55 protein-coding genes, 2 rRNA genes and 1 pseudogene (1 of these 58 running past the window's edge) are annotated in these 57,671 nt (G+C 26.8%); 29 read left to right on the top strand and 29 right to left on the bottom strand.

From position 1 onward, the window contains the following. Positions 1 to 131: 131 nt before the first annotated feature. Positions 132 to 737: a recombination mediator RecR gene (gene recR, locus BFL38_RS00280; RefSeq protein WP_069725181.1), complete on the bottom strand. Its 606-nt coding sequence runs from the start codon at positions 735 to 737 to the stop codon at positions 132 to 134. Between the two features lie 5 nt (positions 738 to 742). Further along, positions 743 to 1,183 carry a YbaB/EbfC family nucleoid-associated protein gene (locus BFL38_RS00275; protein ID WP_069725180.1) on the bottom strand — a complete coding sequence of 147 codons (441 nt, stop codon included), beginning with the start codon at positions 1,181 to 1,183 and terminating at the stop codon, positions 743 to 745. Positions 1,184 to 1,334: 151 nt separating this feature from the next. Between BFL38_RS00275 and BFL38_RS00270 the strand changes: the two genes are divergently transcribed. Next, the gene (locus BFL38_RS00270) at positions 1,335 to 2,804 is read left to right on the top strand and encodes a CsgG/HfaB family protein (protein WP_069725664.1); all 1,470 of its coding nucleotides are present in this window, start codon (positions 1,335 to 1,337) and stop codon (positions 2,802 to 2,804) included. Continuing rightward, positions 2,804 to 3,406 carry a hypothetical protein gene (locus BFL38_RS00265; protein ID WP_069725179.1) on the top strand — a complete coding sequence of 201 codons (603 nt, stop codon included), beginning with the start codon at positions 2,804 to 2,806 and terminating at the stop codon, positions 3,404 to 3,406. The genes BFL38_RS00270 and BFL38_RS00265 overlap by 1 nt, the downstream gene beginning before the upstream one ends. Positions 3,407 to 3,563: 157 nt before the next feature. Here BFL38_RS00265 and BFL38_RS00260 read toward each other — a convergent pair whose 3' ends face one another. Together BFL38_RS00260 and BFL38_RS00255 are read right to left on the bottom strand one after the other, a co-directional pair. Then, positions 3,564 to 4,061 carry a septum formation initiator family protein gene (locus tag BFL38_RS00260; RefSeq protein ID WP_069725178.1) on the bottom strand — a complete coding sequence of 166 codons (498 nt, stop codon included), beginning with the start codon at positions 4,059 to 4,061 and terminating at the stop codon, positions 3,564 to 3,566. Positions 4,062 to 4,313: 252 nt separating this feature from the next. After that, positions 4,314 to 5,627 (bottom strand): MATE family efflux transporter, encoded by a 1,314-nt coding sequence (locus tag BFL38_RS00255; protein WP_069725177.1) that lies wholly within the window; start codon positions 5,625 to 5,627, stop codon positions 4,314 to 4,316. A gap of 281 nt (positions 5,628 to 5,908) precedes the next feature. On the opposite strand from BFL38_RS00255, the gene BFL38_RS00250 reads away from it, so the two are divergent. Then, entirely contained in the window at positions 5,909 to 6,655 is a 747-nt protein-coding gene (locus BFL38_RS00250; protein WP_069725176.1) for a hypothetical protein, read from the top strand. Between the two features lie 678 nt (positions 6,656 to 7,333). Here the strand turns inward: BFL38_RS00250 and BFL38_RS00245 are convergent. Continuing rightward, positions 7,334 to 7,735, bottom strand: coding sequence for a hypothetical protein (locus tag BFL38_RS00245; protein ID WP_069725175.1), 402 nt, complete (start codon positions 7,733 to 7,735; stop codon positions 7,334 to 7,336). 223 nt (positions 7,736 to 7,958) lie between these two features. Between BFL38_RS00245 and BFL38_RS00240 the strand changes: the two are divergent. Next, a pseudogene (locus tag BFL38_RS00240) lies at positions 7,959 to 8,905 on the top strand (Rpn family recombination-promoting nuclease/putative transposase). Positions 8,906 to 9,074: 169 nt separating this feature from the next. Here the strand turns inward: BFL38_RS00240 and BFL38_RS00235 are convergent. Then, positions 9,075 to 9,416, bottom strand: coding sequence for a tetratricopeptide repeat protein (locus BFL38_RS00235; RefSeq protein WP_069725174.1), 342 nt, complete (start codon positions 9,414 to 9,416; stop codon positions 9,075 to 9,077). A gap of 265 nt (positions 9,417 to 9,681) precedes the next feature. On the opposite strand from BFL38_RS00235, the gene BFL38_RS00230 reads away from it, so the two are divergent. The 4 genes from BFL38_RS00230 to BFL38_RS00215 are packed head-to-tail and all read left to right on the top strand — an operon-like array spanning position 9,682 to position 13,182. Next, entirely contained in the window at positions 9,682 to 10,446 is a 765-nt protein-coding gene (locus tag BFL38_RS00230; RefSeq protein ID WP_069725173.1) for a ParA family protein, read from the top strand. Positions 10,447 to 10,475: 29 nt separating this feature from the next. Beyond that, entirely contained in the window at positions 10,476 to 10,982 is a 507-nt protein-coding gene (locus BFL38_RS00225; RefSeq protein ID WP_069725172.1) for a GNAT family N-acetyltransferase, read from the top strand. Positions 10,983 to 11,020: 38 nt separating this feature from the next. After that, positions 11,021 to 11,983: a ParB/RepB/Spo0J family partition protein gene (locus BFL38_RS00220; RefSeq protein ID WP_069725171.1), complete on the top strand. Its 963-nt coding sequence runs from the start codon at positions 11,021 to 11,023 to the stop codon at positions 11,981 to 11,983. Between the two features lie 8 nt (positions 11,984 to 11,991). Then, on the top strand, positions 11,992 to 13,182 hold the full coding sequence (locus tag BFL38_RS00215; protein WP_069725170.1) for a DUF4384 domain-containing protein: 1,191 nt from the start codon (positions 11,992 to 11,994) through the stop codon (positions 13,180 to 13,182). A gap of 52 nt (positions 13,183 to 13,234) precedes the next feature. On the opposite strand, the gene BFL38_RS00210 is transcribed toward BFL38_RS00215, so the two are convergent. From BFL38_RS00210 to BFL38_RS00190, 5 genes are all read right to left on the bottom strand, one after another. Continuing rightward, on the bottom strand, positions 13,235 to 13,924 hold the full coding sequence (locus tag BFL38_RS00210; RefSeq protein WP_069725169.1) for a hypothetical protein: 690 nt from the start codon (positions 13,922 to 13,924) through the stop codon (positions 13,235 to 13,237). 232 nt (positions 13,925 to 14,156) lie between these two features. Continuing rightward, the gene (locus BFL38_RS00205) at positions 14,157 to 15,200 is read right to left on the bottom strand and encodes a hypothetical protein (RefSeq protein ID WP_069725168.1); all 1,044 of its coding nucleotides are present in this window, start codon (positions 15,198 to 15,200) and stop codon (positions 14,157 to 14,159) included. Between the two features lie 11 nt (positions 15,201 to 15,211). After that, the gene (locus tag BFL38_RS00200; RefSeq protein WP_069725167.1) at positions 15,212 to 16,027 is read right to left on the bottom strand and encodes a TIGR00282 family metallophosphoesterase; all 816 of its coding nucleotides are present in this window, start codon (positions 16,025 to 16,027) and stop codon (positions 15,212 to 15,214) included. 5 nt (positions 16,028 to 16,032) lie between these two features. After that, the gene (gene rny, locus BFL38_RS00195) at positions 16,033 to 17,562 is read right to left on the bottom strand and encodes a ribonuclease Y (RefSeq protein ID WP_069725166.1); all 1,530 of its coding nucleotides are present in this window, start codon (positions 17,560 to 17,562) and stop codon (positions 16,033 to 16,035) included. Between the two features lie 112 nt (positions 17,563 to 17,674). Further along, the gene (locus BFL38_RS00190; RefSeq protein WP_069725165.1) at positions 17,675 to 18,214 is read right to left on the bottom strand and encodes a rubrerythrin family protein; all 540 of its coding nucleotides are present in this window, start codon (positions 18,212 to 18,214) and stop codon (positions 17,675 to 17,677) included. Between the two features lie 199 nt (positions 18,215 to 18,413). Between BFL38_RS00190 and BFL38_RS00185 the strand changes: the two genes are divergently transcribed. The 3 genes from BFL38_RS00185 to BFL38_RS00175 all read left to right on the top strand — a co-directional run bounded on the left by BFL38_RS00185 (position 18,414) and on the right by BFL38_RS00175 (position 20,335). Beyond that, complete coding sequence (locus BFL38_RS00185) at positions 18,414 to 19,052, top strand: cytidylate kinase-like family protein (protein ID WP_069725164.1); 639 nt, start codon at positions 18,414 to 18,416, stop codon at positions 19,050 to 19,052. 59 nt (positions 19,053 to 19,111) lie between these two features. Continuing rightward, on the top strand, positions 19,112 to 19,612 hold the full coding sequence (locus tag BFL38_RS00180) for a DUF2262 domain-containing protein (protein ID WP_069725163.1): 501 nt from the start codon (positions 19,112 to 19,114) through the stop codon (positions 19,610 to 19,612). Positions 19,613 to 19,714: 102 nt separating this feature from the next. Next, on the top strand, positions 19,715 to 20,335 hold the full coding sequence (locus BFL38_RS00175; RefSeq protein ID WP_069725162.1) for a DNA alkylation repair protein: 621 nt from the start codon (positions 19,715 to 19,717) through the stop codon (positions 20,333 to 20,335). A gap of 119 nt (positions 20,336 to 20,454) precedes the next feature. On the opposite strand, the gene BFL38_RS00170 is transcribed toward BFL38_RS00175, so the two are convergent. Further along, entirely contained in the window at positions 20,455 to 21,705 is a 1,251-nt protein-coding gene (locus BFL38_RS00170) for a chloride channel protein (RefSeq protein WP_069725161.1), read from the bottom strand. Between the two features lie 62 nt (positions 21,706 to 21,767). Then, positions 21,768 to 22,868, bottom strand: coding sequence for a redox-regulated ATPase YchF (gene ychF, locus BFL38_RS00165; protein ID WP_069725160.1), 1,101 nt, complete (start codon positions 22,866 to 22,868; stop codon positions 21,768 to 21,770). A gap of 716 nt (positions 22,869 to 23,584) precedes the next feature. Here ychF and BFL38_RS00160 point away from each other — a divergent pair. Beyond that, complete coding sequence (locus tag BFL38_RS00160; RefSeq protein ID WP_069725159.1) at positions 23,585 to 24,088, top strand: hypothetical protein; 504 nt, start codon at positions 23,585 to 23,587, stop codon at positions 24,086 to 24,088. A 109-nt stretch (positions 24,089 to 24,197) separates the two neighbouring features. Here the strand turns inward: BFL38_RS00160 and BFL38_RS14850 are convergent, their stop codons facing one another. Beyond that, on the bottom strand, positions 24,198 to 24,410 hold the full coding sequence (locus BFL38_RS14850) for a hypothetical protein (protein WP_497462930.1): 213 nt from the start codon (positions 24,408 to 24,410) through the stop codon (positions 24,198 to 24,200). A 781-nt stretch (positions 24,411 to 25,191) separates the two neighbouring features. Between BFL38_RS14850 and BFL38_RS00155 the strand changes: the two genes are divergently transcribed. The 3 genes from BFL38_RS00155 to BFL38_RS00145 all read left to right on the top strand — a co-directional run bounded on the left by BFL38_RS00155 (position 25,192) and on the right by BFL38_RS00145 (position 27,538). Next, positions 25,192 to 26,109 carry an Rpn family recombination-promoting nuclease/putative transposase gene (locus BFL38_RS00155; protein ID WP_069725158.1) on the top strand — a complete coding sequence of 306 codons (918 nt, stop codon included), beginning with the start codon at positions 25,192 to 25,194 and terminating at the stop codon, positions 26,107 to 26,109. Positions 26,110 to 26,395: 286 nt separating this feature from the next. Further along, positions 26,396 to 26,911 (top strand): YfbM family protein, encoded by a 516-nt coding sequence (locus BFL38_RS00150; RefSeq protein ID WP_069725157.1) that lies wholly within the window; start codon positions 26,396 to 26,398, stop codon positions 26,909 to 26,911. A gap of 6 nt (positions 26,912 to 26,917) precedes the next feature. Continuing rightward, on the top strand, positions 26,918 to 27,538 hold the full coding sequence (locus tag BFL38_RS00145) for a hypothetical protein (protein WP_069725156.1): 621 nt from the start codon (positions 26,918 to 26,920) through the stop codon (positions 27,536 to 27,538). Positions 27,539 to 27,552: 14 nt separating this feature from the next. On the opposite strand, the gene BFL38_RS00140 is transcribed toward BFL38_RS00145, so the two are convergent. From BFL38_RS00140 to BFL38_RS00125, 5 genes are all read right to left on the bottom strand, one after another. Then, on the bottom strand, positions 27,553 to 28,407 hold the full coding sequence (locus BFL38_RS00140) for a DUF368 domain-containing protein (protein ID WP_069725155.1): 855 nt from the start codon (positions 28,405 to 28,407) through the stop codon (positions 27,553 to 27,555). Between the two features lie 171 nt (positions 28,408 to 28,578). After that, positions 28,579 to 29,826 (bottom strand): PD-(D/E)XK nuclease family protein, encoded by a 1,248-nt coding sequence (locus tag BFL38_RS00135; protein ID WP_069725154.1) that lies wholly within the window; start codon positions 29,824 to 29,826, stop codon positions 28,579 to 28,581. Positions 29,827 to 29,831: 5 nt separating this feature from the next. After that, positions 29,832 to 30,209 (bottom strand): retroviral-like aspartic protease family protein, encoded by a 378-nt coding sequence (locus BFL38_RS14535; RefSeq protein ID WP_083249350.1) that lies wholly within the window; start codon positions 30,207 to 30,209, stop codon positions 29,832 to 29,834. 342 nt (positions 30,210 to 30,551) lie between these two features. Further along, the gene (gene dnaN / locus BFL38_RS00130) at positions 30,552 to 31,679 is read right to left on the bottom strand and encodes a DNA polymerase III subunit beta (RefSeq protein ID WP_008728461.1); all 1,128 of its coding nucleotides are present in this window, start codon (positions 31,677 to 31,679) and stop codon (positions 30,552 to 30,554) included. 115 nt (positions 31,680 to 31,794) lie between these two features. Then, positions 31,795 to 32,352 (bottom strand): ankyrin repeat domain-containing protein, encoded by a 558-nt coding sequence (locus tag BFL38_RS00125; RefSeq protein WP_069725153.1) that lies wholly within the window; start codon positions 32,350 to 32,352, stop codon positions 31,795 to 31,797. Between the two features lie 154 nt (positions 32,353 to 32,506). On the opposite strand from BFL38_RS00125, the gene BFL38_RS00120 reads away from it, so the two are divergent. Next, positions 32,507 to 32,806: a Trp family transcriptional regulator gene (locus BFL38_RS00120; protein WP_008722619.1), complete on the top strand. Its 300-nt coding sequence runs from the start codon at positions 32,507 to 32,509 to the stop codon at positions 32,804 to 32,806. Here the strand turns inward: BFL38_RS00120 and hemW are convergent. The 3 genes from hemW to lpxC are packed head-to-tail and all read right to left on the bottom strand — an operon-like array spanning position 32,798 to position 36,155. Continuing rightward, entirely contained in the window at positions 32,798 to 33,946 is a 1,149-nt protein-coding gene (gene hemW, locus BFL38_RS00115; RefSeq protein ID WP_069725152.1) for a radical SAM family heme chaperone HemW, read from the bottom strand. The two genes, BFL38_RS00120 and hemW, sit on opposite strands and share 9 nt — an antisense overlap. Before the next feature lie 4 nt (positions 33,947 to 33,950). Next, a complete protein-coding gene (locus BFL38_RS00110; RefSeq protein WP_069725151.1) occupies positions 33,951 to 34,805 on the bottom strand; it encodes a sigma-70 family RNA polymerase sigma factor in 855 nt (284 codons plus the stop codon). A gap of 57 nt (positions 34,806 to 34,862) precedes the next feature. Then, positions 34,863 to 36,155: a UDP-3-O-acyl-N-acetylglucosamine deacetylase gene (gene lpxC / locus BFL38_RS00105; RefSeq protein ID WP_069725150.1), complete on the bottom strand. Its 1,293-nt coding sequence runs from the start codon at positions 36,153 to 36,155 to the stop codon at positions 34,863 to 34,865. 239 nt (positions 36,156 to 36,394) lie between these two features. Here lpxC and glyS point away from each other — a divergent pair, with 239 nt between their 5' ends. Both glyS and BFL38_RS00095 read left to right on the top strand, forming a co-directional pair. Further along, a complete protein-coding gene (gene glyS, locus BFL38_RS00100) occupies positions 36,395 to 38,488 on the top strand; it encodes a glycine--tRNA ligase subunit beta (protein ID WP_069725149.1) in 2,094 nt (697 codons plus the stop codon). A gap of 168 nt (positions 38,489 to 38,656) precedes the next feature. Then, entirely contained in the window at positions 38,657 to 39,418 is a 762-nt protein-coding gene (locus tag BFL38_RS00095; protein WP_069725148.1) for a hypothetical protein, read from the top strand. Between the two features lie 187 nt (positions 39,419 to 39,605). Here BFL38_RS00095 and thiD read toward each other — a convergent pair whose 3' ends face one another. Then, positions 39,606 to 40,415, bottom strand: coding sequence for a bifunctional hydroxymethylpyrimidine kinase/phosphomethylpyrimidine kinase (gene thiD, locus BFL38_RS00090; RefSeq protein ID WP_069725147.1), 810 nt, complete (start codon positions 40,413 to 40,415; stop codon positions 39,606 to 39,608). A gap of 28 nt (positions 40,416 to 40,443) precedes the next feature. Next, on the bottom strand, positions 40,444 to 41,151 hold the full coding sequence (locus BFL38_RS00085; protein WP_069725146.1) for a PleD family two-component system response regulator: 708 nt from the start codon (positions 41,149 to 41,151) through the stop codon (positions 40,444 to 40,446). A gap of 242 nt (positions 41,152 to 41,393) precedes the next feature. On the opposite strand from BFL38_RS00085, the gene BFL38_RS00080 reads away from it, so the two are divergent. From BFL38_RS00080 to BFL38_RS00050, 7 genes are all read left to right on the top strand, one after another. Then, the gene (locus tag BFL38_RS00080; RefSeq protein ID WP_069725145.1) at positions 41,394 to 42,791 is read left to right on the top strand and encodes an alpha-amylase family glycosyl hydrolase; all 1,398 of its coding nucleotides are present in this window, start codon (positions 41,394 to 41,396) and stop codon (positions 42,789 to 42,791) included. 36 nt (positions 42,792 to 42,827) lie between these two features. Further along, positions 42,828 to 45,224, top strand: coding sequence for a sensor histidine kinase (locus tag BFL38_RS00075; protein ID WP_069725144.1), 2,397 nt, complete (start codon positions 42,828 to 42,830; stop codon positions 45,222 to 45,224). Positions 45,225 to 45,261: 37 nt separating this feature from the next. Next, entirely contained in the window at positions 45,262 to 46,065 is an 804-nt protein-coding gene (locus BFL38_RS00070; protein WP_069725143.1) for a TP0443 family flagellar-associated protein, read from the top strand. A 48-nt stretch (positions 46,066 to 46,113) separates the two neighbouring features. After that, on the top strand, positions 46,114 to 47,190 hold the full coding sequence (locus BFL38_RS00065) for a DUF3810 domain-containing protein (RefSeq protein ID WP_069725142.1): 1,077 nt from the start codon (positions 46,114 to 46,116) through the stop codon (positions 47,188 to 47,190). Between the two features lie 82 nt (positions 47,191 to 47,272). After that, positions 47,273 to 47,452, top strand: a complete 180-nt coding sequence (locus BFL38_RS00060; protein ID WP_069725141.1) for a hypothetical protein — start codon at positions 47,273 to 47,275, stop codon at positions 47,450 to 47,452. A gap of 92 nt (positions 47,453 to 47,544) precedes the next feature. Continuing rightward, positions 47,545 to 48,039 carry an STM3941 family protein gene (locus BFL38_RS00055; RefSeq protein ID WP_069725140.1) on the top strand — a complete coding sequence of 165 codons (495 nt, stop codon included), beginning with the start codon at positions 47,545 to 47,547 and terminating at the stop codon, positions 48,037 to 48,039. Between the two features lie 2 nt (positions 48,040 to 48,041). Continuing rightward, positions 48,042 to 48,617, top strand: a complete 576-nt coding sequence (locus BFL38_RS00050; RefSeq protein WP_069725139.1) for a hypothetical protein — start codon at positions 48,042 to 48,044, stop codon at positions 48,615 to 48,617. A gap of 26 nt (positions 48,618 to 48,643) precedes the next feature. Here the strand turns inward: BFL38_RS00050 and BFL38_RS00045 are convergent, their stop codons facing one another. The 4 genes from BFL38_RS00045 to BFL38_RS00030 all read right to left on the bottom strand — a co-directional run bounded on the left by BFL38_RS00045 (position 48,644) and on the right by BFL38_RS00030 (position 53,143). Then, complete coding sequence (locus BFL38_RS00045) at positions 48,644 to 49,111, bottom strand: hypothetical protein (RefSeq protein ID WP_069725138.1); 468 nt, start codon at positions 49,109 to 49,111, stop codon at positions 48,644 to 48,646. Between the two features lie 121 nt (positions 49,112 to 49,232). Next, positions 49,233 to 49,730: a periplasmic heavy metal sensor gene (locus BFL38_RS00040; RefSeq protein ID WP_069725137.1), complete on the bottom strand. Its 498-nt coding sequence runs from the start codon at positions 49,728 to 49,730 to the stop codon at positions 49,233 to 49,235. Positions 49,731 to 50,077: 347 nt separating this feature from the next. Then, positions 50,078 to 50,920 (bottom strand): DUF4349 domain-containing protein, encoded by an 843-nt coding sequence (locus BFL38_RS00035; RefSeq protein ID WP_069725136.1) that lies wholly within the window; start codon positions 50,918 to 50,920, stop codon positions 50,078 to 50,080. 381 nt (positions 50,921 to 51,301) lie between these two features. Further along, on the bottom strand, positions 51,302 to 53,143 hold the full coding sequence (locus BFL38_RS00030; RefSeq protein WP_069725135.1) for a methyl-accepting chemotaxis protein: 1,842 nt from the start codon (positions 53,141 to 53,143) through the stop codon (positions 51,302 to 51,304). A gap of 205 nt (positions 53,144 to 53,348) precedes the next feature. Here BFL38_RS00030 and BFL38_RS00025 point away from each other — a divergent pair, with 205 nt between their 5' ends. Both BFL38_RS00025 and BFL38_RS00020 read left to right on the top strand, forming a co-directional pair. Beyond that, on the top strand, positions 53,349 to 53,753 hold the full coding sequence (locus BFL38_RS00025) for a hypothetical protein (RefSeq protein WP_069725134.1): 405 nt from the start codon (positions 53,349 to 53,351) through the stop codon (positions 53,751 to 53,753). Between the two features lie 99 nt (positions 53,754 to 53,852). Beyond that, positions 53,853 to 55,379: a methyl-accepting chemotaxis protein gene (locus BFL38_RS00020; RefSeq protein WP_256097156.1), complete on the top strand. Its 1,527-nt coding sequence runs from the start codon at positions 53,853 to 53,855 to the stop codon at positions 55,377 to 55,379. 50 nt (positions 55,380 to 55,429) lie between these two features. On the opposite strand, the gene BFL38_RS00015 is transcribed toward BFL38_RS00020, so the two are convergent. Then, positions 55,430 to 55,744, bottom strand: a complete 315-nt coding sequence (locus tag BFL38_RS00015; RefSeq protein ID WP_069725133.1) for a hypothetical protein — start codon at positions 55,742 to 55,744, stop codon at positions 55,430 to 55,432. 160 nt (positions 55,745 to 55,904) lie between these two features. On the opposite strand from BFL38_RS00015, the gene BFL38_RS15890 reads away from it, so the two are divergent. Together BFL38_RS15890 and BFL38_RS15885 are read left to right on the top strand one after the other, a co-directional pair. Beyond that, positions 55,905 to 56,955 (top strand): 16S ribosomal RNA (locus BFL38_RS15890). A gap of 352 nt (positions 56,956 to 57,307) precedes the next feature. Continuing rightward, positions 57,308 to 57,671 (top strand): 23S ribosomal RNA (locus BFL38_RS15885); it runs 3,213 nt beyond the window's last position. The 16S and 23S rRNA genes sit together here, the layout of an rRNA operon.

The raw sequence follows: 57,671 nt of genomic DNA, 5'->3' as shown, positions 1-57,671 counted from the left end.
ACTTTTATTTTTCCTGGATTTTATTCTTTTAAAAGTATTCTTTCTTTTGAAAATCCTTGTATATCTATATTGGATCCGCCTATAGATAATATATTAATTTTTCATTTAATTAAACTATAATAATTAAAAAATTAATTCATATCTACTCTGTCTAAAATACTTCTGGCTAAAGATCTGGAATCTGCATTTTCTATATCACTTGCTAAAGAAATTCCATAAGTAATACGCGTTATCCTACCGTTAAAATTATTGTCTTTTAATGTTTTATAAATATATGATGCAGTTGTATCAGCTTCTAAAGATGCACTGAATGCTATCATTATTTCTTCTATATTATTTTTATTAATTCTTGATATAAGTTCTTTTATCCTTATATCGCTTATACCAATACCTTTAAGCGGAGATATAAGTCCTCCTAATATATGATAAACTCCATTATATTCTTCTGTTTTTTCTATAGCAAGCATATCTGGATATGATTCTACAATACATATTTTATTATGCTCTCTTTTATCATTACTGCATATATCACAAATATCATTATCACTCAAACTATAGCATACATTGCATAGCTTAATATTTTCATGCAAAGAATGCAGAACATCTGCAAATTCTTTTAAATATTCATCATCGCAGTCGAATAAATACAATGCAAGCCTCATAGCTGTTCTAGTACCTATTCCCGGAAGTCTTGCTATTATCTGTGTAAGTTTATCTAAGGATTGTATATTATTCAAAATAATTATTCCTTATTATTATTGTCATCATCATTTTTATTATTCATATTATTCATCATATCATTCATCTTTGATATCATGTCAGGAGTTATAGAATCTAAAGAAATATTTATTTTACCGTCTTTATATTCTACAGAAGTCATTTTGCTTATATCATTAAACATCTGATTCATATCTTTAAAATTCATATTAAATAAATTAGGCTTCTGCTTAACTTGTTCTGCAGTACTATCAGAATCTTCTTCATCATCTAGCTTTTTTCTTAATTCATTTACTTTTGAAACAACTTCATTAATGCTCGAACTTATCATCTCCTCTAATAATTCTTTCTGATCTTTTACTAAAAGACTCTCATCTATACTTAAACTAGTTATATTATATGATTTATTCATAGTTAAACATACCAAATTTCCTGCAGAACTATATTTTATACTATTTTCATTCATAATTCTTATACTCCTTTTTATTAATACAATATAATATATATTCTTTTTAATAATTTATCAACAAGAATAAAACTGTATAAATTTGACTTTTTTATTCTAAGAATATAACATGTATAGTATTAAACTAATAAAAATAAAACTGTATATTAAAATGTTGATAAAAAGAATTATATTATTAATACTAATACTACCATCTATACTGTTCTCTCAGCAGACAATAAAAGAAATAGGCGAAACTTATGAAAAAGAGAATATAGCTATATTTGAAATAGAAAGTACCTCATCAGGATATGGAAAAGGTTTAGGTACTAAAATGACATCATTAATAGAAAATTCATTAACAAGAATGAATAGATTCAATATAGTAGATAGGAAAAACTTAGATAAATATTTAAAAGAAATGGAACTTCAATTAACAGGAATCACCGAAAAACAAGTAATTGAAGTTGGTAAAATATACGGTTATTCAAAAGCTGTAACCGGAAAAATAGTATCTGCCAATGTTACTGCAGAATATAATGATGACGGAAGTTTTAGTTTATATTCTACAGTTGAAATGGTGCTTCAGATAGTGGATGTTGAAACTACTAAAATACTTTACTCTTCAAAATTAGAAGGTTCTTCGTATTACAGCACTAGTATATACCCTTCTTATTCTTTAAGAGAAAGTATTTTTGATGATGCCTGCAATGATTTAGCATATAAAGTTGAAAACAAAATGAGAAGCATATTTAAAATAACATTAAAAGTAGCCGATGTGGACGGCGGAAATGTTATACTGCTTGCTGGTAAAAATCATGGAGTAAATTCAAAAACTAGATTTAAAGTTTATTCACAAAAAGAAGATATAATACTTCCTTCAGGTAATGTAATAAGCGGAGGATATAATTATAAAGGTACTTTAAGAATAAAAGAACTTAATAATGAATATTCTATAGCAAAAATATCAAGAGGAAATAATATACAGGTAGGAGATATTGCAAGAGAAACTGTTATAGGCGATTTTGGTTTTGGAATATTCTTAAATTATGCCTCTTATAATATACAGAATACTGAAAAAATATATCAGAGCAGCTTAAGACCAGATGAAGGAAAGATGAAAATATCATTAAAAAAGAATGAATATGCTTTAGGAGCACATATAAAAATGGGATACAATGGCGTATTATTTTCGCCAAATTTAAGTATAGGTATATTATTCGGAGACTTTTTTAAATCAAGTTATGCAGTAGATACCAGATTTAATTTTGATATTAATATAAATTTATATCAGGAAGTTTTAAGATTGATAATTTCTCCATATATAGGTATGGGAATATCTTTCACAACTATAGGAGAAATAATTGGCGGAAATTACTATACTGATAATTATAGCTATTTGAAAAACGGATCTAAAATAGATTCAAGGGATATTATGTTTGGTGCAGGGGCTATAGCTTCTTTACAGTATAATATTACAGATACTATAGGATTAAATTTAGGAATCGGATATAGATTTTACACTAATCCTATTAATTTGGGTGTTTTCAGTGATGGTAATGAAGTTTCTATACCGGAACAAATAAAAACAGTCAATCTTACAGGATTAGAATTTACATTTGGAGCATTTTTTATATTATAATGAGTACAAAAATCATAGCAATATTATTTATCATATCAAACACATTCTTCGGTGCTTTTTATTTTTCAGATATAGCTAAAGAATACGGAACTAATGAAAATAATAATACAGAAAAAAAACCTGTAATAGAAACAAATGAACAATTAAAAACAGAATATGATATAAATACTAACAGTATTGAATCATTCTTCAATATGGAAGGTACAAATATTATAAAACAAAATGGTGTTATAAGTTCTCCTGTTCTAATAGAAGATACTACAAAAAGCAATCCTTTCAGATATACAGAAGTAACCTTTATTTTAACAGCATTCTTCTCATACACTTATGCTACTTATTTAACAATAGGCTTAACATCTATAGAAAATTCAAATGTTGCCACTTCAACTACAGGAAGAAGCAGATATAAAACTTTATGGATATCAACCACATTATTTGAAATAACAGCAGGTTTATTTTGCGGAGCTGCGGTTGCTTATGACAGTTATCAAAGAGTCTTTGGTAAGAAAAAAAATGACGGATTTACTTTCAGCTTTGTACCTTTTTATGAACCGATAAATAAAGATGCAGGATTTGTATTTTCTTTAAATCACCCTCTTTAATTTTAAAGAAAAATAAAGTTAATATAATTATATTTGTAATTTAAATTCTTTAATATAATTTTTATTCGTTTTATATATAAAAATATTATAATAGGATACTATTTTTATACTAAAAATGTACAAAAACTCACACTACTAAACAATTTCAGTTTATAGCTTAACCTCTGGAAATAATTATTTTTTTCTTTTTTAATTTGGGAAGTAAATTTTTATTTATAAGAAGTAAATATGTTATGAAACAGACTGCTATCATTGATGCCAATATTAAAGCTCCTTTGATATTAAGGTAATAATTATCACTCTCCTTTATATCCGATGATGAATGCATATCTGTATTTTTTACTTCTTCATTATTATCATTTCTAATAATCTTTATAATCTTTTCATTTTTAGTATCATCTAAATACCCAAATGTTTTAGCATAAGATAATATATATTCTTTATCAGTTTTTAACCTTTCTATATTATTTGATATCTGAATTTTTTTTCTATTTAACTCTTCAACTTTCTTTTTCTTACTTTCTATAATAATTTTTTTAGCATCTAATGTAAGAAATCCTTTAGAACTAAATACAAATACATATACCATAAAAGCTATTCCAACTAATATGATGCCATAGAATATTTTAGAGCCGATTCTAACATTAAAATACATAAATTATTAACCTTATTAAATATACAACTTATTATCGGAAGTAATTTATTAAAGTTAATACTATTAGATATAAATATTGTTTTATAATTGTATATATATATATACTGTTTATAATATCTAAAAATCATTCAAATAAATAAAAAGTGTATATACATCTGCATTAATTAAATACAAATCTTTATTGTTAATGTCTTTATTCTATTTTTATATACTAAATAATCATATTCGATTTCATAATTATAAAATATGTAATTATTTTGAAGTTCTATATTTTATAAAAAATACTGCTGTTACTATAAAAGTCAAAACTTCTGTAATAGGCATAACATACCATATAATATCTCTTACAAATATTAAAGGCATTACAAATATTAAAATACCGCTTATTATAAGTCCTCTTAATATTGCAATTATAAATGATATCTTTGGTTTCATTATAGCCTGAAAATAGTATGCAGCATATACATTAAAAGGAAGTATTAAAAATGATATAAAATAGGCTCTCATAATATTTTTTGATATACTCAAAGCTTCATCTGAAGGCTTCATAAATGCTTTCATTAAAAAGTCTGTATTGAAATATGTAAATAAAGTAGATACTATAGCCAATATTAAGGCTGTAAATATACCATATTTTACTGCCGATTTTATTCTATTTATATTGCCTGCTCCAAGATTAGCAGATATTATAGGCTGTGCTGCTTGTCCTATTGCATAGGCTGATGACTGAACTAATATGTTAATATTTATTATAACAGAATAAACTGCCAATGCAGAAGAGTTAAAATATTTCATTATCTGATTATTAAACATTAAAGATAGTATTCCCATTGCTATATCTATAAAAAATGTAGAAAAACCGATTAACACAATATTTTTTGATAGTGAAAATAATTTATTTACTTTTACAAATTTTAAAGTATTCTTTTTTGTAAATAGATGAGATATTAAAATTGAGGCCGTAATAACCTGTCCTATAGCAGTAGCAAGCCCAGCACCGAATATACCCATATCGCATACAAATACAAAAAAATAATCTCCAAATACATTAAATATACCGCCAGCAATAACAGCAGCAGTTGCTTTCATAGGAGCATTATCATTCCTAAGATATGCCGCAAAAAATTGACTGAAAGCAAATAAAGGGAAAATTATCTTTATAGGAAGAAAATATCTTTTAGCCAATATTAAAAGTACATCATCAGCCCCGAAAAAATAAAGTATATTATCTTCAAATATTATTGATAAAATCCAAACTATAAATATAACTATTGATAAAGCAATGAATGAAGAAGTAAAGAAAATATTTGATTTTTCATACTCTCCAGAGCCTCTTGCCTTACTAAAAAGAACAGAACCTCCTATACCAAATAACATGCCTATGCTGTATATTATATTCCATATAGGAGCAAATACAGCCAAAGCAGCAGCCCCATTATCACCCTCATACTGTCCAACCATAGCAACATCGACTATAGAATAAATAGCAACTATTAAAGCACTTCCAAAACTAGCATATAAATACTTAAAAAATATTTCTTTCACATCCGTTTTAAGTATATCCATAGTCTACACTCCTGCAAAAAATAAAAGGCTGGAAAAGAAAAATCTGCTAATTAGACATCTTATCCAACCTTCGGTATTTTTTATTTCCCAATAGGTCCTCCGATGAACTTAAAATATATTATATCATACATAATTTAAAAGTCAAATTTAGGACTAATTTTTTTATAAATACTAAATTTTATTGTATTACTTATCATATTTATTTATTGATATTTTTTACATAATATATTATATTAGTATAGTATAAAGTGTATTACTATATAAATAAGAAGATATAATATATGAAAAAGTTTTTATTCACATTTATTTTAATGTTGATATTATCAGCATTAGCTTATTCTTTTCCATACAAGATGTATACCGGTATGACAGGAGCACTTCGTCTTGGAGGAACTCTCTATCTCAATAATGATAGAATAGGTACAAAAAAATATACTTTATCAAGTCCTTTAATGATAAATTTTGGAATACTTAGAAATTTAGATATATTTGCAAGAATAGTTCCAATCACTTATATTCCGGAAATAGGTGTAGGTGTGGAAGGACAGCCTCAATTTTCTATAATGCCTAGATTTCAATTTTTTAACGGATTCATAGGAGCAGTTGAGGTATTATTTCCCGGATCATCTAAACAGAAATTCGGACTTAATCCGCAGCTTCATTATTTAATAGGGCTAGGAGACTTTTTTACAGCATTCTTTAATTTTGAGCTTCCTATGTATTTTGATGATCCTAGAGGAGTTGTTGAATCTATAAGATTAAAAACAGCTTTTGGTGTTTATCCAGGATCATTATTTGGATTCTCTTTAGCGGGTATATATTTAGAATATCATTTTGCATATGACTTTTATAATAATGCCCTATTATATCTTAATCATTTAGGCGTAGGTCTTTATTTAGTTTTAAACAGTGATGCAAGCTTGTCACTAAACTTTACACCTTATTTAGAGCAATTATCAACAGGATTTTATTTTGGAATAGGTGCTTCTATATCATATACATTTGATTTCAGCCAATTCCTCAGATAATTATTGAAAATATAAAATATTTGTTAATATTACAAAACAATAAAAATTTTATTAATTTAAAGCATAAAATAATACATACACTATATTAGACTTATTTCAAAACAAATTTACAAGATTATATATAAAAATTTAACAATTTATCAATCATAAAATAATGTTCTGCATGTTTTAAAACATTATTTTAATATATAAATATATAGTCTTTCGCTTCAACGGACAGCGTCACAAAAGGAGCGAGAGTTTACGAAGTAACGCTGTGTGCTTCGCATGTCTAGTACACACTAAATTACAAAAAATTAGTTTTTAAACAAATCTAATACAATACATTCTTTTTTGAATGCTTAACTCCTCAAAGAATATCTCTAGCAATAATCTCACATTAACTACTATTTTTAAATTAAATATAACTGCATCATATTTAGAAGTAGAAGTTTACAGAAAAATCTAATTCAACAAAATATAAACTTATCTCTTTATTTTTATCTAATTCTCAATTTTATCTAGTTAAAAGCTAAACTATCCAGAGCAGATTCTAGAACTGCCGTCAAATAATATGCCATAGTTCATATTGCAAAGCTATCATTTGTAAGCCCATCATAAATACAATTCCAAACACAACCAAATCTAGATGATTAAAAATTGCAGAATTATTTTATGCAGCATTTTGTTTTGATAAACTTAATTTGTTTTTTCAAAATAATAAGTTATACCAGATACACTTCCATAACTTATTTCACATTCTCTATCACTTGTAAAATAAAATGTAATATTTCCTAAAATTGGAAGATTAGGTATAATTAACTCATAATAACTTTTTTCATTATATTTCTCATTATCCCAATTCTCAATATAATGAGTGCTATACGAACCATCATCGTTATAAAAAGTTAATATACCATAGGAAGAAATAGTAAATCTTTGACTGTAATTATCACTATTTCTCCAAGTACCTCTTAAATCATAAGGTCTGAATTTTGACGCTGAGTTAAATAATGATGAGCATGATGTCAAAAATAAAGATGCTAATGAAATAAGCACCATTGACAATATAAATTTTACAATTCTTTTTTTATTAATCATATAAACCTCCTATATATTGTTATAATACAATATACCCCTATAATATATATTATAAAAATTTTGTCAATACAGCAAAAAAAATATATAATCTAATATAATTATATTTTTAACATAAAATTAAACATATATAAATTTAAACATTTTATATATAAAAACCCAAACTCCTAAAAACTTTTTATTAATCTTATATTTAAATTTATAATTAATCTAGTATAATGAAATTATGAAAGATTTAGAAAAATTAAAGCAGATATTAAATGAACCTATCACTGTTAATAATTTAAATAGAATTAATGATTACTTTATACGCTATCTGTTTTCTCATAGTGGAAATGAAAATATAGCTTTACATTTTATTAATTCAGCATTTAAAGATCTAAATTTTGCTACTTTTGAAAAAATAGAAATACTAAATCCATTTAATATAGCTGAAAACTACGATGAAAAAGAATCAATAGCACCGAAGGTGGGCAGTCGTCTTGATATAAAGGCAACAACTGAAATAGGCATAACTGTATTAATAGAAATACAAGCTAGAGGAAATGAAGATTTTATTAAAAGAGCTTTGTATTATTGGGCTTATAATTATAGCAGCAGCCTAAACAGAGGTGGAATTTACGATGAATTAAATCCTACTGTAAGTATAAATATTACAAACTTTATTCTTACAGATGAAGATAAAGTACATAACTGTTATGTTTTAAAAGAATTAAATAATAATAAAATACTTACAAAGCATTGTCAATTACATTTTGCACCTAAGGTGGGATGTGCCTAGAGCTTCCTAAATTTAATTTAAAAAATATTCCAAAATCAGATGATTTAAATAATATACATAATGAATTTATTTCTTGGATAAAATTCTTTAAAGGAGAAGATATGTCTATCTTAATGAAAGAAAATACAATATTTGAAGAAGTAGAAAAAAAATGTCTAACTTTTGTAAATGAAACTCCTGTAATTGATAAGTATAAAAAAAGAGAAGTAGATACTTATTTTTTTAATAAAAGTATAGAATTAGATTTAAAAAGATCTAAAGAAGAAGGCAGAGAAGAAGGGATTAAAGAAACAAAAATATATATGGCAAAAAATATGAAAAATAAGAATATGGATTTTAATCTTATTAGTGAATTAACAGGTTTAACTATAAAAGAAATAGAAGAACTATAATAAGTATAAAAGGCAAGAGATTTAATAAAAAGCTCCTGCCTTTTTATTTTTGACTTAAAAAGAATTATTTAAAAAAATTACCTAGACCCTTAAATATGTCAGAAACTATATCACTTTCTGAATTATAATTTTGAAGATTATTCCTAGCTAATTCATAATCTGGGTCTAACTACAATGCTTTTCTATACGCTTCTTTTGCTTCTTCTTTTCTTCCAACTCTTCCAAGAGCAACACCATAATCATTCCACAAATAAGGATTATCGTAATACCTGTCAATGGCTCTTTCATAAAAATATATTGCATTATCATAATCTTCTACATTTAAATAAGATAATGCTAAAAAAACATAATCATAAAAATCATTTTCATTCATCTCAATAGCTTTATTAAATGCTTTTATAGCATCATAATATCTATCATTGTAACAATATAGCTCTCCTAATCTTTCCATTCTATATGTTGTAATATATTCACTATCTTCTTTTTCTAAAGCTAGTTCATAAATTTCCAAGGTCTCATCATATCTACATTGGTCAGCTAAACGATCATATAAAATACATAAACGATAAATATTATAATAATCAGTTTCTCTATATATTTTTAAAACTTTATATAATTCATCAAATTAGTATATAAAATAATATTTATTTATCAATACTTTATGCGTATTTTATATATTTTTAAGTATAAAATTAGACAATAAAAAACTTGATAAAATGCCCGATTTTGATATAATAATATAATTTCATGATAGTTTTTAGTTTAAGGATATATTTATGTCTAAAGTTATAGCCATAGTCAATCAGAAAGGCGGAGTAGGAAAAACAACTACAGCCGTTAATTTAAGTGCCAATATAGCAAAAATGGGTCATAAAACACTTCTTATAGATATAGACCCTCAGGCAAATGCTTGTTTGGGTATCGGCATTACAAGAGATAAAATGCAAAAAAGCGTATATGATTTATTAATAGGACAGGCTGAAGCAAAAGAAGTAATAATGCCTACATATCAGGAAAATCTATTTTTAATACCAGCAGACTCTGATTTGGTAGGTGCCCAGATAGAACTTGTTAATGAAATAGCCAGAGAATACAAATTAAAAAAGGCTGTAGAAACTGTAAAAAATGACTATGAATATATTATTATAGACTGCCCTCCTACTTTGGGTATATTAACACTTAATGCATTGACTGCTGCTGATTCTGTTCTTATACCTATACAGTGCGAGTTCTATGCTTTAGATGGGGTTGCTGAACTTAATAATACAATAGCACTTGTAAAAGAAAACCTTAATAAAGAATTAAAAATTGAAGGAGTTCTTCTTACTATGTATGATGCAAGAACTAAATTGGCATCAGATGTAGTTAAAGAAGTTGTCAATTTCTTTAAAGAAAAAACATATAAAACTATGATACCTAGAAATGTAAGATTAAGTGAGGCTCCTTCTTATGGTAAAGCTATAGGCGATTATGACAAAGATTGCGTGGGAGCTAGAAGCTATAAAGAATTTGCCAAAGAGTTTATTGAAAAATCTAAATAATTAGTATTTTAGCATAAGGATATTATTGAATGAATAATATTATTTTAAAAGATGTGAAAAAAGAAGATATTTTTATATTTAAAAATAAATTACAAGAATCATTCATATTTGGAGCTAAAAAATATTTTGTAGAAAATATTACGGATAAAATTCCAGAAGAAAAAGATATTGATGAATCTTTAAATATGAATAGTGTATATTCTTATCATTTAGTTCTTGATAATGAAAAAGTTGGCGGAGCAATAGTAGAAATAAATAATGAAACTAATAATAATGAACTTCATTTCTTTTTTCCTTATCCAGAGCATCAGAATAAAAAAATAGGATATTTATCTTGGAAAGCTATAGAAAATAAATATCCGCATACAAAAACTTGGACATGTTATACCCCATATTTTGAGAAACGCAATATTAATTTCTATGTAAATAAATGCGGTTTTCATATAGTTGCTTTCTACAATGAATATAATAAACTTGAAGGAATAGACAGCGGCCCGGAAGAGTTTTTTAAATTTGAAAAAGTTGTGAATAAATAATATAATTATGTTAATTAAATAAATTTAAGAGGGTTTATATGAGCAGAAAAGGCGGACTTGGCGGTCAGGGTTTAAGTGCATTAATAAAATCTACTGACAATGAAATAAGAACAGCAGCCGAAGAGGCAGAAAAAAAAGGAGTATTAGAAATAGATGTCTCTCTCATAGATGTTAATCCGGATCAGCCCAGAAAAGTATTTAATGAAGAAGAAATACGAGGTCTTGCCGAATCTATAAAAGAAAATGGGCTTATAAATCCTATTACTTTGAGAGAAAAAGACGGAAAATATCAGATAATATCCGGAGAAAGAAGATTTAGAGCATTCAAATTCTTAAATAGAGACAGAGTTCCGGCACTAGTATTAGAAAATATAGCAGATTCTAAAATGCTTGAGCTTACCCTAGTTGAAAACATACAAAGAGCCGATTTAAATGCTATAGAAGTTGCCAGAAGTTATAAAAAATTAATATATGATTTGAATATAAAACAGGAAGAATTGGCTTTAAGGGTAGGAAAAAGCAGAAGTACAATATCAAATTCTATGCGTATATTAGATTTAAGCGAAAATATACAAAATTTGATATTAGAATCTAAAATAACAGAAGGACATGCAAGAGCTATACTATCATTAAATGATGAAAATGAAAGAGAAGAATTTGCTAAAGAAATAGTAGAAAAAGGATACTCTGTAAGAGAATGTGAAAGAATAGTAAAAGAAAGAAAGAATAATATTTCAAATAACTCTGATAGTAATAGTGAAGAAAATACAGAAAATAAAAATGAAATAAAAAAAGAAAATAAGAAAGATCCTAATATAAAAAAATTAGAAAATGATTTAGAAAAAATATTCTCTACTAAAGTTAATGTTGTAGATAAAAATGGAAAAGAAGGTAAAATAGTTATAGAATATTATAGTTCTGATGATCTATCAAGAATAATGGATATGCTAGAAAAAGTATATGAGAGAGAAAATGGAATAAAACCTACTCTTGAATATTAGGAGTAATTTTGAAAACGGCATTAAAATACATTTTAATTATCACTATAATAACATTAAATCTTTATTCAAAAGAAACTTTACTTATAGCCACTGTAGATTTGGATCATAGCTTAAAAGCAAATGAGCCTATGAGAAAAGAGTTTGTAAGAACAATAAATAGATTTGCTTATCTCAAACAAAAAACTTCTATTTCTGTAGACAGAGAAAAGAAAAAACTATTCTCTACAAATAAACTTAGCTTGGAAGAAGGATTAATAGTGGCATCAAATTTAAAAGTTCAGGCAGTTATTATAATGGATAGTGAAAAAGTATTAAAAGCAACAAACACAAATAACAAAAATATATCTATCAATTCAAATGATATTAATACTATGTTAAGCAATTATAATATTACAAATACTATGCTTAGTAATGATATTGTACTTACAAATGAGGTAAAAGATTTAGGTGATTTAATAGAATATGGAATAGGAGAAAAAACTGAAAATATTGATAAAGACGGAGAAGAAAAAAGTGATGAAGAACTTTATGAAATGAGATACAATTTCAAAGTTATGGATATGGCAACAGGTGATACACTTAAAGAATACAAATTAAAGAATCAGACTGAAAGCGTATCAGCTATACAGGAAATATGCACTTATTTAGAATTTCATTTATCCAATCTATTATTTAAAGCTATGGAATCTCCTATAAACGGCATATATTTAAATTTCAGGATAGAAAGAATCACATTAGAAAATAAAACAAATGTAATAAATAATGAAGGCGAAATAATAGAAGGGGAATCTTTCACTTTAAATTTCAGATCTAATAATGAAGGTTATTTGTATATTTTTGCTTTTCAGAATGACGGAAATGTGATATTAATGCATCCTAATGACTTCAATAATTTCATAAACAATAAGTACGAAAATAAAATAGAAGCTAAAAGAAACTATATAATTCCACCGAAAAATTCTAAATTCAATATAAGAATAAGTCCTCCATTCGGAGAGGATGCTTTTTACTGTTTATACACAAAAAAAGAGCAGAAATGGATTACAGGTCAATATTTTACAGGCGACGGATTTAAAATGTGTCAGAAAAATAAAATAGCGGAATTTACAGATAAATTGAAATATAACTTAAAATTCATCAATGATAATGATTGGCAAATATCAAAAGTATACTTGAAATCCGTTTCTGAAATAAAATAAGCTATCACTTTAAGTAATAGCTTTTGTTAATAAAACTTTTTGTATATAAAAATTATTTATAGATATATTTACTGTTGTAAAGAGGCTGATATCTGTTTTCTTTATCTAAAAATGAATTGAGATAAAAATCATATAAAACAATAGTACCATCATCCATTACATGTCCAACAGGATCATACTTATAAAAAGGCATGATAGAACCTTTATATTTTACAGTATCTGAAGGTCCCCATTTTGTAGGCACATCAACTCCGAATACTTTATCTTCTTCCACAGGAACGCCATATATATACACATATTTTGTATATATATCTACAGCAACTAAAGTATTATCTAAAGATATTATACCGCCGCCCTTTCCTGTAAATCTATAGAAATAAAAACGTTTCATAGCATCAGAGTTATCTCTGTTTCTTTTTTCTGTATATAAAGGATTATATCCTCTGTATTGATAGTATGTCATAGATGATATAAAGAATATACCTGCTTTTGAATTTTTACCCTTATATACATATTCTTTTGTGCTGGAATCAGAAGACTCCCAATACATCTTTTCAGTTTTATCTACAAATTGTAATGTTGGTACATTGTCCCCACTGAAAGTAGCAACTAAAAGCCAATCTTTAAATTTTGATGAACTAAAGTTTGGATTATAAGATAAATCTCTTTCTATAGTTTCTTTTGAAAATAGAAATAAACTATTTATAAATATCAATAATAAGCAAAAAAGTATTTTTTTCATAAATTAACTCAAAACAAATATTTAATTTTATAATACATCAAAAAATATTTAAGTAAATGTTAAAAATATAGCATATAATATAAATTTAATACAATTTATAGAAAAAATAACTTTTTAATATACTAATAATACATTTACTACAAAAAAATGCTACATTTTAATATTATTGTTGCTGAATTATAGGACATTTTTTATTTTATGTCTTATAAAGAGTTTATTATATAGAATCTCATTATTTTTCATCATCTGAATTAAGCTCTATATATTTTATATCATCTTTGTCTTCATCTTGATTATCATCTGCATTAATCTCTATTAACTTCAAATCATCTTTATCATCAGATACAGAATCATTTTTTTCTTCAAAGTCAGTCTTTTTACCAATATTTTTTAATTTTCCATAAATGATTACAAAAATAAGATAATAAATAATAGACATTAAAACAGCAGATAAACTGTAAGGTATCAAAGACATATTATTATTGTATACTGTATTAAATAAATAATTATAACCATAAGGGAAAAGTATATATAATAATAATATTAATGGAATAGTAAGAAAAAGCCATAATTTATTTTTATAAACTTTATCAGAAAATGAATACGATATAATAATGGTTAATATAGATATTGCTGTCAAATATGAAACAGTACCCCTATCTAATTTAGCATTATTATAATCCAATTCTAGAAAATTCATTATAATTATTCCGCATATAGAAGTTAAAAATATACCTATCATAGTATAAAGTATTGCAAATAATAATTTAAGAAAGAATACTCTGCTGGAAAATTCTTTTTCAGTATGAGGAAGCATTTCCACAACCCAAAGTATTATAGAAAAAGAAAAAGTCTGAATAAGAAGTTCAGGTAAATTATGCAGATGAAATTCAAGAGGAAGCTGAGTATATATCAAACCTTCTATAGAACTTGGTGCTGATGAAGGTGCAGAAATAATTCCTATACATACGAATATAAGCCATATTATAAACCAACCAAATTTGGTAGCTATAATCTTTCTAAGTGGGAATAATGCAATAGCTATGAATATTGCTCTTATAGGCTGTAAAAAAGGTCCTATAACTGTAAGAGGCGATTCAAAACCTCTCATAAAATTAGAGACTATATCATTACTATATATACCGCTGTAATCAAACATATTGGAAAATAATATTCCAAAAACTATATAAGTTAAAGTATGAATTACTGCCACTTTTATATAGAAAATAAAAAAATGTCTGAAAAAAATTTTAGGATTATTCTCATTTTCTTCCATAAAATTCTCTCTTATTTTTCTTGTCTTTCCACAATATCATTATGATAAACTAAATTAATTCTTTTAATAGCAATAGCCTTACCCGTTGCAGTGTCAATTTGCACCACAATACCATTAATCATAGGACTTGTAGTTTCAACTTCAAATCTATGAGGCATTTTGGTGACAAATCTTGCAATAGCAGGTTCTTTTTTCATACCTATAACAGAATTATAACTTCCGCACATACCTAAATCTGATATATAAGCAGTGTATGATGATAATATTTTTTCATCTGCAGTTTGAACATGAGTATGCGTTCCAAATATGCATGAAACTTGCCCATCAAGATAATATGAAAAGGCTATTTTTTCTGCTGTAGCTTCTGCATGAAAATCTATAAAGATAATATTAGTTTTTTCTTTAATATGCTTAATTGCAAGATTGGCTTTTTTGAAAGGACAATCCAATGCCTCCATGAAAGTCCTACCCATAAGATTAATCACACCAATCTTACAATCTAACATATCATATATATAGTAGCCAAGTCCTGGGGCATCACTAGGATAATTATAAGGACGAAGCAGACGATGCTCATTTCCTATTAAAGCAAAAACATCTCTATTATTCCAGATATGATTACCGGAAGTAAGCACATCTATACCGGAATTAAAAAGTTCTGCTGCTGTATCTCTAGTAATGCCTATACCATTGGCAGCATTTTCCCCATTTGCTATTGTAAAATCTATATTATTTTCTAATTTTATCTCTTCTAAATGCCTTCTAATAGCATAACGTCCTGTAACACCTATAATATCGCCAAGACATAATATATTTTTCACAGACATTTTATTTACCTTGCAACTTCAACTGCTCTAGTTTCTCTAATAACAGTAACTCTAATGATACCAGGATATTTCAATTCATCTTCTATTCTTTTAGCAATATCTCTTGCTATTTGTTTAGCATGAACATCATCTACCATATCACTTTTAGCCATAACCCTAAGTTCTCTTCCTGCCTGTATAGCAAATGACTTTTCAACCCCCTCTATACTATCAGCAATCTTTTCTAAATTATCCAAACGCTTAATATAGCTTTCAAAAGATTCTCTTCTAGCACCGGGTCTTGCAGCACTAATAGCATCAGCAGCCTTTACTATTACAGCTTCAACAGTCTGAGTATCAACATCATTATGATGTGCTCTTATAGCATTAACAACCTCTTCTTTTTCTCCGCATCTTTTAGCCAAATCAGCACCGCTCATGGCATGAGAACCCTCGCCTTCTGTTTCTATAGCCTTTCCTATATCATGCAAAAAGGCACCTCTCTTAGCCGTTTCTATATTAGCACCTATTTCAGCAGCTATCATAGCGGCAATATTAGCAACCTCTTTACTATGAGCAAGCATATTTTGTCCGTAACTTGTTCTATATTTGAGTCTGCCCATATGTCTTATCAATTCATGATGCATAGTAGTAAGATTCAAATCTACAATAGCATTTTCACCGGCTTCCATTATAGAATCTTCAACCTCTCTCCTAGTTCTCTCAACAACTTCTTCTATTCTAGCCGGATGTATTCTTCCATCTAAAATAAGTTTTTCTAATGAAACTTTGGCAATATGCTTTCTTACAGGATCGAAGCATGATATTACAACAGCTTCCGGAGTATCATCTATGATAATATCAACCCCTGTAAGTGTCTCAAGCATTCTGATATTTCTTCCTTCTCTTCCTATGATTCTTCCTTTCATTTCCTCACTAGGTAAAGATACTGAAGTTACAGAACTTTCCTGAGCTACTTCACTAGAAAGCCTTTGTATAGTTTGTACTATAATTTCTCTAGCCTTTCTCTCTCCTGTTTCTATAGCATTTTTTTCTATGTTATCAACTATTTTAGTAGCAGATTTTTTTGCATCTTCTTCTATATTTTTAATCAAATCAGCCTTAGCTTCTTCTTTAGTAAGTCCCGCTATTCTCTCGAGTTCTCTCTCTGCCTCTTGTATTACGAAACCTAATTTATCCTCCTGCTCTTTTATTTTTTTCATTTTGTTCTCAATATTATGTTCTTTATTTTCTAAATATTGAGACTTCTTATCGATATTAGCCTCTCGTTGTAGCACTCTATTTTCTAATTTCTGAATTTCAGCTTTCCTGTCTCTATTCTCGCTTTCTAATCTATTACGTTCCTTCTGTATTTCAGAATTAGCCTCAGAAAGTATAGTCTTTCTCTCATTTTCTGCTTGCTCTCTTGCACTTTGGAGCAATTTATGTGTTATTATCTCCGTAGAATTGAGCTTTATTTTAGCTATAACAAAACGGGTTATATACCCAAAAACAAACGCAACTACAACAGAGGTGATTATTATTAATGGATTCATACTTCACCTCTTTAATTTTAAATTATTTTTTACAATATTATATTATTTAACATAAATTTATTATAAAGTCAATAATATATTAATTATAAAAATAACAAAAAAAATGCTGTTATTAATATTTTTGAAACATTTTTCCGGAACCGCCGCAAGTTTCACAAGTTTCAGGAGCTTTATCCCTATAAATGTTGCCGCAGCTAGGACAAAGATAAAAAGTAACATCTCCGTCTTTATTCAAGAAATTATCTATAATATCTTGGAAAAGTTTAGCATGCTCTGTTTCAACTTTACCCAATGAATTTACTGTATCGCTAGCTAACTTATTTTTCTGCTCTATAGCAACCTGTGCTAATTGAGGATAAAGTATAGTAGATTCATAAACCTCTCCTTTTATACCTGCTTCTAAATTTTCTTTATCACCTGAAGGTTCAACAGGATTAAGCTGAGGCACAAATTTACTCATATCTAATCCGCTTCTCAAAGCCAATTTTCTCATTTTTTCGGCATGAATTTTCTCTGCCAATGATGTTGTTGAAAATACTTTCTGAATAGCTTTATTGCTAGATGCTTTACCAAATAAACTATATCTATTTGCAGCATTTGATTCACCTTGAAATATTTGATATAAAACTTCTTCTAATGTTTTAGCAGCCATATTTATTTCCTCCAAATTATGTATTTATATTAAAAAGAATAATTATTTTTTAATAGTATATTCCCAAACAAATTATATCAATTAATCAAAAAAAATCAAACCATTTTTCCAAAATATAAAAAAATTACTATATATTAATATGGATTTAATTTTTTTTTTGTATTATAATAAAAAACATTAATTAAAAAACGGGATTGTTATGAATAATATTATTATAACTATAAGCAGACAGTACGGAAGCGGCGGAAGAAATATAGGAAAATTAATAGCTAATAAATTAAATATAAATTTTTATGATAAAGAGTTTATAGAAATAGTAGCAAAAAAAACAGGTATGAACAAACAATATTTAGAAAATATGGAAGAAAAATTCACTAATGATAACCTTTTTTTTAGTGCATTTCATAAAGAACATTTTTCAAGCCCTTTCTCAGGACAAATAAAATACTCCACTTTGGATAAAATGTTTGAAATACAGAGCGAAGTTGTAAAAGATATAGCAAATAAAGGAAATTGTGTAATAATAGGAAGATGTGCTAATTTTATACTTAAAAACACAAAACATAAATGCTTTAATGTATTTGTGCATGCACATAATAAGAACAGAATAGAAAGAATTAAAAAAGAATATGGAATATATGGAGTGAAAATGGAGGAGGTAGAAACTCAATTAATAAATACAGATAAATACAGATCTAATTATTACAAATATTATACCGGTATGGAATGGGGAGATATGGTTAATTATAATCTTACAATAGACAGCGGGTATTTCAGTGATGAAAATATATGCAATATAATAATAGAAGCTGCCCAAAAAAAGAATATAAATACTTGAAAATTAACAATATATTAATATATTTAAAAATAAAGATTTATAAACACAAGAGGATATTTATGAAGAATAAGATTATAAAAGATTTTTATGAAAATGATTACTTTTCTTATGAATCTGACTGCGATTTATGGAATGATGAAAAAATATCATTATTAATAGATTTCGGAGAAGAAGCAAATAAATCCGAGATGCTTATAAAATATATAGATAAAATAAATGAAATATTGAAATGGATTGATGAACATAAAAAAAATGTTACAGATTTTCTTATAGATAAACAATGTTTGGAATTAGCAGAAGAATGGGTAATAACTAATGAACAAATAGATGAAAACACATATAAAAATCAATCCGGAGAATTAATAACAATACCTATAAAAGAAGAAGATTTTTTTAATGCTATATATATAGATACAATATTAATAGATTTTGATGAAGATGAAACAAGACCGGATACTACACTACATATACTATTTGAGCCGGATTATTTTAAACACCATTCATTAATAATATATATTGACGGAGAAAGAAATATAGAATACGGCGATATAGCTGGATAATAAAAGTTATACAAATAAAACAATATAAATATATTTAATTAAATACATGTATTTTTCAATCTAAACTTCAAATCATAATTGTCATATTACAGGAGAATATAGTTGAAAGACTACATTAACAATTTAGAAAAAGAATTTTCAGAAATAACCAACGGATTTAAAGAAATAGAAAAAAAGGCATTATATGATTTAAAATCTAATAATAATTCTGATATTAAAGAATCAGCATACTCAGCTTATAAATCAGATTCGTATCAAGTAAGAATGTACTCTGTATTTTTATTTGGTTATTTATCCGAAAACAAAGAAATTCTTAATTTTATGAAAGATGTAGTTTCTAAAGATAATAATTGGAGAGTTCAGGAAATATTGGCAAAGTCTTTTGATGAACACTGTAAAATATTAGGATATGAAAAATCTACAGCAATTATTGATGAATGGATGAATAATACTAATCCTAACACAAGGCGTGCTATAACTGAAGGTTTAAGAATATGGACAAATAAACCATACTTCAAAGAAAATCCTAGTGAAGCAATTAGAAGATTATCAAATCTAAAACATGATAATAGCGAATATGTTAGAAAATCTGTAGGTAATGCTTTAAGGGATATAAGCAAAAAATATCCAAAATTAATTGAAGAAGAATTAAATAGCTGGAATTTAGAAATAAAAGAAATAAAACAAGTTTATAAATTAGCAAATAAATTTATAAAAAAATAAAGTTCATAATTTTTTAAAATTTATTATCAACTTTTTTGGCTGAATCATTTTCATACATAAATATACTTACTTAAGTATCCGATGGAATACTTCACATATTTGCTTTATTTTTATATTCATTATTTGTCTTGGTCGTATATCGAAGTTACACCAAGTACTTTAGCAACCATATATGATATAATAGCAGTCATAACCAGAGCTGAAAAGTTTGAAATAGAATTTGATATTTCTAATATCAATATACATACCATTATAGGAGTTCTCGTAATACCAGACATAAGAGAAGTTATGCCAAGCAGTATAAATAAATCTCCGTATACAGCATAATCTGGAAAGTATTTAATAAGAAATGTATCATATACAGATCCTATAGAAGCTCCAAGTATAAATGTAGGAAAAAATACTCCGCCTACAGCACCAGATGTGGCACATACAGAGGTATAAAAAAGTTTAACAAAGATAAGTATAAAAAGCATAGAAACAGAAAATTTATCCTTAACAATACTTCCTATAAGCAAATCGCCGCTGCCTAAAACATAAGGAAAAAACATTATCATAAAACCAGCAAGTAAAAAAGCAGGAACTGGACGAATTATATCATTTTTAATTTTCTGATACATCTTAGAAAAGAAATTCATAAGAAAGTTTAAAAGTGATGCAAGTATTCCGCATATTATACCAAAAGGAAGAATAGATATATAATGTCTTACTTCAAGTATTTTAGGCAAATCAAAATTAAGTATAAATCCCTGCCCTACTATATGCTCCACAACCAATATTGAAGCTATTGAAGAAAAAACTATGCATACGAATACTATATGGTTTTTCTGTTCGCCAAGTTCTTCAAAAGAAAAAGCAATTCCGGTAAAAGGAGCACTGAAAGTAGCAGTCATTCCAGCACAAGCACCTGAAACAAGTAAATATCTTCTATATTTTGATAATTTAGAAAAATATTTATGAAAGAAAAGCCCTACAAGCATACCAACATGCATAGAAGGACCCGCTCTTCCAAGAGAAATACCGCTTGCAAAAGATATCATACTGCCGAAAAGTTTGAATAAAATTTCAAAAAATATATTTTTGGGTTCATGAAGCGATATATAATATTTTATTTGAGGAACTCCTGCACCTCTTATCTGGGGGTACTGCGTTAATATATAGCCTATAAGACAGCCCATAGCTATAAGAAATATAAAAAGGAGTATAGGATAATACCATCTATCAAATATAAAATTTGAAACATAAAATACATTAACACTTAATCTATACAATATTAATCTATAAATAGAGACTATAAAACCCACAACAGCACCTATACATGCTGACAATACAAAAAGTTTTATATATTTTATTTCAAAATTTATATTCATTGTTTTAATAATTGTTTTTATTTTTATATGTTTTTTTATTTATTTTAAATTAATTATAACAATCAAACATTAAATCTGAAAGTTACAACATCGCCTTCCTGCATAAGATACTGCTTTCCTTCAAGTCTTATAGCACCAGCCTCTTTGGCTTTGACAAAACTTCCAAGCTCTAAAAGTTTATCGCAGTTTATAACCTCAGCACTGATAAATCCTCTTTCAAAGTCGCTGTGTATAACACCAGCAGCCTCCGGAGCATAAGCCCCTTCTCTTACAGTCCAAGCTCTTGTTTCATCTTCTCCTGAAGTTAGGAAAGTCAAAAGTTTTAATAATCTGTGTCCAGCCTTTGTAAGCCTCGCAACACCTGATTCTTTAACTCCCAAATCTTCTAAATAGCTTAATCTCTCTTCTTCATCCAAATCCTGTAAATCTGCTTCTATTTTAGCACTGAAAGGTATCAACTCGATATTTCTTTCATCTGCATATTTTTGTAATGTTATATAATTAGGATTTTTCTCTGGGTTAGCAAGTTCATTTTCTGATAAATTAGCACCTATCATCATGCTTTTTGCTGTAAGTAAAAATAACGGTTTTAATATTTCTTTTTCTGTATCTGTTAAATCAAGACTAAATACAGGCTTAAAATTATTTAATTCCGGAAGTATTTTTTCAAGCAATGCAACTTCCTCTTCTGCTGCCTTTACCTTAGCACCTTTTGATATCTTTTTTTGTTTCTCCATTCTAGCATTAACAGTTTCGATATCGGCAAGCATAAGCTCTGTTAATATAATATCTAAATCTCTTAAAGGATCAACATCGCCTATATGAGTAATATTTCCGTCTTCAAATACACGAACAACATGAAGCACCGCATTAACTTCTCTAATATGGGAAAGAAATTTATTTCCTAAACCCTCACCTTTTGAAGCACCTTTAACAAGTCCTGCAATATCTACAAATGTTGTTGTGTTATAAACTTTCTTTTTTGATTTGAAAAGGGCTGCTAATTTATCAACTCTTTCATCTTTTATTATAGCTGTAGCTTCATTCTTATCTATAGTACAAAATGGGTAATTAGCCGCCTCTGCGTGGGCATTAGTTAAAGCATTAAAAAGTGTTGATTTTCCTACATTTGGAAGTCCTACTATTCCTATAGATAAAGCCATGATTATTTCCTTAAAATATGAATTGTTTTTTACAAAAAAAATTATTTTTTACAGTAATATTATATATTAAAAAATATTATTAACAAGCATATTAAAAATATATAATTAAAAAATATTTTGATTTTTTCAGAATTTCAAATTATTTTCTATAAAATAACGATTTAATTACATAGTGTTTTTATATACAAATAAAATTAAATAAAATAATGCTCCATATTTTTATAAATTATACAGCAATTTTATGTATTAAAAATATATTACAAATATATATTTCAAAACATAAAATATATATAAAAAATATTTTAATTTTAAGTTATAAAGCTATCAAATAAAAATATTTTTTACATAATTTATAACAAAATATCATGTCTTTATAAATTATGTAAATTATATATATATATATATATATATCATTGATTTTTTTATTTGTTAATTTATAATTTTTTACTATGAAAGCATATATTACATTTAATAACACTAGCAGAAAATCTACATTCTACATTATACATTCTATATGCTTTAACTATATAACAAATAATCACCTGAATTATAAAAAATATCATAATGTAATGAATATAAAATCATACAATATTCATTATAAGCCTTTTTTATTGCATTCAAAGAAAAAATTAATCAGTCAAATAATTAGTTATAGCTCAAGATATAACTTTTTATTAATAAATTAGAACATATTAAAAAAATAGGAGAGTAAAAAAATGAAAAAAATATTAAAAATAGCTTTAGTTTTAACAACTTTAGCTCTATTTTCAACAGCTTGTTCAAATGTAAAAAGTACAAACTTAATAGGTACATATAAAAATGGAAACTATTCTGTAACAGTTGAAGCAGATGGATCTACTTATTTTAGATATACTGGAAGCACTGATACAGCTACTATGATTAGCATGTCAGATGCTGACTATTCATCTTATAGGGCATTTTATTATACGGATAATAATATAAAATTAATACCTTGGGATTTAACTTCTGAAAAAGCTTCTTATGAGTACACTAATGAAATAGATATTCCATATTATGATATTGATTCCGACAGTTTAAAAAGTAATAAGCTTACAATGAAATTAACATTTAAAAAAGATAATGAATCTATTAAATGTGATGCAAACTGGACATTATCTCTAAAGATGAACGATACTATTCCTACTACTACTATAAAAAAAACTTTTCAAAACGGAGGTATAAGTTTAACTAAGCAATAAAACTTTTATCATATTTTTCTATTATTACGGCGGCATTTCTAATGAAATGCCCTTAAAAATTTACTCATATTGCATAAGCGGATCTTCCTGAAGTGCTTTTATCTATCTGCTAAGCTGTATTAGAATTTAATCCGCTGTATCTTGGTACATATTCTGAAGAGTTTGCTGTCATATCATATGCATATACTTTATATAATATTATATTCTTATTTTCATCTATAAAGCCTATAGGATCATATTCATAAAATTTATATCCCAAATGATGATGTTCTATAGCCTCAAATTCTTTAGGAAGAAGCTGACCGAAAACTTCGCCTAATATTTTTAATAATCAGGAAGTCATTGATTTAATCATTAAGCTTTATACTAAAGAATATAAAGTATAACATCATATTAAAGCATATTTGAACCGTGAAGAATTAAAATAGGTACTACTGCTATTGAAAATATCTTAATAGAAATAATCTTTGGAGACATAAATTCAAAAAGAAACGCTATGATAAACGGAGATTTGATTCTAAAATACAAAAATAAGGTAAAATAGTTGAAATAGATGCAAAATTATTAAACTCGGCATAAAAACTATTTATCAGTTCAATGCTCTTGATTTAGCTGCACGCTATACTTATATAACGACATAGTATAAAGGCGGAATAGATGAGAAAGAATTTTATTCAAGATTAAATAAAAAAGATAACTGTATAAATTTTAAGACAAAAATTAAAAGAATATACACATTTTTATAATCATCAGAGATTGATTTCCTCTATAGTATATATTACAATAAGGAAAGTACAATATCTATAAAATAATTTTTAGAACTACAAAAGAATACACTCTTCTTTAAATTATGATACACCCTTTATTTACTTTAAGAAATTAAGGAATACTTAAATGCAATATCTATGGATCCAATGCATTAAAAAGTATAATAAAAAAATTTATTAATTCATATTTTTCTATATATTTTTATATTTAATTAAATATTTTAGCTTATTATAATTCTATCATTAAATAATTTTCTATATTAAAAAATATTATTGATAACTTCCGTACAAAAAAACTGCTTTGACAAACTTAAAAATTTTCAGTATAATTAAACTATGAAAGAAATTAACAGACTTAATGATTTATTTGTACGATATCTAATCGGTACTGAAGGTGATGAAGATATATTAGAAAATATTGTTAATGCTGTTTTAAGTGATGTAGGCTTTGAATCTGTCAGTAATCTTGAAATTATAAATCCTTACAATTTAGCAGAAAATGAAAATTTAAAAGAATCAATACTTGATGTTAAAGCAAAAACTAAAGATGGAAAGAAAGTGCTTGTTGAAATACAATTAGTAGGCAACAATAATTTTATAAAAAGGATATTATACTACATAGCTAAAAATATAGCTTCTGAGTTAAAAGAAAGTGATTTATACATTAATATAAGTCAGATGATTAGTATTAGTTTTATAAATTTTAATTTAGATATCGGAAGTGAAACTGATATAAAAAAAGAGCATAAATGTTTAACATTTGCTGATATTAACAATCCAAGCCTTAGACTGGACGATTTTCAGATACATTTTATAGAAATTAAAAGATTTGCAGAAATATTAAAAAATGCTAGTATAGATGAATATAACAGAAATAAACTTTTATCTTGGATTGATTTTTTTACAACTAAAAATTTGGAGAAAGATATTGATAAGTTAGTAGGAGGTAACAATATCATGTCTAAAGTAATAGATAAATACAAAAGATTTGTAGCCGATGAAAAAGAAATGTCAGCATATAATGAAAGAGATACTTTTCTTTACGGACAGGCTGCTATGCTTCAATACGAGAGAGCAGAAGGAAAAAAAGAAGGTATAGAAATAGGATTTCAAAAAGGCATAGAGAAAGGTATAGAACAAGGCGAAATAAATAAAGCAAAAGACATAGCATTAAATTTAAAAAACATGAATATGAATAATGAAGATATAAGCAGAATAACAGGTTTAAGTATAGACGAAATAAAAAAATTATGAGCATCTGATAAGTTTATTTGTCAGATATTTTCAGCGAATAATTTTTTTTATGTATAAATAAAGAAATAAAAAACTTGTGAGTGCCTGCTATTCGTAAGAATAGCAGGGATATTTACGAACAAGTTTTTTATAGATAATAAAAATAATAAATTATGAGCATCTGATAAGTTTACTTGTCAGATATTTTCAGCAAATAATTTTTTATGTATAAAAACACTTTAGTTTTACAAAATAATTATTAAAAAGTTCTTAATAAAAAATTAATAATTACTACGGAGTTATAATTATGGGCTGTTTGGGAGTATTATTTGCTTTAAGCGATAAGGATTTAAATAAATTATTAAAAACTTCAAGACTTGAAAGACCTGATTTTGTTTCTGAATATTTAGAAGAAATATACTTTGAAAAACATAAAAAATATATTTATGAGCTTGATAAATCTTGGGATGCTATGCATAGATGTCTTTCTAATGACGGACTTTTAGTATTCGGCGATGATAATTATCCCTTAGGCTCAGTAATAATGGGAGGAGATATTTTATACGGAAATGGAGATGATGAAGAGGATTATATTATCACATTAAAAAAAGCAAATATTGTTAAAGATATTGCATCAAAAATGGAAACTATCACAAAAGAAAAGTTCAAAGAAAAATATTTTAAAATAGATGAAAAAGATTATGAGTATCCTTTAAGCGATGAAGACTTTGAATATACTTGGGATTATTTTTATAGAAGTATAGAGTTTTGGAAAAATGCTTATGATTCAAACAGAGCTGTAATATTTACAGTTGACCAGTAATTTTATATGATAAAGTTTCTTTTTCTATTTTTTACTATTTATATAAATGCTTTTTCAGTTATGGCTGATGATATTTATAAATTAAGCGATTTAAAATATAAAGGCTATGATATACACAGAGAAAAATCCGATATAATAGGATTTCATAAAGATGAATACAATTATAATTTATTTTTAGAAGATGATAATTTTGACACTAATAATTTATATATTCAAACATTAGACAAAGATGCAGATATCAAATTAAAAATAACTTCAAAGCAAAATCAAAAATACAATATAAACATTTTAGAAATAAATATAATGAAATTAGGAAGAATACTAAATACATATAAAATTAATATATACCCTGCTCTATTTAATAATATAGAAATTACAGACGGATATAATAATTACAAATCTATAAAAGAAAATAAATCATCTATAATACAAATACCAAAAAATATTTATGATAGTATTAATGAAAGAAACATAAAGTCATTTCTGAAAATTGATTTCTTTTTAAATGGCAGTAAAGAAATAAAAAATTTTAAAGAAATAAATAATTACAAAACTTTTGATATAGAACTTTTCAGCAGATATCCGTATTATTTTAATGTTTATAATATAAAAATAAGTTATGAATAATATTTATTATTTTATTATCTATTATCAGGATCGAATCTCTGTAAAAGTCTTATGAGAAAATAAGCTGCTAAAAACACTATAGGACATAAAGCCCATTCTATGCCTTTTGGAAGTCCGGGAAAAACCTGTATAATAGAGCCTAATACAAAACCTGATATTATCAAATAAGAAGACTTGACATAATGCTCCATCCAATATTCTAAAATCTTAGTAGTGAGAACAACTCCTAAAATTGCCCCTATAGCCAAAGGTGCTAAATATGGAATATACAAATCGTGCACAGCATCAATAGTTTCCTGATAAATACCTAAAAGCAAAAACATATACGAAACACTTATACCCGGAAGTATCATAGCAATAGCAACTATTAAACCAGCTATTATAAGTATAAAGTACATAAACATCTCGCTTCTATCGCCTGAACTGCTGAAAAATCCTTCTGGTATTATAGATATTAAATATACTATGCCTGCTCCTAAAAGAATATATATAATGCTTAAAAAATCAAATTTATAAGATTTGGTTTTATTATATACAGTATTAAATCCGCCAAGTGCAGCTCCCATAAAAAAGAAAGAAGAAACAGTATAATATCTCTCTATCAAGTTTGATAAAGGCTTTGATATTATTACCATACCTAAAAGAGAGCCTACACAGAAAAATATTAAAAATAAAAAGTTAAGTTTATTTTTAAGAAAGTAGTTTTCATTTTTTGAGAAAGTTAAAATACCGCTTAAAGAAGCAATTAATTTATCATATATACCAAGTATCATAGCCATAGTGCCGCCGCTGAAACCCGGTACAAGCATTGAAGCCCCTATGATAAAACCTTTTATTATAGTATAGATATAATTACCCAAAATTCTCATATATTTAAATTAACCTCTTAAATAAGAAACTCAAAAAATCATCAATTATTTGAAAAATGATAATATATTATATAATAATTTTAAGCAAGTATTTTTTACAATGATTTTACTATTTTTTTACAAAGCTATTTATGATAATTATTTTTAAATAGTTTTTATAAAAAATTAATTTTATAATTTATTATCTTTTAATAAAGTGTATAAATTAATCATATTATTTTTAGCATTTTCAATTTCTTTTTCTAAATTATCTAAGTTTAATGTATAATCAATATACCATTTGCTATCAATATATTCTTCAGGTTTTGATAAACAACCATCTTTATCAATATTTTTAAAACATGCTAATATATTATCTTCTATATTTCTTAATAGTTCTATTTTATTTTTATCATTAAACCTAATTCCATAGTATAATATAAAATTACTACCATCACTTCCAATTTCAAAAACTACTCTAAAAAATTTAGTTTCCAATGATACAGCTTCAATATATAGTTCATCAGATTTATATATTTCCTTTTTTACTTTTTCTTTATTATATTCTATTTTATTATTTTTTTTTATTTCACTATCATTTATTAATTTTAATATATAGTCCTCTATATTATCTTCAAAATAATTATAAAATATATCTGCAACTGCTTCAATTGCAGATTTTAGAAGTTTGGTATAATTAATTACTTCAGGATATTCTTTAAATTTATTTGGATATTTATTATTGAAATACTTTTTTATTTCCTCTTTCATAATATCTCCTTCCAATGAATTAGTAATTATTTGTTCTGTTTCTATTATTTGAATAATAGCTGAATATAGAGAATCATTATTTTTTACTTCTTCTTCTTTTTCTTTAATACTTTCAAGCCAATCTATTATTGTTTTATGTGAAAGTAATATTAACTTTTCTTTATTATCAAAATTATTCTTAGGTTCATCACCATTGCGAGTTAAATATATAACATAAGTATCTTTTTTATTAGTTCTATTGCATATGGCATTATAATATTTCTGAAGCTGATTTTCACTATCTCTAGTATTTATTTTATTTTCTATAATGATATTATAGTTATCTGATGTTAATAATATATCTATTTTACCTTTTTCTTCTTCATTAATAGGAACTTCTTTTTCTATATTAATAGTTATATCTTCATTATAAAAATCTATTTCTTTAAAACTATCAATATCACAATTATTTTTTATATATTCTAATAAACTATTTGCAAACTTATAATTTTTTTTAAATATGCAGTCTAAAAAACTACCTAATAGTTTAGTATTTGATGTTTCTTTATGTGAACCTACAATAGAATCAACTATATTAAATCTTGTAGGTAATTTTTCTATTTCATTTTCAATATATGATTTTAAATTAAATATATCAGTTAAAATATTTTTAGCTTCTGTTTTATTCATATTTATCAATATCCATTATTTTTATTAACTTTATTTGCTTTTTCTAATAAATCTGTAGGATTATCAAAAGGTGGTATTGCAAAACTAAATATTGTTTTATTATTTTTATTAGATATTGCTAAATCTCCAAATTTAATGATATCTATTCCAATAAGCATATCACAGCCGCCGATATCACAAACACCAGACCTAACATTTTTTATATTAACTTTATTTGATAATGATATATCTATTAATACAATATCAACTGTATGTATTCCGCTATTAACACCTCTAACCTTACAACTATCAATAGGCTTTAAATTTAGTTCTTGATATACTTTATGTGTAATAGCTGTATTAGTTGCTCCTGTATCCCATACAGCATCATATTCTTTTTCTATTCCAAATTTATTTTATATTAATACTTTTGTTTTTAATTCTGCAGGTATATGATTGTACTCTGCTCTAAATGCAAAATGGAATTGCTTCTTTTTCTTAAAAATTGACACGGGAATAGAATCTCCAATTAGTATCTTCATCATTACTAGATACTATTTTTACTGCAAAAGTACCTAGTTCCATAGTTTTTACTGATTCATTGATAGCTTCTTCATCACTATTGTAAACGCCTTTTAATTCATTACCTTTTATTACCTAGATACTTTTCTCTGAACTCTTTTATATGTTCTTCGTAAAATTTATTTTCTACTTCAAACATATATATCCCCCTTTTTAGTAATTGATTACTCCTCACCTATACTCATAGGCATTATAATATAATAATAATCCTCTCTTTCTATCTCTTTTACCATAGTAGGACTAGAATCTTTATTAACCATAAAAGTAACTATTTCAGAATCAATTTGTTTTATAACATCTTGAATATATGTGTAATTGTAAGCAACAGAATGCTCTTCTCCTGAATATTTTATATCAATTTCTTCTAAAGATTCTCCCATCTCTTGATTGATACCTTTTACTTTAAGAGATTCCTCAGAAACAGTTAATATCATTCTCTTTGAACGCACATCGTTAATCATAGGCACAATTCTTCTTATAGCATCAAGCAAATCATTTTTATTAACCCTGAAACTGTATGCAAACTCTTTTGGAATTACCTGTCTGAAATTAGGATATTTTCCTTCTATAAGGCTAGATACGAAATCATATTTGCCTACTTGGAAATAAACCTGCTGACCGTCTACCCCCATTTTAACTTGTTCTACCTCATCATAATTTGCAGTAACAAGTATTTCATTTAATACTTTAGGCTCTATAATTATAGAGAAAGAACCGTTCTCTACACCTTCAAATTCTCTCTCTATAACAGCCATTCTTCTGCCGTCAGTGGCAACAGCAAGAAATTTAGAATCGGTTTTCTCAAAGCATATACCTCTTAAAGCAGGCTTAAATGGTTCTTTAGCTATTGATGATATTGTCTTATTAATCATAGTAACCAATTCTTTAGTAGGAAGCATTATATAACTAATATCACCATTGCTTTCAGGATAAGCAGGAAAATCATCTGTTTTCATTCCGATGATTAAGTGCTTAGTTTTTCCGTTTTCAGATTCTATATTTATTTTTTCATTTTCTTCAACATTTATTGTAATAAGTCCGTCAGGCATCTCTTTTAATATAGAGCTTATTTTTTTTGCATATACAGCAACTGCACCTTCGCCCTCACAGTCATCAAGTATGATTCTGCTTCTAGCCCAAACAGAGCCGTCAGTAGCAGTCAATGTAAGCATGTTTCCTGAAAGATGAAAAAGCACATTGCTTTCTATATTATAAATTACTTTGCCCTCAACAACATTTTCAGTAACTCCAATAGATTTTACTATATCTTTTTTTAAACATCTAAATCTCATTGCTTCCTCTTTTTTATTATTTTTTATTTATTTATATTCTATTAATTTCTAAAAACTATAATATTGATTACTAATTCTAACATTAAAAAATATTTTTTACAATATATTTTAATTATTATAAATTTGATAAATATTTATATATATCCTCATACCCCTCATACTGTGCTATATCTATAGGAGTAAGAGAATAATTATCCTTTATGAAATCTTTAGCACCAAGCTCTATTAAAGCAACAACAGCATCGTATTTATTATAATAAACCGCCCAATGCAATGCAGTTCTTCCATTGTTGTCTATTTCATTTAATTGATTGCCGTATTCAGCTATATCCTTTATTATTTCCGTATCTCCGTTATATACCGCATACATTAATAAAGTCTTACTTTCACTGTCTCTGATTTTATAATCTATATTTTTTCTATTATCTCTTATAAGTTTTTTTATATCATTGATGCTTAATTGATTATTTTCATTAAGTAATGCCTTCATAACTATTGTAAGTCCTGAGGAATCAACTTCATTTATATTTGCAATGGAATTAATTTTTTTATTATAAAAAATGTATACAAATACAGTAAGAAAAATAAATATAATAAAAAAAATAATAAATATATTATTTTTATTGTTTTCTTTGGTAGAAATCTTTTTAGTATTTTTATTAGCTTTTTTCATAAATTTGCCTTGATTATTATTAATAAACAGTAATTTATATATACTTGTAACATTATTATATATAATAATAAGAAATTTGCTTGAAAAAATTAATATTTATTCTATACTTAATATAGTAGTATTATTAATAGTAATGAATTTAAGGAGATATAAAATGGAACTTTTAGCACATATTCTAGCAACTGAAAATAATGAAGAATTTATTAAGAAACTTCTAACAGAACTCTTCACAAAAGATGAACAAGATATGATACAGCAAAGATTGAGGATAGTAACATTATTAAGAAAGAAAATGCCGCAATATGAAATTGCCAAACATTTAAATGCAAGTCTTTGTTCGATAACAAGAGGAGCAAAGGAATTAAAAAAAGATGACAGTGCTTTAGCAATAATAGTAGATAAATATCTTATAAATGATAAAAACTTTCAAGAATCATTAAACAAATCAAAGTAACAATATACTAATCTCATCAACATAATCAAAATAGTGCTTCTTTATAGATAAATAATTATTATGTACATTAAAATATTGAGTATTATTATTTATAATGTTGTAATACTTATAATAAAATTTTTCATTAAAGTAATTATTATACTTATCAATATTTATTCCTTTTACTGTTCTTAGTGAAAGGAATATAAACTCTTTTTTTCTAGTATCTATATCTAAGTATTCATTTTCTTTTATAGGGAGATTACTATTATCAATAAAATTAAAATAATCTCTAAGGATTTTCACATTGCAGTATCTATTATTATTATAACATCCTGCAGCAGATACTCCTATACCTATATAATCTTTTAAAAGCCAATAATTACTATTATGAATAGAATTATAATCAGGAAGCGAATAATTTGAAACCTCATACCTTTTAAATCCAAGTCCTTCCAATGTATCAGATGCTTTTTTATAATAAATGACAGATTCTTCATCATTAGGAAGTAAATCTTTCCATTTTTTATGCAATGAATCTGTAAGCTCTAAATAATAAAGAGAAAAATGCTTAACTTTAGGAAGCAAATCATAAGAAAATAATATATCATCTTTTATTTGTGTTTCTGAGTTTAAAGGAAGTCCGCATATAAAATCAAGAGATATATTTTCTAAAGAAGATTTATTTATTAATTTAATGGCATTTATAATATCTTTTTTATCTGTATGCCTATTTATAATAGCTAAACTTTTTTCATTAAATGTTTGGATACCAAGAGAAAGCCTTATATTTTGTATTTGCTCTAAAAATTTTATATATTCTAAGTTTATATCATTTATATTTGATTCAATAGTTATTTCTTTGATTAAATCTGTATTTTTTGAACCTATATAATCTCTATTATGATTATATACAATATTTAATATATTATCTAACAAATATTTTAATAAATCAGAATCAAATACAGAAGGAGTGCCTCCTCCGAAATATATGGTTTCTATATATGATTTATAATTTTGTATTCTTAATTTTAACTCTGATATTAATGCTTCTGCATATTTTCTATATATTTCTCTGTCATTCATATTAACAATAGAATAAAAATTGCAGTAGCTGCATTTATATGTACAAAAAGGGATATGTATATAAAGCCCTGACATTTTATTATTTTAAGAAATCTTTTAATGAACTATATTTTTGAGAATGCATTTTTCTCAATGCTTTTTTTTCGATCTGTCTTATACGCTCTTTAGTGAAAGAAAACATCTCCCCCACTTCTTTAAGAGTTTTTCTCTCCTGATCTATTCCATATCTGGCATTAATAATCTGCTTTTCTATATCTGATAAACTTTCAATAGCAACTTTTAATTCCTCCATAAGCTCTTTGTTTATAGCAGTTTCTTCAACATTTGTAGAAGTTTTATCCTCTATAGTATCAATAAGCCTATCCTTCATACCATCATAATTATATTCGCCTTCAAGTGAAATATGTTCTGTACTCATAGACATAATATGAAGTATATCATTAGGATCTTTATTTAATATGGCAGCAAGCTCATTAACATCAGGAGTATATCCGCTTTTATAATAGTATTGATGTACAGTGCGTTCCAAATCCACTAAATCCATAGCTTTATTTAAAGGAAGCCTTATGAGTCTTGATTTCTCATTAATAGCCCTTAAAATACTTTGCCTTATCCAATAAACTGCATAAGATATAAAATGATATCCTTTATCCGGATCAAATCTGTCAGCTGCTATTATAAGTCCCATATTGCCTTCGCTTATCAAATCTTCAAGCAGAAGTCCGCTGTTTTTATACTGTTTTGCTATTGTAATAACAAATCTGAGATTGCTTCTAATTAGCTTTGATCTTGCTTCAGCATCTCCTTCTTTTAATCTTTTAGTGAGTTCTATCTCCTCTTCTCTAGTTAAAAGTTTTTCTTTTTTAGCATCTGCAAAATATAATGATATATTATTCTGTTCTTCCGTATTAGTTCTTAACCTGCTTTCTGACATATTTTTATACTCTTAAATTAGTTATTAATTATATCATTTTTAACCATTAAATCAAATTCATAAATATCTATTTGCAAGATCATGTACAACGGAATGATTGAAAGAGTGAGAAGACTTATTAGCAACAACTTTGCCTCTTATAGGTCTGCCTAAAATATATAAATCTCCAATTATATCCAAAATTTTATGTCTTACAAACTCATTATCGAAATGAAGTTTGGTATTTATTACTTTCCCATCGCAAAGAAGTATATGGCTTCCTATCATACCGCTTCCAGCCATTCCCATTTTTTGGGCATAATCAATATTATCTATAGTATTAAATGATCTTGCTCTTCCAATCTCCTCGGTAAACTGATCAAAATTCTCAAATTTATATGTATATTCCTGTACTCCTATAGAACCTGCAAAATCTATACGAAGACTTACTTCAAGTCCTTCATAAGGAGAAAGTATTATATAAGTTTCATTATCATTAACATTTCCATAAGTTAAGGTAGTATCTATAACTATAGGCTCTATATAATCGTCCTGCTCCACAAAACCAGCCTCTTTTAAAGCATCGCAAAATACTAAAGCAGAACCATCTACATTGGGTACTTCTCCATCACATTTTACTATTAAATTAGTAATACCCATCATATGAAGTGCCGCCAAGAAATGCTCTGTAGTCTTTATATATCTGTTTCCTGATACTAATGCTGTAGAATTAACCGCTCCGGACTTATCTTTAGAAAGTATATTATTATGCGATAATTTTATATGAGTATTTGTATTAATATCAATAAAAACTATACCTGTATTAACTTCTGCAGGAACCAAAGTTAATGCAGTTTTTCTTCCTTCCATTAAGGCAAAACCGCTTACAACAATACTTTTAGCTATGGTTCTCTGTTTAACCTTATATCCTACATTACTGCAATGTTTGTTAGAGCAATTTTCCTCATTTACTGAGGCTTCCGCTTTATTTATACTCTCTTTGAATACATCTTCACAGCTTGAAAGCAGCTTAGATATGCTAATAGGCTTTTCTAAAAAGTCATAAGCTCCCATTTTAGTAGCTCTCACAGCGGTTTCAACACCAGCATGTCCGCTCATCATTATTACAATAGTATTAGGATATTTTTCCTTTATATTAGAAAGTATGTCTAGCCCATCTACATCCGGAAGCCATACATCTAAAAATACTAAATTTATCTTCTTACTATTAAATATGTCCTCTGCTTCTTTATAATTTTTGGCTATATCTACTCCATAGCCCTCATCTTCTAAAATATTCTGACAAGTAGTCAGTATATCCTCTTCATCATCTATTATTAATATATTTTGTTTAGTTGTTACTGTCTGCATATTAAAATCTTCCAATTTATAAATATAGTATATTAATGATATAAAATCAATATCTTATTATATATTATCGTAAAATAATGATTATTTTCTTTAAATATTCTTATTCTTTATTAATATAACCTTACAAATAAACAAATAGTTAACAAAATTGAAAATTAACATTCAAAAAATATTGTTTTTTTTATACTATAAATATACAATATAGGACATTAATAATTATTATTTTAAGGAAAATTAAAGTGAAAGATTTACTCATTGAAATATTGGTTGAGGAGATACCTGCAGATTTTGCATATCCTGCAAGTATGAGTTTTAAAAAAATAATAGAAAATACATTAAAAAACAATGGTATTAATTTCAGTTCTGTTAACTCATACACTACCCCAAGAAGATTAGCAATTTTAGCAGAAAACATAGAAGAAAAATCAAAAGATGAAGTTATAGAATTTAGAGGACCTTTATTTGAAAGTGCTTTTAAAGACGGTAATCCTACAAAAGCAGGAGAAGGTTTTTTGAAATCTCACAACATTGATGCTAATTCAGTAAAAAATATTGATGAAAATGAATCATTTGATAAACCATATATAAAAGAAGTAAATGGAAAAAAATATATTTTTGTAAAAAAAGAAAAAAAAGGTATAGAAACTAAAAAACTATTTGAAGAAAAACTAGAAAGTATTGTTTCAAGTATAGATTTTAAAAAGAAAATGAGATGGGGAAACAAAGACTTTGCTTTTGTTCGTCCTATAAGAAATGTAATAGCATTATTCGGAAATGAAATTATTAAAACTTCAGTTGCTGGAATAGAAACTAATAATAAAATAACAGGACATAGACTTCTTTCACCGGAATTTAAAGAAATTAATAACCCTAAAGACTATGAAAAAATATTATTAGAAAAACATGTTGTAGTTTCAAGAGAAAAAAGATTAGAAAATATTATAAATCAATTAGAAAATATAGAAAAAGAGCTTGGTTTTGAGGCAGTTTCTAAGAAAAAAGTATCTGAAATAGTTGTGGATTTGACAGAGGAGCCGTACTTACTTACAGCTGAATTTGACTCTAAATTTTTGGAAGTTCCTAAAGAAGTATTAACAAGCGAAATGATAGAACATCAGAAATACTTCCCATTATGTAAAAAAGACGGTTCTTTAACTAATGTATTTGTAATAACAGCTAATCAGCCTAAAACTCCTCAGATAATAGCTGGAAATATAAGAGTTTTAACAGCAAGACTTTCAGACGGAAGATTCTTATACCAAGAGGATATAAGAAAAGGTATGGACGAAATGAATGAAAGACTTGAAATGCTTATGTTCAGAAAAGAGCTTGGAAGTGTTGCTGATAAAGTAAAAAGACTCGAGAAAAACTCTGAGCTTTTAATAACACTTTTAGGATATGAAAAAGATAAAGAAAATATACTTAAAGCTATTAAATATATGAAATCAGATTTAGTAAGCAATATGGTTTATAACTTCCCAGAGCTTCAGGGTATAATGGGCGGATATTTTGCAAAAGCTATGAATCTTAATGACGATGCTGCTTTAGCTATCAATGAACAGTACAGACCTTTATTTGCTTCCGATGAAATACCTTCAAATGACACAGGTAAGGCTATAGCTATACTTGACAAAATGGATAATATAGCAGCTGGATTTTATGTAGGAGATATACCAACAGGTTCTCAAGACCCTAATGCTTTAAGAAGACAGGCTTTAGGTATTATTAATATACTTATAAAATCTAAAAAGCATGTTAATCTTAAAAAATTAATAGAACAGTCAATTAATTCTATGCCTAAAGATGCAAGAAATAATAAAAGCGAAGATTTAGTAAAAGATATATTTGAGTTCTTTAAATCCCGTTTTGAAAATGATATTGATTTTTCTAAAGATTCCGTTGCAGGCGTTCTTTCTACAGGAATAGACGATATGTATGACGCTTACTTAAAAATAGAAGCCATTGATGAATTTAGAAAGAAAAATGATGCACTATTCTCAAATCTTTTATTAGTATTTAAAAGAATTAAAAACATGATTAAATCTGCTAAAGATGTGAACTTAGATGAATCATTATTAAAAGAGGAAGCAGAAAAATCTCTATACAATACATATAAAGAAAAATTGAATGAAGTTAATAAACTTATGGAAAATAGAGATTATGAAAAAACATTTGCTTTATTGGCAAGCCTTTATGAACCATTAGACAAATTCTTCAAAGATATTATGGTGAATGTAGATGATGAAAAAATAAAAAATAATCGTATAGCTTTGCTTTCTTCAGTAGATAAAATTTTTAAAAATATGCTTGATTTCTCTAGTTTGGTAAAATAAAAAATAATTAAATAAATCATTATCAAAGGCACTTTCATTTATTATAAAATGGAGGTGCTTTTTTGTATTAACTATATAATTTATCAAATATAAAAAAAATTTACATTTTCTTATTGTAATATTTTCTATATATTTTATTATATAACTAATACAAAAAAAGGAGAAAAAATGAAAAAAATCATACCTATATTACTATTTATATCTATTTTAGTATTTTCATGTACAAAAACGGATACAACATCAAATCAGAATGGAACATCAAATAGTAATGCATCATCTGAAGCTGGAACTATGGATATAGACTTTCAGGCTGTATTCGGTGAAATGGCTAATGATGATAATAATTTAATGCAAAACTCATATTTAAAAGTTTCAGGAACTTACGGCAATATTGATGCTAAGGTAGATGCTGAAACAGGAGCTTCAACTCCAAAGGGAGCTACTAAATCTTGGGACTCATACAGATACGAAAATAAACAATATGCAAATAATAAAATAGAAAGAGGATTTGGATTCTTTGTACTTTACGGAGTTGCACCTGCTAAAACTTATAATTTTGACGGTATGACAGGAACAGGAGTATCACAAAAAACTTTAGACGGAACTAATGGTCCTATGATTACAGGAACAGGAGTTACTAAAGATGAAACAGGAGTGATTACCATAAGATATGCTCATGCAGGAGGTCCTACAGTTTATCCTTGGGTTTATGAATTAAAATCTGATACTAATGGAATATTCAAAATAGGTTATGGCTTAGATAATAACAAAATAAGTACATCTCAAATTTCTAATGACATGAATTTTACTGATATTCAAATGATTACTGATAAAGCAAAAGACGGCATACCTTATTGGCAGGGAGATTTGCAGGGTACTTTTGAAAATGACACTTTAACTTTAAAAGGTACATTAAAAGAAGTTAAATAAAAAATTATCAAACAAAAAAGGGCTTTATAGAAATATAAAGTCCTTTTTTTATTTAATAAAAAAATATTAAAAATTATTTTATTTATCATATAAATTTTATTAGCTAATAATATATGCCAAATAAACTTAACAGATGCTAACAATTTTTATTATAAATGAATTACAATATATAAATACTAGAAATAAATTATATACTTAAATGCTTCCAAGCCTCATAAAAATGATGAACAGGACCATGACCTTTTCCTACACTGTCAGTTTTGGCAGCCTTTAATGCATTAAATAAATACTCTTTTCCTAATTTTGAAGCCTCAAGAGGAGTTTTTCCATGAGCCATATAACTGCATATTGCTGCAGAAAGAGTGCATCCTGTACCATGAGTATTTTTTGTATCTATTCTTAAAGCATCTAAAAACTCTTTGCTTTCTTTATTCATAAATAAATCTCTTGATAATTGACCTTCCAAATGTCCGCCTTTAAGCATAACATTTTTTGCCCCCATATCAAGTATATCATCAGCAGCTTCTATCATATCATCATCTGTTTTTATTTTTTTTAAAGTCAAATCTTCAGCTTCAGGTATATTCGGAGTTACAATGGCAGCAATAGGAAGTATATATTTTTTCAAACTATCCACTGCCTCCTCCAAAAGAAGTCTATCTCCGCTTTTAGCTACCATTACAGGATCAACTACTATAGGTATATTTTTAGCATTATTTTCTAAAAAATCAGCAACTAACTTTATTATATCACTATTAAAAAGCATTCCTATCTTTATGGCATCAGGTATAATATCATCAAATATGCATTCTAATTGTTCTTTTATAGCCTTTAATTCTATTTCATAGCAGTTTCTCACACCCTGAGTATTCTGTACAGGTAATGCCGTAAGTACACACATTCCATAACAGCCCAAAGCAGAAAAAGTTTTCAAATCTGCCTGTATACCCGCACCTCCGGAACCATCAAATCCCGCTATTGTTAAAGCCTTTAACATTGTGAAACTCCTATAATAATAAATAATATCATTTTAATTTTTCTATGTATTTATCATATATAAATTTACATATCAATTTAGTATTAAATGCTGATAAATCACTAAATTCACCTATATATTCATTGCCTATTTTTTCTAGTATATTAATAGAAAAACTTATTTTATAAGAACTAATAGACATAGAAGCATTCTTTATAATATGCCCCACTTCTATACTAGCTTCTTCAGGCGGCATAATAAATTTTAACCCTATCGGAGACATTTCTATTATCATACCATGAAGAATCTGTCTTACTCCGTCATGCCTAAATACCAATTTGAAATTATCTAAATTGTTTATTACTATATGTTTTAGTTTTTTAGGTTTAACTCCAGCCTTTTCTATCAAAACATTAAATCTATTTAAAAAATCTTTTTCATTAAAAGGCTTTAATAAAAAACCTGAAACACCTATTCTCATCATCTTAGTGAAAAATTCCCGGCTAGGATCTGCAACATGAACTATAACATGCACTCCATGATATCTGTCATCTAAATATATTTTTTCAAGTATACTCTCCATTTCAGTATCATTTTCCCCAATTTCTATAATAGCAATAGAAAAAGGAAGTTTGCCAAACATACTCAAAATATTATTTTTATCCTTCACAGCAACAACTTCATATCCTGCTGTAATAAGAATACTGATAAGACTATCTCTTATCTGTAAAGATGAATCATAAATTAATACTCTCATAATTTTATACCTGAAAAATTAATTATATTGTTATTACATTATATAATAGAAAAAATTAAAATCAATAATATATATAAACTTCATCACAAATGCTGAAGAAAATAATTTATATAATTTTTATAATACACTTATTAATATATAATGCAGTATATTATACATTTAATAAAAACTACTATAATGTTTTTTATTAACAAAAATATATAAAAAGTTGTTTTTTTTCTTTAATTATATATAATAAAGACATGAAAATATCTGGATATAATTTATTTCCGCCTCTTTTAGGGCATATAAAAAATTGGTACAGCCATATTGATAGGGTTAAGAATATGGGATTTGAATGGTTATACATTAATCCTATAACATATCCCGGATTTAGCGGAAGTTTATACGCTACAAAATATTATTATAAATATAACCCTGCTTTTTTCACTAGTTCTGAACAAGAAATCGCAGAAAAAGAATTGAAAGATTTCATTGCCTATTGTAATAATCAAAAAATAAAAGTAATGATGGATTTGGTTATTAACCATTCATCAAAAGATTGTAATCTTGTTAATGAACATTTTGAATGGTATAAAACCAAAGACGGAGTTTTGCAGTCTCCCGGAGCTTGGGATAATGGAAAATGGATTGAATGGGGCGATTTGGCTATGTTCAATAACAAAATAGATCCAAATGAAAAAGACGAAGAGGAAAATACTGATAACACTGATAATAAAGATAATCAGAATATTAATGATAATGAAATATTAAATCCTATATGGTTTTATTGGAATGATTTAATAAAACATAATCTCGATTTAGGATTCAGCGGATTCAGATGCGATGCGGCATATAAAGTCCCTAAAAAATTATGGAAATATTTAATATATAATGCTAAACAAATTAATAATGAAGCTGTATTCTTTGCTGAAAGTTTAGGCTGCTCTATGGAGGATACTGAGAAATTAATTGATGCTGGTTTTGATTATGTGGCAAGCAGTGCTAAATGGTGGGATTATGAAGGCGAATGGTTTATAGAACAGTATGATCTGGCAAGAGAAAAATGCATGCAAGTAGCATTTCCAAGCAATCATGACACCAAAAGGCTTATTTCAGAATATGACGGAAATATATGGAGAGTAAAACAGACTTTCTTATTTACAGCAATAGTATGCGATATGTGGATGATAACTTTGGGTGATGAGTACGGATTCCTGAAAAGATGCAATGTTGTAGGCGGTAATGAAAAAGATTATGAAAATATAAGCTATGATTTAAGCGAATACATAAAAGATATAACTAATTATATAAAAAATAATACTATACTTGCAGACTGCGGTAAAATAGTTTCCATTGACATAGAAGAAAAAAAGAAACTAGATAAATTGAAAAAAGAAACCGATACTCATTATGGATATTATGAACAAGAAAAAAATTATAAAGAAAAAAAAGAAAAAGATCCTTTTAGAAAGTTTTATAAATTTAATTTAAATGAAAACGATAAACTTTTAATTATAGTTAATATAACTTCTAAAACTAGAAAATTAGATACAAAAGAATACGGCATAAAAAAAGATATATCATTTGAAAACAAAATAGAAAACATTACAGAAACTATAGATATATTGCCGTATGAATTAAAAATATTTACTTTATAGGTAAAAGTATTTGATAAAAAATAGGAAGTTGATTTTATGGAAGAGAGAAAATCTATAGACAGTTTTTTTTCTGATTTATCTATGGGACTGCTTTTTGCTGAGAATACCAATGAAATAGACAGAGTTGTTGATTTATTCTTAGAAAAAACTTGTCAGTACTATGATTTTGATTGCGGAGAAGTATATTTTCCTAAAGGCGATTATCTTATACTTAGAGGCGTATATGGAATTGACAGGTACTATGTATGTAAAGTTGATTTTCCAATATCGGCCAATCATTGTAAAGATGTATTATATGATCAGAAAGTTTTTATAGGAGAAAATATTAATCATACCAATATGGAAGTATTTTCAAATTATTCATCTATGTTTGTACTTCCTATATTTTTCTATGCTAATCCTATAGGAGTTGTAGTTTTTAGAAATAAAGAAAAAAAAATAGAATTCTATAACTCTATAGTTAATGAAATAAAAAATGTTATAGGACACTTTGCTGTATATGCTAATAATGTACTTCAAAGCGTAACATATAAAGAAAGAGACAAACAATTAAAACTGCTTAGAGAATTATATTTGAAATTAAGCGAAGTTGATGATTTTGAAAATAATTTAAATCAATTAGCAAATGATATTGCAAATATTTTTACAGCTAATAAAGCATTTATAAGACTTAGAAATGAAAATGATGAGTTATATACTAGATCTAGTTATGGCTTTCCTGGTAATTTTGATTATTCAATGTTTGATGATGATATTTATGTATTAGAATTTTGGGATAAAAACATATTCTATATAAATAATGCAGCAAACAATAAATATTATGAAAAGTTTAGAGGCATCATAAACAGATCCGTACTATTCAATAGAATATCTGTAAAAAATAATTGCATAGGTTATGTAGTTGTTATAGATAAAATACCGGATGCAGTTAATCCGCTTGGAGATTTTGATACAAATGATCTTAATTTATTTAATCCGCTTCTAGCAAATATAGCAAGCAGAATTTCTGAACATTATAACATTGTAGAATTAAGCAAAGCAAATGAAAAAAACCTGAAACATATGTCTCGTTTGAATACATTATATGATATAAGCAATATTCTCTTAGAGCGTTCAAAAACAGAAGATATATTATTTTTACTTCTGACAATAGCAACAATAGGAGATGTATTTGCTTTTAACAGAGCATTTGCTTTTCTTTATGATAAAGAATTTAATGTATTTAGAGGAAGAATGTGTGTTGCTCCTACAAATGCTCAGGAAGCAGGTATGATATGGAGTAATATGCAAAAGCTGGATAAATATGCTCTTAGAGAAAAGTTAATGCTTTCTTTTGATAGAAGAAGCATGGAAGATTCTTGGGATTTAAATCAGAAATTCTTAAATACTGTTATACCAAATAATGAAAACTGCAAATTATTCTTTGATGTATTCAACAATAAAAACAGCATCAATATAACAAACACAAATAGTGCGGAAGTAGAACAAATAAAAAAATACACAGATATATTCGGATACTGTCCTTTCGCCATAATACCTATAATGAATGCCACAAACTGTATAGGTATGGTAGTAGTTGATAATTCTTATAATGGAAAGCCTATACCGGAAGATGATTTAGATTATTTAAAAATGTTCGGAAGGCAGGCAGCGGTAGCTTTAGAATATTCGTATCTTTATAATGAAATAGAAAAAAATAACAATGCTTTAAAAGCTGCTGAAAAAACATTATTAGATTTAAAAAGTTTGGCTATAATAGGTGAGATGAGTTCTTCTATGGCTCATAATCTTAGAAATTTTATAGTACCTATTGCAGGATTTGCTAACAGGCTTGTGAAGGTTAGTAAAGAAGAAAATATTAAAAACTATGCTCAGATAATAGCCAATGAGGTAGAAAATTTAGAAAATTATTTGAGAAGGAATTTATCATTTGCTAAAAGTATTAATCTGGAAGTTGAGAATATAAAAATAGATGATATGATTAAGTACCTTACTATTTTAGCAAAAGAATATATTAAAAAAAGCGGAAAAAATATTAAATTCTATGCTGTAAAAATCACGAAAGAAGATGTTGTAAAATGGGATTACGACAGAATGAATGAAGTTATATCCAATCTGATAATTAATGCCATAGATGCTATAAATAATGGTGATGAAGATTCGATTATCAGTGTAATATTTGATGATAATGCTTACAGAGAATCTATGATAGATATAATAGTTGAAAATACTAATTCATATATAGAACCGGAATTAGCTGAAAAAGTATTTACTCCATTCTTTACAACAAAAAGTCATGGAGTCGGTATAGGACTTGCCATTTCCAAAAGAATAGTAGAAGCTCATGGCGGAAGTATGGTGATAAAAAGTGTTAATGGAGCTTTTAAAATAACAACTTTTTTTGTTTCTATACCTGTTAGTTTAAATAATTAAAAATCATTTTCCGATAATAATTTAGTGGAGATAAAATATGGCTAAAATAAGCGAAGCTGCAAAAGCTGATTGTTCCAGAATGCAAAATAAATACAAAAATTTGCTTGCTGGAATAGAAGCAAAATTAGTAAAAGCAGAAAAAGATTTACTTACTATAGAAGATAATTTTGAAATAGCTTCTAAAAAAATAGAGGCAGCCGTATTATATATTCAGGCATCTTCATATATTGCAACTATTTGTTATATAGCTATAGAATTTATAGATGTTCGTTCTGATAATCAGCTCAATGACGGAAGAAGATACATAAATAAAGCTATTATGCTTTTAGAAGAAGTATTCGGAAATCATACTGATGATTCTCTTTCTTTAAACGAAGAAATACATGAATATTTTAAAGATAAATTATCTGATGAATGGAGATACAAATTTGTATGCTCATTCGGATATATCATAGACTATTTCAAATATTGCTACGGAGAAAACTCTAAATGGCTCCAAAATTTTATAGAAATTGAAGCTAGATTTGCCACTATATGCAAAAATATGATAGATTTTAAAAACTATATTAAAGAATTAAGTCCTGAATTGGAAGGTTATAAATTCAGAGTAAAAATGATGGAGCTAGTAAAAAAATTATTAGCTTCCGCAGCTGAACAATACAGAACTAAATATGAACTTCAAGATAAAAGATTAGATGATATGAAAATGGCTTTAAATATCATAGCCTCCCTAAGAAGAATACATGTATATTTAAATGAAAATGAAGAATCCGAAGAGAAAAAGAAAATGTATGATCTTTGGAAAAAGAAAATGGATGCTGATATTAAAAAAATGAAATAATATACATGCCTTTACAATTTTTCACTTTTTAGTATAATAATAATACTTATGAGAATAAAAATTACTTTGATACTATCACTTATCTTTATTGTTATAATATTAAAAATAGTAACATTTTCTAAGAACTTTGTAGAAAATTATTATTCAAGATTAATATACAAAAAAATAGCTGGAACTTTAAATCGTATATCTTCAAATTTTACTTTTTCATTAGGAGAGCTTCTGCTTTTTTTACTTATAATAGCAGTTATTATTTTTATTATAATAGCTTTTAAAAAATCATTTTTCAATGGGAATATCAAATCATTAGCAGATAAATCAAGAACTGCATTAAATTATTTATATATATTAGCCTGTTTTATGATTATTATGTATATAGTATTTCTTTTAGTATGGGGATTAAATTATCACAGAGTTCCTTTAATAGATAATTATCCGCCGAAAGAAATCAATAATGATGATATATATTTACTAGCTGATGCACTTGTAAAAAATATAAATGAGCTGAAAAATGAAATGAAATATAAAGAAATTAATACTAATTATCAGGCTCTAAATAGAATGATAGAATCAGAATATAATAAAGTTTTTGAAGAATTTGAGTTTTTAAATATGCATTATTCAAAAACAAAACCTATAATGATATCAAAGTTATTTTTGCATCTTCAAATAACAGGCATATATTCTCCTTTTACATCTGAAGCAAATGTAAATATACTAATCCCAAGCATATCAATACCTTTTACAATAGCACATGAAATGGCTCATCAAATAGGTATAGCTTATGAAGATGAGGCTAATTTTATATCATATATAGCCTGTTCAAAACATACAGATCCTTTTGTTAGGTATTCTGGTAATTTTGAGGCACTTCTTTATGTACTTGGAGAATTAAAAAGAGATGAAAATTATTCTCATTTGATGTCTAATTTAAATAGCGAAACCAAAGATGAAATAAAAAAATATTATGAGTTTTGGCAGGGATATTCTGGACAATTATCTAAAGTAAGCGAAAAGGTTAATGATACATATTTAAAAGCTAATAATCAGCAGTATGGAGTAAAAAGCTATTCTAGGGTTGTAAGATTATTGGTGCTTTATTATAAAAATAATTCTAATCTTTAATGTTTTGAAATTTTTACGATAATTATTAAATATTTATTTTTATAATTTTAATTATAATAACAAACTTTTAATAAGGTATTTTATGAAACTAGATGAGCCTCCTTATTTTTATCAATGTAAAAATTGTAAGAGAAGATTTTCATTAAGAAGAAAAAAAAGGACTATAAATCTTGTTATATTTAAAATTAACTCTCAAAAATGTCCTTACTGCAAAAGTTCAAGGATAAAAAATATAGATAATATTGTAAAAACAGCAGACTGATTTTTAATTAATATTATTTTTTACTATTGAATTATTTTTTTATTTAATATATAAAATTAGTATTGAGATATAAATTCGGAGCTATAATTTTTATGTATGAAGAATTATTATTAGATAATGATTTACCCAAAATTGAAATATATTACAGCAAAAGAAAATTAGTTTTATTATTACTATACTCTTTTGTTTTTATTTTAATTTCAATATTATCTTTTATGCATTCAAATTCTTATAAAAAAATATTATTTGTTATTAGTTTGTCATTTTTTTTAATACACTTTTTGATTTTGATAGTTCAGTTACTAAAATCAGGAAAGCCTAAAATTGTTTTAGATGAAAATGGTATAATGTATAATATGCTATTAAAAAATAAAAATATATTTGTAAAATGGACTGATATTATAGAAATATCTTTTTCAAAAGCATATATATATTTATACTTAAAAGAAGAAAGCAGTTTATCTATAAAGAGAAAAAATCCTAATGAACCTATTGTTTTTTATATGTTTATGTTGGGAGTAAAAGATCCTGTTACTGTTCTAGCTATGATAACATATTATTTTGAAAAAAGCACTGGGGTTGTTTGATTATGAAAGATATTAATAAATTATTTTCAAATAGTAAATTTTCTGTTAAGGTTTATATTAATAATATTAGGTATTTTGCCATAATGATGATAGGTTTAATAGTTGCCATACTTCTTATAAGCGTATTATTTACAGAAACAGATAGAGATATGAGGGCTGCTATTATATTTGTAGTATGCTTTTTTATTTTTGGTGTTATTATACTCTCTATAATTTTGATAAAAAGTATTTTCTTTAAGATGCCTAGTTTTATATTAGATGATAAGGGAATATATTATAATAATTTATTAGTAAAAAGTTATATATATGTTCTTTGGAAAGAGATAAAAGATTTGGATATTATAGGCGGATATTTATTTATATATTTAAAAGATCCTCAAAGTTATTATTTAAGAAAGTTTAAGGGCAGGGTAATATCAGAAAATCCTTTATATATACATTTGGGTGATTTGGATATAAGCAATAAATTTATTAATAGTATGTTTGACTTCTTCTATGATAATTACGATGACTTTGATGACAATAAAAATACCAGCAAAGAAGAAGATTATAAAAAATACTACAGAGATTACTATTAATAAATTTATTCTTTAGTAAATTGATTTTATTTAAAATGCCTGTTTATATCAAGTTCTCTCAAAGTTCTAATCATCTGCATTTCCATTTCTATTCTAAAATTATCATTTACAGCACTATTTACAACATTATTATTAGGGTTTCTCTGATATATTTGAGATTTAATAGTAGAGTTATTTATTCTCATCTGATTTTCAAGCATTCTGTATCTAGGAGAATATCTGCCGTCTATATCTCTTAATTTCTGTCTATCCAAATAACTCATATAGCCGCTTCCAAAGTAATGAAATCTTCCATTTCTGTAATAGCTTTTAGTATATCCCGGATTTGCAAATCTTGGTTTAGAAAGATCATTCTTATATGGATATAGAGGTATAGCATTTTTTGCTGTAGATGGTACAAAAGGTCTGACATTCCCTACTCTACTAGCCGGAGAATAATAATATTGTGAAAAGGCTAAACTTGCAATAGTCAAAAATATTAAAAATATTTTCATATATACCCTCCTAATTGTTTTATATTACTATTATATAACCATTTTGCAATAAAGCAATATAAAAAATAGTCCCCGCATAACAATATATTACACGGGGTATAAAGTTGAGCGATTAAAAAAATTATTTATTTTGGTATACTTTGTCTATTTCTAAAAAGCATTGAGTTCTTAATTTTTGTAAGTCTGCTGAAGCTTTACTTCTTGCATCTATTGCTGCATTTATAGTATTTTGATCTGGAGTTTCTTTTCTCATTTCAGCATTTATATTTTGAGTCTGAGTATATATTTCCATTCTTAAACTGTCCATTTGAGGAAAATATTTATCTTGTATGCTTCTTACTTGATCAATTTGCTCTTGAGTAAGTGCAGCACCATAATATCCGTAACCTCTGCCGTATCCTCTTCCATAACCTGCACCATAACCGCATCCGCCTCTTCCATAACCGCCTTGACCATATACGCATCCTCTTCCATAACCTGCACCATAACCTCTGCCATATCCCCTTCCGTAACCTGCACCATAACCTCTGCCGTATTGAGCGAATAATGACATTGAACCTAAAATCATAATTGCGATTGAGATTAATATTACTGCTTTTTTACTTATTTTGTTTTTCATAATTGTTTTCTCCTTTTATTTATATATTTTCTTAAATTATTTTGTTAATTGATTATCATTATCTATGTAATAATAATATTCATTGTAACTGCCTCTGTAACCTTAATAGTCTTATCTATTTTTCATAAACCTCCTTTCTCTTATTATTGACCAAATAAAGATACCAAAGCAAAAATCATTATTAATGCTTAAATAAAATGATAATACCTTTTCTCCTGTTTTTTATTTTTTATTATTTTGTTTTCTTATGCCTTATTAGACGATGACAAAATTAAAAAGTTCCCAGAAAAATATAAATTTACTAAAAAAAACAGATTTTTTATATACCAATAGTATGTATATATAATTTATTTGATTTTATTATATAATTTCTTTATTAATCCTATTTTTCCAAAACATATATAGTAGAATAATGCTAATATTAATACTATAGGAATGGCTGCGGCTATAAAACCTACCAAAAAGAATAATATACCTGAGAAAAATGCTTTCAAAAATGATATTAAATTCAAATATTTATTATATATATTTGTGCTGCTTTTTATTGCTTCAGGATTTGAGATATTTAAAGTTAATCTTGAATAATCAACAGATGACTGCAAATTTTTTAAATTTCCTTTCATAGTTTCTATTTCATAAGTTAAAGTATTAATTCTATCTTCTACTTTTAATATTTCATCAATGTTTTTAGCTTCTCTTAAATAGTTTCTCAATTTTTCTAAAAGCACTTCCCTATTTTTTATCCTATTTTCTGTATCATAATAAGTTTCTGTAACATCTTGAGTATTTATATTTTTATTTTCAACTTTTTCATTTTGTTCTATAAAATCTATAAAAGCATAAAGATTTTCTTTAGGTATTCTTATAGTAAGATAATATCTATTTTTAGAAGATTCAACATTATCAAAATATCCATTATATTCTTTTAATTTTTCTTCTATGGCTTTATAGCTTTTTTCCACATCTTTTGAATTTACTCTTATATCAACTGAAACTATTAATTTTCTTTCTGCGGTTTTCTCAGAAGAATCCGATACATAGTCTGATGCCGTACTTTCTTCCATTCTAGCCTGAGGTACTGATATTGATGATGTTGTTGATAAAAAATTACCATTTTGTTCAGAACCGCCTTTGCTGCTGCATGAAAATAGTGATAATAGTATAATGACTGCAAATATAAATTTTTTCATATAATTACCCCCAAATAATTAATATAATAATGATATTATAACGAATTATTTTTTCAAGCCGTATTTTATATAAAAAATATTTTATTCATCACTGTTATTTATATATTATGAATCATATTTCTGAATATATCGTATTAAGATTTAATATAATAAACTTAATTATAATATATTAAAAAATTTTTAAATAATATAATTTCTATAATGCATTTAATGTTTAGAATGAGATTTATAATAATCTTGTATAAAATTTTTTTAATTTAATTTCTAACTAAAAAATATTTTATAATAATAATAATTTCTAAAATTATTTATTGATATCTGCCGCATATTTAAAAAAGAATAAATTTCTATTTTTATAAATTTTTATATAAAATATAAGTATTATGAAATATGAAAGAATTTTATACTTTCTTCTAAAAACTTAGCTTTATCAAATAGTTTCTTAGACAATTCGCTTGACTCCTCAGCTAAAGCAGCGTTCTGAGTAGTAGAACTTTCTATACTATTTATAGCAACGCTTATCTGTGAAACGCCTGTCTCTTGTTCTAATGCTGTTGAACTTATATTCTGCATTAAATCAGAAGTTCCTGATACTTTTTCCTGCAATTGAACAAATATTTCCTGAGATTCTCTCGCTGTATTTGTGGCAGTATCTATTTTTTCAGCGGTATTGTCCACAAGAGAAGTAATATCTTTAACAGATGACTGAGTAGTTTGTGCTAAATTCCTAACCTCGCTTGCTACAACCGCAAAACCTTTTCCCTGAGTTCCAGCACGTGCTGCCTCTACAGAAGCATTAAGAGCTAGTATATTAGTTTGGAATGCTATATCCTCAATGATTTTAGTAATATCCTTGATTTTATCGCTTGCCTGATGTACTTCTTCTATATTAGAAACTGTTTGTGCTATTATACTTGCAGCTCCTTCAATATGTTCCATAGATTCAGACATCATATTCTTACCTGATACAGAATTATCAGCCGATGCTTTTATAGTAGAAACTATTTCCTCTAAACTTGAAGCTGTTTCCTCCAAACTAGATGCCTGAGAATCGGTTCTGCTTGAAAGTTCAACACTGCTTTCCATCATTCTTTGAGAAGCTAATACTATTTCATTTGATGCCTCATTAACATTGCTTACAACCTCTGCTAATTTATCACTCATAATATTAAATGCTTTCTCTAATTCTCCAAATTCATCTTTTCTATATTTAGAAACAGATTTAAGTTCTATATTTCCTTCAGATATTTTGTTTGCCTTTTTCATCAAAACACTTAAAGGACTCATAGTTTTTGTAATATATGAAACAGAAAATAAATTTACAAATATTATAGATAATATACAAACTATAATAGCTATTCTAATCATACTTATATTTTCAGCATATATAATCCTATCATCAGTAGCCATAGATAATATCCAAGGCATAGTATTCATTTTTACATAAATGGCAGTTCTTTTTTCTCCATTTGTATCAGATATATAATTCAATATACCGTTAGATTTATTCTCTCTTATTACATCATCATAACTTTGATTTGCTAAAGTATTTATTTGATTCCTAGTATCAAGTGCAATATTTCTTTCATAATCAATTGCAAATAATCTTCCTGTTTCCGGAAGCTGCAATTCTCCTAATTTCGATACCAAAGCATCCCAATTAAGAATCATATACACAGTACCAACTAATACATTATTGGTTTTAACGCCTGCGATAATTGCCAAAGTCATATTATCACTTATAACAGACTTTAATACCTTTGTATCATAAGCAACATCATAATTGTTTTTTACAAAATTATCCCAAATACCTGGTCTTAACTCCTTTAAATTAATTCCTAAATTTATATTTTTCGTATTTTGCAAAGTTACTCCATTTTCATCAGTTACTCCAATATCCAAAGAGTATTTATTAATACCTTCAAACTGCTTTAATGCATCTATCAAGACAGCAACAGCTTCAGGAGTATTATTACCAGATAAATAATTAATGATAGAAGGCGTAATAGAATATGTTTTTATTAAAGTATTATTTTCTTCAAACCATGTATCCAGCATAGATTTATAGCCTTCTATAGTGTTATTATATCCGCTGTATGTAGATTTTGTTATACCAGAATAAGATTTATATGATAATATTATTATTGTTATTACTAAAAGTATTGTTGTTATAATGCTTATAGTTAATGGCATTTTAAATCTTATAGAACTAGTCTTTTTCATAACTTCAGATCCTCTAAAATTTAATATTTTTATAAAACAATTTAATACTTATTATTAAATTTCTAATTACATTTATCGTTTTTTTATACAAAAAATTCAATTAATATAAAAATTTATTTGTTTTTTAATTAAATTTATACTTTTTATTTTTATGATTGTCAAATAAATCATTTGCAATTAATAAATAGTATATTATTATATTGTTATGGAAAAGAAATTAAAGAAATTACTAAGTTTTATTCCTATATTTGTAATCATAATTATTATTTTATGGTATAAATCGCCTATTAATGGAATAAAATGCTATCCTGAAAGTGTATCAAAAATAGATATAAATTATAATGGAAAATCTATAATTATAACAAATACTAATGATATAAATTTTATTATAAAAAGTTTAAATAGTATATCTTTAAACAAATCAATATTAAAAATAAATAAATCAAAAATAGGATATATAATAGATATAGATTCAACTAATAAAAACATAATTAATAATCTGATTATATATTCACCAGAAAATGCTTCTATAGGAAATTTTTATTATACCGATAAAAATATAATGCTGCCTTATAAATATATAAAAAATTTATATACTAATGTAAACTAAATTTAACATATATGTAAAAAAAATATAACACTTTTTTCTAAAATTAGGTATAATTAAAAGGTATAGTTAAAAATATTTTGAATCTGGAGAATATAAGCTATGAAAAAACTTCAAAGCCTAAGGGTGAAAATGCCTCTTATTATCATATCGATGGTAATTGTATTTATAATTGCTTTAATCACGATAATAGAAATAAAAGTATCCGACAGTATAAAAAATGCCACATACGAAGGATATAACAATACAGTTATGGGATATGCTTCCTTAATTGATACTTGGTTTGATGATCAATTAGCAATAGCAAGTATATATGGTACATCTGAAGAATTAATAAGATATTTAGAATTAAGAACTGAAGATCTTAGAAATATAGCATTAAATAATCTTAGAAAATTTAAATCTTTAAATGAATATGCAATTAATATAGGATTATCTGATATAAATGGTAATATTCTAATAGATTCTGATAATACTGATCTGGTAGGTCAAAATATCTTTAACATACATCCAGACTTAAAAAATAAAATAAATGGAAGCTCTAAAGGAATATTCGGAGAAAACATCACTCATTCTTTAACAACAGGCGGCTGGTCATTAATTTTACTAGAAAAAGTTGCAAATGCAAGCAATCAGAATATGGGTTATCTTTATGTAATGCTTGATTGGTCTACTCTAAATAAAAATCACATAGAACCTCTTGTTGTAGGAAAAACAGGAAATATGTATGCTGTTGATAGAGATTTAATAATAAAAATACATAGTAAAACTGAAAATATTAATCAGCCGGCTCCGGAGCAATTTAGAGATGCCTTTAATTTAGGAAAGGGAGTATTAAGTTATGTATTTAATAATGAAAAAAGAGTATCTTCTGTAATAACATTAAAATCTCAGCCTTGGGTATTGGGTGTATCCGTAACAGAAGCAGAAATATATCAAGCTAATAAAGAACTTATGATTACTATGATAATTATATCTGTTATTGCTATAGTGATTATATCAATACTTATATCAATGTTCATAATGTCTATAACTAAACCTCTTCACTTATTAGTAGGAGTTGCTAAAGAGATAGCAGAAGGAGATTTAAGAACTACAAAACAAAAAATTAAAAGGAAAGATGAGCTTGGAGAATTATCAGATGCATTTGTAGCTATGAGGAAAAAACTCGTAGATGCTTTAAGAGTTGTAGAAGATACAGCAAACAATATTACTATGGCAGCAAAAGAATTATCCGAACAAAATACAGATTTGGCACATAGAACAGAAAGTCAGGCTGCAAGCATAGAAGAAACTTCAGCTTCTATGACAGAAATTTCTTCTACAATAAAAGAATCAGCAGATCATTCTGTTAGCGGAAGCAAAATGATATTAGATTCCAAAACTTCTGTTGAAAATGCCGGAGATATCATAGCTGAAACTACTTCTAACATAGAAGAAGTACATGATGCAAGCAGTAAAATTAAAGATATTACTAAAATCATTGAAGATATAGCATTCCAAACTAATATACTAGCTCTTAATGCWTCTACGAGTTTTTTATTTATTTATGTGATGACAATAACTCTGTTCCTAAAGATAGCAAGTTCTTTTCCGCAAAAAAGTTATTTTTTCTCACTTATTTATTAAAAATTAAGGCAAAAAATAAGGGGCTTTAATGCCCCTCATTTTTTATAAAATTACATTCTATACAATATATAATTATGACCTTTTGCCATTATTTTATTTTTATCAAACTTATTTTTTTTGTTTTTAACAAAATCTGCAAATTGTTTAGTATTAAACTCTTTAAATACATTTAATATTGCCTGCATATTAATATCTATTATAAGTTCTTTTTTTTCTTTATAGTATACTCTTCTAAAAAAATCTTCTTCAAGCATAAAACAATCATCTTCTGCTATAAAATTAGCTATTTCTATAGCTGAAGTTTTAGAAAAATCACTGTTTTCTAATATTTTTTTAGTAACATTTTCTAATGTAAAACTTGTCATTTTTAATTACCTCTTTTTTAATTATTTATTTATGTGATGACAATAACTCTGTTCCAAAAGATAGCAAGTTCTTTTCCGCAAAAAAGTTATTTTTTGACGCTCTTCCGATCTAACCTTGAGTCCTTGTGGCTCTTGGCGAACCGGGACTTTTACTTTGAAAAAATTAGAGTGTTCAAAGCAGGCGTATTGCTCGAATATATTAGCATGGAATAATAGAATAGGACGTTTGGTTCTATTTTGTTGGTTTCTAGGACCATCGTAATGATTAATAGGGACGGTCGGGGGCATCAGTATTCAATTGTCAGAGGTGAAATTCTTGGATTTATTGAAGACTAACTACTGCGAAAGCATTTGCCAAGGACGTTTTCATTAATCAAGAACGAAAGTTAGGGGATCGAAGATGATCAGATACCGTCGTAGTCTTAACCATAAACTATGCCGACTAGGGATCGGGTGGTGTTTTTTTAATGACCCACTCGGCACCTTACGAGAAATCAAAGTCTTTGGGTTCTGGGGGGAGTATGGTCGCAAGGCTGAAACTTAAAGGAATTGACGGAAGGGCACCACCAGGAGTGGAGCCTGCGGCTTAATTTGACTCAACACGGGGAAACTCACCAGGTCCAGACACAATAAGGATTGACAGATTGAGAGCTCTTTCTTGATTTTGTGGGTGGTGGTGCATGGCCGTTCTTAGTTGGTGGAGTGATTTGTCTGCTTAATTGCGATAACGAACGAGACCTTAACCTACTAAATAGTGGTGCTAGCATTTGCTGGTTATCCACTTCTTAGAGGGACTATCGGTTTCAAGCCGATGGAAGTTTGAGGCAATAACAGGTCTGTGATGCCCTTAGACGTTCTGGGCCGCACGCGCGCTACACTGACGGAGCCAGCGAGTCTAACCTTGGCCGAGAGGTCTTGGTAATCTTGTGAAACTCCGTCGTGCTGGGGATAGAGCATTGTAATTATTGCTCTTCAACGAGGAATTCCTAGTAAGCGCAAGTCATCAGCTTGCGTTGATTACGTCCCTGCCCTTTGTACACACCGCCCGTCGCTAGTACCGATTGAATGGCTTAGTGAGGCCTCAGGATCTGCTTAGAGAAGGGGGCAACTCCATCTCAGAGCGGAGAATTTGGACAAACTTGGTCATTTAGAGGAACTAAAAGTCGTAACAAGGTTTCCGTAGGTGAACCTGCGGAAGGATCATTAAAGAAATTTAATAATTTTGAAAATGGATTTTTTTTTTTTTGTTTTGGCAAGAGCATGAGAGCTTTTACTGGGCAAGAAGACAAGAGATGGAGAGTCCAGCCGGGCCTGCGCTTAAGTGCGCGGTCTTGCTAGGCTTGTAAGTTTCTTTCTTGCTATTCCAAACGGTGAGAGATTTCTGTGCTTTTGTTATAGGACAATTAAAACCGTTTCAATACAACACACTGTGGAGTTTTCATATCTTTGCAACTTTTTCTTTGGGCATTCGAGCAATCGGGGCCCAGAGGTTAACAAACACAAACAATTTTATCTATTCATTAAATTTTTGTCAAAAACAAGAATTTTCGTAACTGGAAATTTTAAAATATTAAAAACTTTCAACAACGGATCTCTTGGTTCTCGCATCGATGAAGAACGCAGCGAAATGCGATACGTAATGTGAATTGCAGAATTCCGTGAATCATCGAATCTTTGAACGCACATTGCGCCCCTTGGTATTCCAGGGGGCATGCCTGTTTGAGCGTCATTTCCTTCTCAAACATTCTGTTTGGTAGTGAGTGATACTCTTTGGAGTTAACTTGAAATTGCTGGCCTTTTCATTGGATGTTTTTTTTTTTCCAAAGAGAGGTTTCTCTGCGTGCTTGAGGTATAATGCAAGTACGGTCGTTTTAGGTTTTACCAACTGCGGCTAATCTTTTTTATACTGAGCGTATTGGAACGTTAT

Origin of the sequence: Brachyspira hampsonii (assembly GCF_001746205.1) — a bacterium.
Lineage (GTDB): Bacteria > Spirochaetota > Brachyspiria > Brachyspirales > Brachyspiraceae > Brachyspira > Brachyspira hampsonii_B.
This window is presented reverse-complemented; position numbering and strand designations above follow the sequence as displayed.

Coding starts and splice junctions, on each gene's coding strand:
- BFL38_RS00275 (WP_069725180.1), bottom strand. CDS start 1,183: ATGAATGAAAATAGTATAAAATATAGTTCTGCAGGAAATTTGGTATGT.
- BFL38_RS00270 (WP_069725664.1), top strand. CDS start 1,335: ATGTTGATAAAAAGAATTATATTATTAATACTAATACTACCATCTATA.
- BFL38_RS00265 (WP_069725179.1), top strand. CDS start 2,804: ATGAGTACAAAAATCATAGCAATATTATTTATCATATCAAACACATTC.
- BFL38_RS00260 (WP_069725178.1), bottom strand. CDS start 4,061: ATGTATTTTAATGTTAGAATCGGCTCTAAAATATTCTATGGCATCATA.
- BFL38_RS00255 (WP_069725177.1), bottom strand. CDS start 5,627: ATGGATATACTTAAAACGGATGTGAAAGAAATATTTTTTAAGTATTTA.
- BFL38_RS00250 (WP_069725176.1), top strand. CDS start 5,909: ATGAAAAAGTTTTTATTCACATTTATTTTAATGTTGATATTATCAGCA.
- BFL38_RS00245 (WP_069725175.1), bottom strand. CDS start 7,735: ATGATTAATAAAAAAAGAATTGTAAAATTTATATTGTCAATGGTGCTT.
- BFL38_RS00230 (WP_069725173.1), top strand. CDS start 9,682: ATGTCTAAAGTTATAGCCATAGTCAATCAGAAAGGCGGAGTAGGAAAA.
- BFL38_RS00225 (WP_069725172.1), top strand. CDS start 10,476: ATGAATAATATTATTTTAAAAGATGTGAAAAAAGAAGATATTTTTATA.
- BFL38_RS00220 (WP_069725171.1), top strand. CDS start 11,021: ATGAGCAGAAAAGGCGGACTTGGCGGTCAGGGTTTAAGTGCATTAATA.
- BFL38_RS00210 (WP_069725169.1), bottom strand. CDS start 13,924: ATGAAAAAAATACTTTTTTGCTTATTATTGATATTTATAAATAGTTTA.
- BFL38_RS00205 (WP_069725168.1), bottom strand. CDS start 15,200: ATGGAAGAAAATGAGAATAATCCTAAAATTTTTTTCAGACATTTTTTT.
- BFL38_RS00200 (WP_069725167.1), bottom strand. CDS start 16,027: ATGTCTGTGAAAAATATATTATGTCTTGGCGATATTATAGGTGTTACA.
- rny (WP_069725166.1), bottom strand. CDS start 17,562: ATGAATCCATTAATAATAATCACCTCTGTTGTAGTTGCGTTTGTTTTT.
- BFL38_RS00190 (WP_069725165.1), bottom strand. CDS start 18,214: ATGGCTGCTAAAACATTAGAAGAAGTTTTATATCAAATATTTCAAGGT.
- BFL38_RS00185 (WP_069725164.1), top strand. CDS start 18,414: ATGAATAATATTATTATAACTATAAGCAGACAGTACGGAAGCGGCGGA.
- BFL38_RS00180 (WP_069725163.1), top strand. CDS start 19,112: ATGAAGAATAAGATTATAAAAGATTTTTATGAAAATGATTACTTTTCT.
- BFL38_RS00170 (WP_069725161.1), bottom strand. CDS start 21,705: ATGAATATAAATTTTGAAATAAAATATATAAAACTTTTTGTATTGTCA.
- ychF (WP_069725160.1), bottom strand. CDS start 22,868: ATGGCTTTATCTATAGGAATAGTAGGACTTCCAAATGTAGGAAAATCA.
- BFL38_RS00160 (WP_069725159.1), top strand. CDS start 23,585: ATGAAAAAAATATTAAAAATAGCTTTAGTTTTAACAACTTTAGCTCTA.
- BFL38_RS00155 (WP_069725158.1), top strand. CDS start 25,192: ATGAAAGAAATTAACAGACTTAATGATTTATTTGTACGATATCTAATC.
- BFL38_RS00150 (WP_069725157.1), top strand. CDS start 26,396: ATGGGCTGTTTGGGAGTATTATTTGCTTTAAGCGATAAGGATTTAAAT.
- BFL38_RS00145 (WP_069725156.1), top strand. CDS start 26,918: ATGATAAAGTTTCTTTTTCTATTTTTTACTATTTATATAAATGCTTTT.
- BFL38_RS00140 (WP_069725155.1), bottom strand. CDS start 28,407: ATGAGAATTTTGGGTAATTATATCTATACTATAATAAAAGGTTTTATC.
- BFL38_RS00135 (WP_069725154.1), bottom strand. CDS start 29,826: ATGAATAAAACAGAAGCTAAAAATATTTTAACTGATATATTTAATTTA.
- dnaN (WP_008728461.1), bottom strand. CDS start 31,679: ATGAGATTTAGATGTTTAAAAAAAGATATAGTAAAATCTATTGGAGTT.
- BFL38_RS00125 (WP_069725153.1), bottom strand. CDS start 32,352: ATGAAAAAAGCTAATAAAAATACTAAAAAGATTTCTACCAAAGAAAAC.
- BFL38_RS00120 (WP_008722619.1), top strand. CDS start 32,507: ATGGAACTTTTAGCACATATTCTAGCAACTGAAAATAATGAAGAATTT.
- hemW (WP_069725152.1), bottom strand. CDS start 33,946: ATGTCAGGGCTTTATATACATATCCCTTTTTGTACATATAAATGCAGC.
- BFL38_RS00110 (WP_069725151.1), bottom strand. CDS start 34,805: ATGTCAGAAAGCAGGTTAAGAACTAATACGGAAGAACAGAATAATATA.
- lpxC (WP_069725150.1), bottom strand. CDS start 36,155: ATGCAGACAGTAACAACTAAACAAAATATATTAATAATAGATGATGAA.
- BFL38_RS00095 (WP_069725148.1), top strand. CDS start 38,657: ATGAAAAAAATCATACCTATATTACTATTTATATCTATTTTAGTATTT.
- thiD (WP_069725147.1), bottom strand. CDS start 40,415: ATGTTAAAGGCTTTAACAATAGCGGGATTTGATGGTTCCGGAGGTGCG.
- BFL38_RS00085 (WP_069725146.1), bottom strand. CDS start 41,151: ATGAGAGTATTAATTTATGATTCATCTTTACAGATAAGAGATAGTCTT.
- BFL38_RS00080 (WP_069725145.1), top strand. CDS start 41,394: ATGAAAATATCTGGATATAATTTATTTCCGCCTCTTTTAGGGCATATA.
- BFL38_RS00075 (WP_069725144.1), top strand. CDS start 42,828: ATGGAAGAGAGAAAATCTATAGACAGTTTTTTTTCTGATTTATCTATG.
- BFL38_RS00070 (WP_069725143.1), top strand. CDS start 45,262: ATGGCTAAAATAAGCGAAGCTGCAAAAGCTGATTGTTCCAGAATGCAA.
- BFL38_RS00065 (WP_069725142.1), top strand. CDS start 46,114: ATGAGAATAAAAATTACTTTGATACTATCACTTATCTTTATTGTTATA.
- BFL38_RS00060 (WP_069725141.1), top strand. CDS start 47,273: ATGAAACTAGATGAGCCTCCTTATTTTTATCAATGTAAAAATTGTAAG.
- BFL38_RS00055 (WP_069725140.1), top strand. CDS start 47,545: ATGTATGAAGAATTATTATTAGATAATGATTTACCCAAAATTGAAATA.
- BFL38_RS00050 (WP_069725139.1), top strand. CDS start 48,042: ATGAAAGATATTAATAAATTATTTTCAAATAGTAAATTTTCTGTTAAG.
- BFL38_RS00045 (WP_069725138.1), bottom strand. CDS start 49,111: ATGAAAATATTTTTAATATTTTTGACTATTGCAAGTTTAGCCTTTTCA.
- BFL38_RS00040 (WP_069725137.1), bottom strand. CDS start 49,730: ATGAAAAACAAAATAAGTAAAAAAGCAGTAATATTAATCTCAATCGCA.
- BFL38_RS00035 (WP_069725136.1), bottom strand. CDS start 50,920: ATGAAAAAATTTATATTTGCAGTCATTATACTATTATCACTATTTTCA.
- BFL38_RS00030 (WP_069725135.1), bottom strand. CDS start 53,143: ATGAAAAAGACTAGTTCTATAAGATTTAAAATGCCATTAACTATAAGC.
- BFL38_RS00025 (WP_069725134.1), top strand. CDS start 53,349: ATGGAAAAGAAATTAAAGAAATTACTAAGTTTTATTCCTATATTTGTA.
- BFL38_RS00015 (WP_069725133.1), bottom strand. CDS start 55,744: ATGACAAGTTTTACATTAGAAAATGTTACTAAAAAAATATTAGAAAAC.